We start from the raw sequence: 56825 nt of genomic DNA, 5'->3' as shown, positions 1-56825 counted from the left end.
GCCGGCTTGGCCCCGCATCCGCGCGATTCCGGCAACACCAGCCGGCACCGCACCATGCGCGGCGGACGCACCGAACTCAGGCCTTTGCTGTTCATGGCCGCCCTCAGCGCGGCCAGGGCCAACCCCGGCCTGCGCGACTTCTACCGACGCCTATGCACCGCCGGAAAGCCAAAGCGCCTCGCGCTCGCAGCCGTCGCCAGAAAACTCGTCGTCGTTGCCAACGCCTTGCTCAAACCAGATGCAACAGAACTGACTTGATGACGGTGAGGTGTCGGGCGCGACGTGGGCGTGGACCGAATGTCCGAATACCGAACGACCGATCAGAGGTCGGCGATCGGCATCGGTTCGATCGCGGGCTCCGCGGCCACGGTCCTCGCGATCGCTGTCCGGAGCATCGGCAGGATGTCCTCGGCGCGGTCGGCGACGATGTAGTTGACCTCGAAGCCGCTACGGATGAAACCGGCGTCCGCCATGTGGCGGAGCAGGGCGATCAGCGGATCCCAGAAGCCGTTGATATTGGCGATCAGCACCGGCTTGCGATGCCGGCCGAGCTGGGCCCAGGTCATCATTTCGACCAGTTCCTCGAGCGTGCCGATGCCGCCCGGCAGCGCCACGAAGGCATCGGAGCGCTCGAACATCAGCCGCTTGCGCTCGTGCATGTCGTTGGTGACGATCAGCTCGTGCGCCGTGTCGAGCATCACTTCGCGTTCCTTCAGGAACTGCGGGATGATGCCGGTGACATGGCCGCCGGCGTCCATCACCGAGCGGGCGGTGATGCCCATCAGGCCAATGGCGCCGCCGCCATAGACGAGGCCGATGCCAGCCTCCCCCATCGCCATGCCGAGTTGCTCGGCCGAATGGGTGTAGATCGGCGCGTCGCCTGCGGACGAACCGCAATAGACGCAAATCGAGGAGAGCTGTGTCATGCAGCCTTCCTCGCATCCGGGCGGGCGAGCGTCAAGGCGGCGGCAATTGCGCCACAGCCTTACGGAAACTGCGGTTTCGCCGCCTTGTGGCGCCCTTGAAAGCGGGTATAACAAGGCGGAGAATAAGCTGGAAAAGGCCGAAGAATCGGGCATCCGGCAGGGGAAGATGAGCCCGCCGGGCGCGGAATTGGAAAAGCCGTTCCGTTTTAAGCGACAGGTTTGAGCATCCATGGCTGAGCAGACACCTCCTGGACCGAAGGCATCCGGCCGCGTTGCCGGTGCAGTGGCGATCGCCGCGATCCTGGTCGGAGGCTATTACGGCCTTGTCGTCAAGCCGGCGTCCGACAAGGCGACGCCCCCGGACGCGACTTCCGCCGCTTCCGGCACCGCGCCGGCAGGCGATGCCAAGGCCCCGGAGACCGACGCCAAGGCCAGCGGCGGCGCCCCGGCCACGACCGATACAGCCATGACGGAAGCCGCCAAGACGGAGACGGCGAAGACCGAAGCCGAACAGGCCGTTCCGACCGAGGGTTCGGCGCCGAGCTTCGACATCGTGCGGGTGGAGCCGACCGGCGAGACGGTCGTCGCGGGCCTCGCCGAACCGAAGTCCAAGGTCGAGCTGCTGGATGGGTCGACGACCATCGCCACCGCCGAAGCGAACGAGCGCGGCGAATGGGCGATGGCGGTCGAGAAGCCGCTCGCCGCCGGCACGCACGACCTGTCCATCCGCACAACCTCGGCCGACAAGAAGGTCGAGACCCTGTCCGAGCAGAGTGTCGCCGTGCAGGTGCAGGAGCCCGGCAAGGGCGAGGCGCTCGTCGTCCTGAATACGCCGGACGCGGCCAGCAAGGTGCTGCAGAAGCCGGAAGTGCCAGGCGAGCAGAAGGTCGCGGCGGCAACCCCGGAGCCGTCCGCGCCGCAGGCTGCCGATGCAACAACCAAGCCGGCGGATGCGCCAGCCCAGCCGGCTGAGACGGCCGGATCGACGCCGGCTAAGCCGGACGCCGCCGCACCGACATCCGGCACGCCGGCCCAGTCGGATACGCTGGCCGACGCGGACAAGGCGGCGCAGCCGGCCGCCACGGCTGGCGACAAGCCGGCGGATGCGACGGGCACGAAGACCGCCGACGCGGCCGCGCCCGGTGCCGAGCCCAAAGTTACCGTCGATGCGGTCGAGGTCGAGGACGGCAAGCTGTTCGTCGCCGGTTCCGCCAAGTCGCGCGCGCCGGTCCGCGTCTATTTCGACGAGAAGCTCGTCGGCGAGGCGAAGCCCGAAGAGAACGGCCGCTGGCTGCTCGAGACCAAGCGTTCGGTCGATCCGGGTCGCCGCGTGGTCCGCGCCGATCAGGTCGAGCCCGATTCCGGCAAGGTGATCGTGCGGGCCGAGGTGCCGTTCGAGCGCACGGAGCATGTCGCGATGCTGGCTCCGGTTGTTGCGACCGGCGGCGGCGCCGGTGGCGCCAGTGCGGACGGCAACGTGCCGGCGCCGCAGAACGTCATCATTCGTCGCGGCGACAATCTCTGGACCATTTCGCGCCGGCTGTACGGCCGTGGCATCCGGTATTCGACCATCTATGCGGCGAACAACGATCAGATCCGCAATCCGCACCTGATCTATCCGGGCCAGACCTTCGTGCTGCCGGCCGGCGACGCCAACTGGACTAACTGAACCACCATCACCACATGTGCCGGGGCGCGCGTTTGACGCGCCCCACATGATCCGCGTCCGGGGCGATACCGCGGCGCGGATTTGCCGTTTGCGTGCAGGCGGCGGCGAAATCTGGAGTAACGTCGAATGAGCGCGACCAACAGCGCCGAGCCGCAGCCCGCCAAGAGCCTGCCGGCCGAAGAGAAGGACGCTACCGCGTTCTCGACCATTGTGAGCCTGTGGCCCTATATCTGGCCGAAGGACCGCAAGGATCTGAAGCTGCGGGTCGCCGGAGCGCTCGTCATCCTGGTGCTCGCCAAGGTGCTGACGGTCTGCATTCCGTTCCTCTACAAATGGGCGACCGATGCGCTCGTTTCGCCGGCCAACGCCGCCGGCGACAAGGCCGGCCTGGCGCTGATCGTCACCGTGCCGATCATGCTGGTGGTCGCCTATGGCGTCGGCCGCATCCTGCTCAACGCCTTCAACCAGATGCGCGACGCGCTGTTTGCCCGCGTCAGCGAGAACGCGATCCGCAAGCTCGGCCGGCGCGCCTTCGTGCACATGCACCGCCTGTCGCTGCGCTTCCACCTGCAGCGGCGCACCGGCGGCCTGTCGCGCACGATGGACCACGGGATGAAGGGCATCGACTCGATCGTCGATCACATCATCCTGAACACCTTCCCGACGCTGCTCGAATTCCTGCTCGCCGCCGTCGTCATCGCCTGGCAGTTCAACCTGACCTACGTCGCGGTCATCGCCGTGACCATCGTCGCCTATGTCTGGTTCACCATCGTCGCCTCCAACTGGCGCATCGCCATCCGCCGCGAGATGAACGCGTCGGACACCGACGCCAATGCCAAGGCGGTCGACTCGCTGCTCAACTACGAGACGGTGAAGTATTTCGGCAACGAGAAGATGGAAGCGGATCGCTACGACAAGTCGCTCGAGCGCTACGAGGCCGCCTCGATCAAGACCTGGACGTCGCTGGCCTGGCTGAACTTCGGCCAGACCGTGATCTTCACGACCGGCATGACAATCTGCATGGCGCTGTCGGGCGCGGCCATCATGCGCGGCGAGCAGACCATCGGCGACTTCGTCATGATCAACGCGCTGCTGGTCCAGCTTTCCTTCCCGCTCAATTTCATCGGCACTGTCTATCGCGAGCTGAAGCAGGGCCTGGCCGACGTCGAGGCGATGTTCCGCCTGCTCGACATGCCGGAGGAGGTGCAGGACAAGCCCGGCGCCCCGGCGCTGGCGGTCAAGGAGGGCACGGTCCGGTTCGAGGACGTGTCGTTCCACTATGATCCGGCCCGCGAAATCCTCAAGGGCGTCAGCTTCGAGGTTCCGGCCGGCAAGACGGTCGCCATCGTCGGACCGTCCGGCGCCGGCAAGTCGACGATCTCGCGGCTGATGTTCCGTTTCTACGACGTCTCGGCCGGCCGCATCACCATCGACGGCATCGATATCCGCGACGTGCAGCAGTCCAGCGTGCGCGCCGCGATCGGCATGGTTCCTCAGGATACCGTGCTGTTCAACGACACGATCGCCTACAACATCGCCTACGGCCGGCCGAGCGCTTCGCCGGAAGAGGTCCGCGAGGCGGCCCGGATGGCGCAAATCGCCAACTTCATCGAATCGCTGCCGGACGGTTTCGATTCCGAGGTCGGCGAGCGCGGCCTGAAGCTCTCGGGCGGCGAGAAGCAGCGTGTGGCGATTGCCCGCACCATCCTGAAGGCGCCGCCGATTCTCGTTCTCGACGAAGCCACCTCGGCGCTCGACACCCATACGGAGCGGGAAATCCAGGGCGCACTCGACCGGGTTTCGTCCGGCCGGACCACTCTGGTGATCGCGCACCGCCTGTCCACAGTTGTGACGGCCGACGAAATCATCGTGCTGGAGGCCGGCCACATCATCGAGCGCGGCAACCATGACACGCTGATGCGGCAGGGCGGACTCTATGCTTCCATGTGGGATCGCCAGCGCGAAGCGGACGAGGCAGCCGAGCGGCTGCGGCGCGTGCAGGAGACCGATACGCTGGGTGTCGTGGTGCGCGGACCGAAGGCCGAACTGGAGACGGTTGGCTAGGGCGGCTTCACTCTTGGAGCTATCCGTGATTTACCGAACCGCTGCGTATCCAAGGAGACAGGGCAAGGCATGGATTCTGTGCTGAAATCGATCCGGGCGAACTTCGTGCCGATTCACCGCGAAGGTTACCCCTTCATCGCCATCCTCGCCTTTGTCACCCTGTTTCTGGGCTGGCTCTGGGGACCGTTGTTCTGGCTCGGCCTGATTCTGACGGCCTGGTGCGTCTATTTCTTCCGCGATCCGCCGCGGGTGACGCCTCTGGACCCGGACCTCGTCATCAGCCCGGCCGACGGCCGCGTGTCGGCGGTCGGCCCGGTCGTGCCGCCGCCGGAGCTGGAGTTGGGAACCGCACCGCGCGTGCGGATTTCTGTCTTCATGAACGTCTTCAACTGCCACGTGAATCGCGCGCCCGTCGCCGGCACCGTCCACCGCATCGCCTACAAGCCCGGCAAGTTCCTGAATGCCGAGCTCGACAAGGCGAGCGAGGACAATGAGCGCAACGGCCTCGTCCTTGATGGTGTCCATGGCAAGCTCGGCGTCGTGCAGATCGCCGGCCTCGTTGCCCGCCGTATCGTCTGCTTCACCCGCGAGGGCCAGCAGCTGGCCTCCGGCGAGCGTTTCGGCCTGATCCGCTTCGGCTCCCGCCTCGACGTCTACCTGCCGGAAGGCGCCACGCCGCTGGTCGCCGAAGGCCAGACGGCGATCGCCGGCGAGACCGTTCTGGCGCGTTTCGGAACGGGCGGCTCGGTCGGCGGCGTCCGGGTCGACTGACATGGAAACCATCTTCCCTCCCTTCGATCCCGACGATGAGGAGGGTCATCGGCCGCGCCTCCGTCAGGTACGGCAGATTCCGATCCGCCTGATCCTGCCCAATCTCGTCACGCTGCTGGCACTCTGCGCCGGCCTGACAGCGATCCGCATGGCGATCGAGGCGCGCTACGGCGAGGCAATCGCCATGATCGTCGTCGCCGCCGTGCTCGATGGCATCGACGGGCGGGTCGCGCGGTTGCTGCGCTCGACGTCGCGCTTCGGCGCCGAGCTCGATTCGCTGACCGATTTCGTCAATTTCGGCGTCGCGCCGGCGATCCTGCTCTATGTCTGGGCGCTGGACGAGGTCCGCTCGCTCGGCTGGATCGCCGCGCTCGTCTTCGCGATCTGCGCCGCGCTGCGGCTCGCCCGTTTCAACGTCGCGATCGACAATCCGCACAAGCCCGACTGGCAGGCGAATTTCTTCGTCGGCGTGCCGGCGCCGGCCGGGGCGCTGATCGTGCTGCTGCCGGTCTATCTCGAATATCTCGACCTCCCGCATGGCCGCTTCACGGCTCCTGTCGTGCTCGTCTACACGATCGCCATCGGCCTCTTGATGGTGAGCCGCCTGCCGACCTGGTCAGGCAAGAAGTTCGGCGCCCGCGTCTCGCGCGAGGTCGTGCTGCCGCTGTTCGTGCTGGTGGTGGTGCTGGCGGCGACGCTGCTCAGCTATCCGTGGCATGTCCTGGCCGCCGGTGCCGTCGTCTATCTCGCTGCCCTGCCGATCGGCTGGCGGGCCTGGCGAAAGCATGAGCGCGAAGAACCTGCGCCCTCCGTGCCCGGCAACGGCTCATAGCAAAAACCCGAAAAGTCGCGGACTTTTCGGGTTGAGCATTTTCATCTTGATGTGGAGGCTGGGGTCGCCAGCTCAGCCGTGGCTCGCCACGGCCTGCATGCGCTCGTCATAGGGGACATGGGCGAACGCACCGCCGAGCGCGTCCGTGGCCGCCGTCGGCGCCATCAGCTCGAGCACGCGCCGCATCTGGGCGATCTGCAGGTCGAGCGCGGCCATGAAGCGGGGATCATCGGCGGGGAGGCTGGTTGCCTGGAACGGGGTGTGCGCGGACTGCATTCTGTCCTCCTTCGGGACGGGCGGCAGCAGGCGGTCGCTACCAATTCGATAAATTTTGAGCCATGTAGGTTAATGCCGGGTGAATCGGCGGGGCGCGTTAACGCTGTGATTCCAGATTTCCAGCCGCGATGTGCCGCCGAAGCCCTGGCCGCGATAACCATTCTGCAAAAGCCGGGACCAGCATGACCCCTTCCTATCCGCGTGATCTGATCGGTTATGGCCGCAACACCCCCGATCCGCAGTGGCCGGGCGGCGCCAACATCGCGGTGCAGTTCGTGGTCAATTACGAGGAGGGCGGCGAAAGCTGTGTCCTCGACGGCGACAAGGCGTCGGAATCGCTGCTTTCCGAGATCGTCGGCGCGCAGCCCTGGGTCGGCCAGCGCAACCTCAATATGGAATCGATCTACGAATACGGCTCGCGCGCCGGATTCTGGCGGCTCTGGCGGATGTTCACGAGCCGCCGCGTGCCCGTTACCTGCTATGGCGTGACACAGGCGATGGCGCGCAACCCGGAAGCGGTCGCAGCGATGAAGGAAGCGGACTGGGAACTCGCCAGTCACGGCCTGCGCTGGCTCGAATACAAGGATTTCCCCGAGGAGGAGGAGCGGCGGCATATCCTCGAGGCGGTGCGCCTGCACACCGAGGTGGCCGGTTCGCGCCCGCTCGGCTTCTACCAGGGCAAGCCGTCCGACAACACGCTCAAGATCCTGATGGAGGAGGGCGGTTTCCTCTATACGTCCGACAGTTACGCCGACGACTTGCCATATTGGATCGAGGGCCCGAACGGTCCGCATCTGATCATTCCCTACACGCTTGAAGCCAATGACATGCGCTTCGCGACGCCGCAGGGTTTCAATTCGGGCGACCAGTTCTTCACCTATCTCAAGGACACGTTCGACGTCCTCTATGAGGAGGGCGAGCAGGGCGCGCCGAAGATGATGAGCGTCGGCCTGCATTGCCGGCTCGTCGGCCGTCCTGGCCGCGCCGCGGCCCTCGCCCGCTTCGTTGACTACGTGCTCGCCAAGGAGAAGGTCTGGATCCCGCGCCGGATCGACATCGCCTGGCACTGGCACGCACACCACAGACCTGCGTGAAATGGCGGCAGGCCGCCGCTTTCCCTTGAATCCGCGGGTTTCAGCGGATACTCCCATCAAGCATGGGAAAAGCGCTGATTCCGCCGGATGGCGGCCATGTCGAAAGCATCAATCTCCGTGAGGCGCTTGAAGAGCGTTACCTCGCCTATGCACTCTCGACCATCATGGGTCGGGCGTTGCCGGATGCGCGCGACGGGCTGAAGCCCGTCCATCGCCGCATCCTCTACGGCATGCACCTGCTGCGCCTCAGCCCGGATTCGGCGTTCAAGAAGTCCGCCAAGATCGTCGGTGACGTGATGGGTTCGTTCCATCCGCATGGCGACCAATCGATCTATGACGCGCTCGTGCGGCTCGCGCAGGATTTCTCGTCGCGCTATCCGCTGGTCGACGGCCAGGGCAATTTCGGCAATATCGACGGCGACGGCGCGGCGGCCTACCGCTACACCGAAGCGCGCATGACCGAAGTCGCGCAGATGCTGCTCGAAGGCATCGACGAGGACTCGATCGATTTCCGCGAGAACTATTCCGGCGATCTGAAGGAGCCGGTCGTCCTGCCGGCGAGCATTCCGAACCTGCTCGCCAACGGCACCTCCGGCATCGCCGTCGGCATGGCCACCTCAGTGCCGCCGCACAACATCGCCGAGCTCTGCGACGCTTCGCTGGTGCTGATCAAGAACCCGGACGCACCGATCGAGGAACTGGTCCATCACGTCCAGGGGCCGGATCTGCCGACGGGCGGCATCATCGTCGACAGCCGCGCCCAGATCACCGAGTCCTACCGCACCGGCAAGGGCGGCTTTCGCGTGCGCGCCCGCTGGCATGTCGAGGACCAGGGTCGCGGCACCTATCTGATCGTCGTCACCGAAATCCCCTATCAGGTGCAGAAGTCGCGCCTGATCGAGAAGATCGCTGAACTGATCCAAACGCGGAAAGTGCCGCTGCTGGCCGACGTGCGCGATGAGTCCGCCGAGGACATTCGTGTCGTGCTGGAGCCGCGCGCCCGCACCGTCGACGCGGCGCTGCTGATGGAATCGCTGTTCAAGCTGACCGAACTTGAAAGCCGCATCTCGCTCAACATGAACGTTCTGTCCAAGGGCATCGTCCCGAAGGTCATGAACCTCGCCGAGGTCCTGAAGGAGTGGCTGGAGCATCGCCGCGAGGTGCTGGTCCGTCGCTCCGCCTTCCGTCTGGCGCAGATCAAGCACCGGCTGGAAGTCCTGGAAGGCTATCTCGTCGCCTACCTGAACCTCGATGAGGTGATCCGGATCATCCGCTATGAGGATGAGCCGAAACAGGAGTTGATGAAGACCTTCTCGCTGACCGACCTACAGGCCGAGTCGATCCTCAACATGCGGCTGCGCTCTCTGCGCAAGCTCGAGGAATTCGAGATCCGCAAGGAGCACGACTCGCTGTCGGCCGAGATGGCGCAGATCGAGGCGCTGCTCGGCTCCGAGGAAAAGCAGTGGCAGACGGTGGCCTGGCAGGTGAAGGAGGTCCGCAAGACCTTCGGCCCGGACACGCCGCTCGGCAAGCGCCGCACCGGCTTTGCCGACGCGCCGGCGCATGATGTCGAGGATATCCAGCAGTCGATGATCGAGCGCGAGCCGATCACGGTGGTGGTGTCCGAGAAGGGCTGGATCCGCGCGCTCAAGGGCCATGTCAGCGATATCTCGACGCTGACCTTCAAGACCGATGACGGGCTGAAGATGGCGCTGCATGCCGAGACGACGGACAAGCTGCTGGTCTTCTCTACCGGCGGCAAGTTCTACACGCTCGGCGCCGACAAGCTGCCGGGTGGCCGCGGCCATGGCGAGCCAATCCGCCTGATGGTCGACATGGACAACGCCCAGGACATCGTCACGGTGTTCGTGCACAAGCCCGGCCGCAAGCTCTTGCTGGCCTCGACCGACGGGCGTGGCTTCGTCGTGCCCGAGACCGAGGTGATCGCCAATACCCGCAAGGGCAAGCAGGTGCTCAACGTCGACGGCACCGAGGAGGCGCGCATCTGCGTCGAGGCGGGCGGCGATCTGGTCGCCGTCATCGGCCAGAACCGGAAGTTCCTCGTCTTCCCGGCCGAGCAGGTTCCGGAAATGACGCGCGGCAAGGGTGTCCGGCTGCAGCGCTACAAGGATGGCGGCCCGTCCGACATCCGTACCTTCAACGCCGCCGACGGCCTGACCTGGATGGATTCGTCGGGGCGCAGCTATACGCGGACCGCCGAGGAGCTGAAGCCCTGGGTGGCCGAGCGCGGCCAGGCCGGACGTCTGCCGCCGGACAAGTTCCCGAAGACCAATACCTTCGGCACGCCGCAGCTGAAGTAGGGGCCAGAAGGCGCAGGCCCTCGTCCAACCCTCTCCCGCAAGCGGGAGAGGGAGCGCGGCGGCGCTTGTCTGAGGCTGCATGTCGAAAAGAGTTCTGGCCCAACAGCCCTCGCCCGCTGGCGAGGGGGGTGGGTGAGGGGCTTCCTTTCTGAGAAGCACCACCGCCACTCAGTCGGCCGCCGGCTCCCAGCCGCGCGGGCCGAGATGCTCCTGCGGCCGGAAGCGGGCCTTGTAGGCCATCTTCTTCGAGCCATCGACCCAATAGCCGAGATAGACGTAGGGCAGGCCCATCTTGCGAGCGCGGCGGATGTGGTCGAGGATCATCAGCGTTCCGAGCGAGCGGTCGGTGTAGCCGGGCTCGTAGAACGAATAGACCATCGAGAGGCCGTCCGAGAGCAGGTCGGTCAGCGCCGTCGCGATCAGCGGGCCGTCGCCCTGGCCGGTGATGGCTGTATCGGGCCCCCGGAAGCGATACTCGACCAGCATCGTGTCGACATGCGTATCCTCGACCATCATCGCATAGTCGAGCACGGTCATGTCGGCCATGCCGCCCTGCGAGTGGCGGGCATCCAGATAGGCGCGGAAGAGCGAGTATTGCTCGGAGGTCGGCGCCGCGTCGACGCGCGTGCCGATCAGGTCGACGTTCTTTTCGAGCACGCGGCGGAAGCTGCGCGTGGTCACGAAATGGTCGACGGGGACGCGGACCGAGACGCAGGCCTTGCAGGTTTCGCAGGCCGGCCGATAGGCGATGTTCTGGCTGCGCCGAAACCCGCCCTGGGTCAGGATCTCGTTGAGCGACGAGGCCTTCTCGCCAACCAGGTGGGTAAAGACCTTCCGTTCCATCTGGCCGGGCAGATAGGGACAAGGCGAGGGCGCGGTCAGGAAGAACTGCGGCGTTTCCGTCGAATGCTGGGTCATAACGCGACAGGCTCGAACGAAGAGGGCATCGGCAGACGATAATACGCCGTCCGCCGATGCCAAGGCTGTTTTTTAGAGACGTCAGCGGCGCGTGCGCGCCAACGGTCCGGCATTCAGGATAACCGTGCCGAGCAGCATGTCATGCAGCAGGCGCTTGCGGTTGGAGAACAGCCCGACCAGCAGGACGAGCGGCGTCAGCACCGAGACCGAGAACCAGAAGATCAGCGCATGCGCCGCCGCGATGATCGGCCCGATCCGCTCGCCATCGGTCGAGCGAATGGTGACACCGGCCATCCGCATGCCCGGCGTGGCGGCCTTGGGGCCACCCAGCGTCAGCGCGACATAGAGCAGGGCGACGATCGCAAACAGCGGCAGGGCGAACAGGAACCAGGCGATGCCGAGCGTGACAACGCCCATCGCCAGGATCACAAGAGAAGCGAGCAGCAGGAAGAAACCGATCAGGATCGCGTCGATGATGAACGCGAAGAAGCGCTTCGAGAGCACGCCGTCGTAGAGTTCGGGCTCGCGAACCGGGTCGAAGACCTGGCCGTTGGCGCGATAGGCATCGTCATAGTGCGTCATAGCGTTCCCTGGTTCCATCTTGCAGAAGAACAAATGGGACGCTTTGCCCCATGGTGCAAGAACTGGGGCCGCAATACCCGTTGGACAACGTCAGGGTGGCGCCATGCGCGCCACCGTATAGTGGCGCGCCTCGAGCGCCGAGACGATTTCGCCGGCATGTTCGGGCCCGTGTGTCTCGATCGTGACATCGACGCTGGCGCCCTTGGCCGGCACGGTCAGGAGGTTGCGGTGGTGGAACACCTCCAGGATGTTGCCGCCGCAGGCACCGATGGTGGCAGCGATGTCGGCGAGCACTCCCGGCTGGTCCGGAATGATGATGCGGACGGCGACGATGCGCTCGGACCGCGCCAGGTCGCGAACCATGATCGAGGCGGCGAGCCGCGGATCGATGTTGCCGCCGCATAGCACCAGGCCGACGCGCTGACCCCTGAACCGGTCCGGATCCGCCAGCATGGCGGCGAGGCCTGCGGCGCCGGCGCCCTCTGCCATGGTCTTCTGCAGCGTCAGATAGGCGTTGACCGCCCGTTCGATCGTCGTCTCGGAAACGAGCACGACGTCGTCGACAAAGCGCCGCGCGATTTCCAAAGTCAGCTTGCCGACATTCTTGACGGCAATGCCCTCGGCGAGCGAGTTGCCGCCGCAGACGCCCTCGACTCCATCGAGCGCCGCCCGCATCGAGGGATAGAGCTCCGTTTCGACGCCGATCACCTGCGTCTGCGGCGCCAGCGCCTTGCTGGCGATCGCCATGCCGCCGATCAGTCCGCCGCCGCCGACGGGGATGAGCATGCAGTCGAGCGGCGGGCCGCCCTCGATCATCTCGAGCGCGATGGTTCCCTGTCCGCGGATCACGTGCGGATCGTCATAAGGATGGACCCAGACGGCGCCGGTCTCGTCCGCGATCGTGCCAGCGATCTGCTGGCAGATGGCCAGCGTCTCGCCCTCAACCACCACGCGCGCGCCAAAAGCCTGGGTTGCTTCGATCTTCACGAACGGGGTGGTCTTCGGCATCACGATCGTGGCCGGAATGCCGAGCCGCTGGGCATGATAGGCGACGGCCTGCGCGTGGTTGCCGGCCGACATCGCCACGACACCGCGCCGGCGTTCCTCCGGTGACAGCGACAGCAGCTTCACCAGCGCGCCGCGCTCCTTGAAGGAGGAGGTGACCTGCAGGTTCTCGTATTTGACGTGAACCTCGGCCCCGGTCAGGCGCGACAGGCGCGGAGCGGGCAGGAACGGGGTGCGGATCAGCACGCCATCGATCAGGCGGGCCGCATCGCGGATGTCGTCCAAATCGGGAAATGGGCTATGCGGCGATCCGGTCATGACAACTCCAGAACTCAGGATGGACGAACGGCGTGGTCTTCTTCGAGAGCCGCGCCGCGCCCGAGCAGGCCGTTCGGACGCAGGACAAAGAGCAGCGTGAGCAACCCAAGAACAACGATGTCACGCGACGAGCTATCGAAATAGGCCGACCACAGCGTTTCGAGCATGGCGATCAGCAGCCCGCCAAGCACGGCGCCGAGCAGCGATCCGGCACCGCCGACAAGGCTGGCGAGCAGCGCCTTCAGGCCGATGATCAATCCCATGGAATAGGTGATGCTGCCATAGCTGAGCGCCAGAACCGTGCCGCCACCCGCCGCCAGCGTCGACGCCAGGACCAGCGTCGTGCCGGTGACCTGCGCCGGATCGATGCCGTTCAGCCTCGCCATCACCCGGTCGTCCGCCACGGCGCGCCAGGCCCTGCCGAAGGCGGAATAGCGCATGAAGAGTAGCACGGCAGGCAGGATGACGAGCGCCAGCCCGATGATCAGCAGCCGCATCTCCGTGACGACGACGGGAAACGCTCCCTGGGTCAGGATGACCGGCGTATCGAGCAGGGGCTGGACCCAGATCTCGCGCGCGCCCTGCGTCAGCCGCAGCATTTCCGACAGCGCGATTCCGAGGCCGATGGTGGCGATGATGAAGGCGCGATCGGGGCTGTCGGCGAGCGGCAGGATGACGGCCCTGCCGACGAGCCAGCTCCAGAGCGCGGCCAGCGCCCCGGCCATCACCAGAATGACAAGCACTGACGAAACCAGGCCCAGCGACGGCATGCTGACCACGGTGACGATGCCGATGATCGCGCCATAGCCGCCGATGACGGCGATCTGACCGAACGCCATGTGGATGCGCCGGATCAGGCCGTAGACGAGGGCGAAGGCGAGCGCCAGTGGCGAATAGAGCGCCGCCAGATTGAGGATGTTGGTGACCTGCTGTAGCGCGAAGCCAACGGATTTCGGCAGGGCGATGGAAGAGACCTGGAGGCCCGGCGCCTGCCAGTTGGTCTCCGCGATCGCCCGCGAGACCGCGCCGTCCTGGCTCAGGAACCAGCGGTGCAGCGTCAGCAGCTGCAATTCCGTGAGCGCGCCGTCATAGCCGCGCACGCCGATGACGTCGCGCCGGCCCATCTCCAGCGTGCCGCCCGCGAAGGCGCAGTCGACATAGAGCGGCAGATGCATGTTCGGCACGGTGTAGTTCACCCGCACCGCATGGCTGACGCCTTCGAGCGGGATCACCGCCTGGATCGAGACGGGCTGGCCGGCAGGGGCGACGGCGGTGGCGACCGCCACGCAGATCCGTGCCTGCTGACGGTCGACCGAACTGCACGCGGCGAGCAGGGCTGCCGCGCAGAAGAGAAGCGCCATGATCGCGGCCGGTCTAGCGGCCCCTATCATCGGCGCGCTCCGATCAGCGGGGGAGAAGCGGCGCGACGAGCGGCGCGAAATAGGTCAGGATGCCGTCGGCGCCGGCCCGCTTGAACGCCCAGAGGCTTTCGAGGAAGGCGCGCTCGCCGTCGATCCAGCCATTGCGCGCCGCGGCCTGCAGCATCGCGTACTCACCCGACACCTGATAGGCGAAGGTCGGCATGGCGAATGTCTCCTTCACCCGCTGCACCACGTCGAGATAGGGCATGCCGGGCTTGACCATGATCATGTCAGCCCCTTCCTGAATGTCGAGTTCGACTTCGCGCAGAGCCTCGTCGGTATTGCCGAAATCCATCTGGTAGGTGCGCTTGTCGCCGATCAGCGTCTTCGACGTGCCGATGGCGTCGCGGAACGGCCCGTAGAAGGCGGACGCGTATTTCGCCGAATAGGCCATGATCTGGACGTCGAGGTAGCCGGCATCGTCGAGCACTTCTCGGATCGCGGCGACGCGGCCATCCATCATGTCGGACGGCGCGATGACGTCGGCGCCGGCCTCGGCCTGGGCCAACGCCTGCTGCACGAGCAGGGCGACGCTGGCGTCGTTGACGATGCGGTCGCCCTCCAGCACGCCGTCATGGCCGTGGCTGGTATAGGGATCGAGCGCCACGTCGGTGATCAGGCCGATCTCCGGTACCGCCGCCTTGATCGCGCGGCAGGCGCGGCAGACGAGATTTTCCGGATTGAGCGATTCGCTGCCGGTCGGATCGCGCAGCGACGGCTCTGTGAACGGGAACAGGGCGATGGCGGGAATGCCGACGGCGGCCGCCTTCTCTGCCTCGACGACCGCTTGGTCGACGGAGAGCCGCTGCACGCCGGGCATCGAGGCGACGTCCTGGCGGACATTGACGCCTTCGATCAGGAAGATCGGCCAGATCAGGTCGTTGACCGTCAGCACCGTCTCGCGCACCAGGCGGCGCGACCAGTCCGCCTTGCGATTGCGACGCAGGCGACGTCCGCCCAGGATCGCGTTCATATCGGGCGGCGTGAAGGACTGACGAGTCATGCGGATTTCCTTGGAGTGGCGCGACGGCTGGAACCTAGCACCGGATTTTCCGGCGGCAAGCGCAGCACTGTCGCGCCTCGAAGTGGGGTGGCGGCGGGGTTAGCCGTCGCTTTTGCGGACGAGAATCTTGTCGATCCGGCGGCCATCGAGGTCAACCACCTCGAAGATCCAGCCCTCATAGCTGAAGAATTCGCCCGGCACCGGGATGTGGCCGAGATGATGCAGCATGAAGCCTGCCACCGTCGCGAAGTCACCGTCGACGCCGAGACCTTTCAGACCGAGCGTGCGCTCGGCCGAATCGATCGCGGCACTGCCGTCGATCAGCCACGAGCCGTCGGCCCGCTGAATGGCGTCGGGAACGTCGTCGCCCTCGTGCTCCGGCATGTCGCCGGCGATCGCCGTCAAGATGTCCATCGGCGTCACGACGCCCTGGAAACTGCCATACTCGTCGAGCACGACCGCCATGTGCACGTTGGATGTCTTGAACCGGTCCAGAACCTTCAGCACCGGCATGCGTTCGTCGACATAGAGCGGCTCGCGGATGACCGTCGCGAGATCGACGACCTTGCCCAGATAGATCTGCTCCAGCAAGTCCTTGGCATGGACGATGCCGATGACCGCGTCGATTTCGCCACGGCTGACCGGAAAGCGCGAGTGGCCCGAATGCATGACCGCATCGCGGTTTTCCGCCGGCGGGTCCTCGATATCGAGCCACACGACGTCCGGGCGCGCCACCATGATCGAACGCACGGGGCGATCGGCGACGCGGATGACCGCCTCGATCATCTCGCGCTCGGCCTGATGGAAGATGCCGGCCTCGGTGCCTTCGGCGATCATCGTCTTGACCTCTTCCTCGGTCACGCCGCGCTCGTCATTCTCCTGCTTGCCGAGAAGGCGGAGAACCGTGTTCGTCGAAAGCCGGAGGAACCAGACGATCGGCAGCGCGAAGCGGGCGAGCAGGCCGACCGGCCGCGCGACGAAGCAGGCGAGGCGCTCGGGATTGGTGAGTGCCAGCCGCTTCGGCACCAGTTCGCCTGCAATCAGCGAGAAATAGGCAAGTCCGACCACCACGACGACGGTCGCGATGGTGGAGGCCCGGCCGCCAAGGGTCGGAAACACGTCAAGCAGGTATTCGGTCAGAGGCGTCGCCAGGGCGGCCTCGCCGAAGGCGCCCGAAAGGATGGCGACCAGGGTGATGCCGATCTGGACCGCCGACAGAAAGCCGGTCGGGTCCTCCGACAGCTTCAGCGCGGTCGAGGCGCCACGGACGCCCTCGCTGGCCATGAACTGCAGACGGGCAGGGCGGGATGAAACGACAGCGATCTCTGAAAGAGCAAAGAAGCCGTTGAAAGCGATCAACACAGCGATGATCAGAAGGTCTTGCCAGGGCATGTGTCGTTTAGCGCGCGGCAATCATTGAGGAGGGCACCATGTTTTCCATTTGGCCGTAGAAAAGGGACCGGCAAGCGGGACCGCTCGGCCCTGCTCCGGAATAAAACTTCGCATATGCTATCTCGACATGACGCGGATCATAACGAACGCGTCAGGTTCTCGCCAGCGGAGAGATGAGGCAGTCCCACACGCGCCGAATGAGGTGGGGACGGACCTGGAACCGGACTTGCCGAGGCGCCGCCTCTGCTTACTGTCGACCGGACACCCGGAGACAGGCATGACAGTCGAACCCGAAATCCGTTTCGAGCGCAGGGGGCACGCGGGCATCGTCACGCTCTGCCGTCCGGGCGCCCTGAACGCGCTATCGCATGGCATGGTCCAGTCGCTGGCGACAACGCTCGCCGCCTGGAAGGATGATCCGGCCGTGCGGCTCGTGATCATCCGCGGCGAAGGCAGGGCCTTCTGCGCCGGTGGCGACATTCGTGCCGTCTATGAAGCCGGGCGCGGTGCGCCCGGGCAACGGGACTTCTTCCGCGACGAGTATCGCCTGAACGCGGCGATCCAGGTATTTCCCAAGCCCTATGTCGCGCTCGTCGACGGCTACATCATGGGCGGCGGGGCAGGGATCGCCGTGCATGGCTCGCATCGTGTGTTCGCCGAAAATGCCGTGTTCTCGATGCCGGAAACCGGCATCGGCTTCTTTCCGGATGTCGGCTCCAGCTATTTCCTGTCCCGCATGCCGGGCGAGATCGGCGTCTATTGCGCGCTGGCGGCGGTACGGCTGCGGCGCGGCGATGCGCTCCATACCGGGATCGCGACCCATGCGGCGCCCGCGGCGGCATTCGAGGCGATCGTCGCGCGACTGACGGAAGACGACGCGGTCGACGCCTTGCTCGCCGACTTTGCCGAAGCCGCGCCGGCGGAAACGCTCGAGCCGCTCGGTCCCGTCATCGATGCCGCGTTCGGCGTGGGCCCGGTCGAATCGATCCTCGCGCGGCTGGAAGCGCTGGATGGCCCGCATGCCGACTGGGCTCGGCAGACGGCGGCGACCATTCGCGAGAAATCGCCGACGAGCCTGCGTGTCGCCCTGCGTCAGATCCGCGCCGCGCGGCAGCTCGATTTCGACGACTGCATCCGGCTCGACTGGCGCATTGCCTGTGCGATTCTCGACGGTCACGATTTTTACGAGGGGGTCCGCGCCGCCCTGGTCGACAAGGATCGGTCGCCGGCCTGGTTGCCCGGGACGCTGGCGCAGGTTGACCCGAAGGCGATCGACGGGCACTTCGTGGCACCTGCCGAGGGAGACATTCCGCTACCATGATCGACAATGAAGTTACCCAGCTCCCAAGCGAGCCGGACAATCCCTACGATCTGGCGCTGACCGTCTATCTGCGCGGCGTTTCCTGCATGCTGCTGATCCTGGGGCTCCGGCACTGGCTCTATATCGCCGGTGTCTTCCAGGATCCGGGCTGGAGCTTCGAGACGATGTCGGCGCCCTGGCAACTGGTGACGATCCATCTCGCCGTCGTCGATCTGGTCGCCGCCGTCGGGCTGTGGATGCGCGTTGCCTGGGGCAATGTGATCTGGGTCTATGTCGCGCTGTTCGAGGTGGCGATGCACACCGTCTTCGCAGAGACCTTCGGTCTGGACCTGATCATCGTCGCCTTCCACGTCGTTTCGCTGCTGATCTTCGTCGCCCTGCTGGTGATGAGCCGGCGGCACGAGGCGCTCGCCAGCTGAGCGTCAGGATAGCAAGTTTTTAACGATAAGAACCGTTTCGGTCGCCCGTCCGCCAGGTAAGCCTGCGTTAAGCGTGATATTTAAGATGATATTCAAATGGTCCCTCTAAGGTCCGTTGTCATCAGGTGAGAAGAATACTTGCCACGCAACAGAGAGGCCGGAAAGATGATCAGCACGAAGCGGGCAGTCGAAACGATCCATCAGCAGCAGGATGCACCGGAACTGAAGCCGCTTTACATGGAAGCGCTTACTCTGGTGGAAAGACTGCATCGCCGCCTGCTGGATGTGATCAAGGACGAATTCGATCGCTCGGGCCGTTCCGACGTCAACAGCATCCAGGCCCTGCTCCTGTTCAACATCGGCGACGCCGAGCTGACCGCCGGAGAGCTCCGCAGCCGCGGCTACTATCTCGGCTCCAACGTTTCCTACAATCTGAAGAAGCTGGTCGAGATGGGCTTCATCCATCACCAGCGTTCGCGGATGGATCGTCGCTCGGTGCGCGTCAGCCTGACGGAGAGCGGCCAGGAAATCGCCAGCATCGTCGCCGGCGTCTATGACCGCCACATGAAGTCGATCGAGCAGGTCGGCGGCATCGCCATCGACGATTTCCAGATGCTCAACCGCGCTCTGCAGCGTCTCGACCGCTTCTGGACCGACCAGATTCTCTATCGCCTCTGATCGGAGCGCGACCACCAAAAAAGCCCGGCATCCTCTGCCGGGTTTTTTGTTGCCCGGAAACCCGCGTCAAGGTTCCGGTAACCATGACGGTCCAGTATCATGCTGCATTGCGGCGCAGTCGGGTGCGACATGAAAGCGCCATACTGACGTGAAAACGGAACAGAGTGGATCTGACCCTTCGTCAGGCCGGATCTTCTGTGTATTACACCTCGGTTCCAGGGCTTCGGCCGGGGTTGCGGAATGGTCTCGTGGCCGGTCCGGGTTCAGGGTTCGCGGCGCGTTCTAGCCGCAGTTGAAAATTGGGGGCGGGCGATCTTCGTCGCGCTCCATCTATCAGCGAGCTTCTAGAAGTAGCGATATGAGCGGATCAAAGAAGACCTCCCACTTCCCGGCACTGGCCACGACGCGCCGCGGCGCGCTGCGGTCTATCGCCGGCGCCATGGCCGCGTCGGTCGCCCTGCCTCTTTCGGCTTTCGCCCAGGAAGTGGATCCGATCAATCAGGTGCTGCAGAGCCGCACCGGCGACTGGTCGGACGGTTTCGACGCCGCCTCGAGTGGCGCGGCTTCCGTCCGCACCTCGGCGCCCATCCTGTCGCCCGACACGGCACAGGCGGTCGAATACGCCATCCAGAGCTACACCGACATCGCCAACCGCGGGGGCTGGCCTGTCGTTCCCGGCGACAAGAAGCTGAGCCTCGGCCTCCGCGATCCGAATGTCGTGATCCTGCGCCAGCGCCTGACGGTGACCGGCGATCTCGCCGAAGGCGCCGGCAATTCGCAGACCTTCGATTCTTACGTTGATGCCGGCCTTCGCCGCTTCCAGGCCCGGCACGGCCTGCCGGCCGATGGCGTCGCCGGTCCGTCGACGATCAACATGATGAATGTCCCGGCTTCGACCCGGCTCGCCCAGCTGCAGACCAATCTGGTCCGCCTGCGCTCGATGTCGGGCTTCCTCGGCGACCGCTATGTCATGATCAACATCCCGGCCGCGGCGATCGAGGTCGTCGAGGGCGATCGCGTCGTCTCGCGCCATACCGCCGTCGTCGGCAAGGTCGATCGTCCGACCCCGGTGCTGGCCACCAAGATCTACCGCGTCAGCTTCAATCCGAACTGGACCGTGCCGGCTTCGATCATCCGCAAGGATCTGATTCCGCTGATGCAGAAGTCGCCGGACTACCTGACCAAGAAGCACATCCGCATCTACGACACGGCCGGCGTCGAAGTGCCGCCGGAATCGATCGACTGGAACACGGATCAGGCCACCAAGGGCTACCTGTTCCGCCAGGATCCGGGTGATTTCAATTCGCTCGGCACGGTGCGCATCTCGTTCCACAATGACGAGCAGGTTTACATGCACGACACGCCGCAGAAGGACATCTTCGGTCGCGAGCAGCGTTTCGATTCGTCGGGCTGCATCCGCGTCCAGAACGTCCGCCAGGTGATCGGCTGGCTGCTGCGCGACACGCCAGAGTTCCCGCGCGAGCGGATCGACCAGATCTTCAAGTCCGGTGAGCAGGTGCACGTCAATCCGAAGCCGGAAATTCCGCTTTACCTGCAATATATCAGCGCCTGGGCGATGGCCGACGGCGTGACCCATTTCCGCGATGATATCTACAATCGCGACGGCATCGGTCAGCTGGCGCTACAATAGGTCGCTGCTGCCCCGCAAACCCGTCGTTCCGGGCCGTTTGTCCGGAACGACAACCGTTAATTGAAGGGCCGATGAGGCCCTTTTTCTTGGCGTCTACCCCCACATATGGTACGTCGCCCGGGTTCCGGACGATCCGTCATTGGCTCGATCCGGCACCGACAACAGGATGGACAGCCCATGTCTTTGACGGATCGCGCCGACAGCCTTTCCTCGACTTCCGCCTTCTTCAACCAGAGCCTCGCTCAGGCTGATCCCGAGATTGCCGATGCCATCGGCAAGGAGCTCGGTCGTCAGCAGAATGAGATCGAGCTGATTGCTTCGGAGAACATCGTCTCGCGCGCCGTCCTGGAAGCGCAGGGTTCGGTGCTGACGAACAAGTATGCGGAGGGCTATCCGGGCAAGCGCTATTACGGCGGCTGCGAGTTCGTCGACATCGTCGAGACGCTCGCCATCGAGCGCGCCAAGAAGCTGTTCGACTGTCAATTCGTCAACGTCCAGCCGAATTCCGGCAGCCAGATGAATCAGGCTGTCTTCCTGGCGCTGCTGCAGCCGGGCGACACCTTCATGGGCCTCGATCTCGCAGCCGGTGGTCACCTGACACACGGCTCGCAGGTCAACATGTCGGGCAAGTGGTTCAAGGTGGCGCCTTATGGCGTGCGCCGCGAAGACCAGCTGCTCGACTATGAAGAGATCCAGCGGATCGCCGAAGAGACCAAGCCGAAGCTGATCATCGCCGGCGGCACCGCCTATTCCCGCATCTGGGATTTCAAGCGCTTCCGCGAGATCGCCGATTCGGTCGGCGCCTATCTGATGGTCGACATGGCGCATTTCGCCGGCCTGGTCGCCGGTGGCGCGCATCCGTCGCCGCTGCCGCATGCGCATGTCGTCACCTCGACGACGCACAAGTCGCTGCGCGGCCCGCGCGGCGGCATGATCATGACCAATGACGAGGCGATCGCCAAGAAGATCAACTCGGCCGTGTTCCCCGGCCTGCAGGGCGGCCCGCTGATGCATGTCATCGCCGCCAAGGCTGTCGCTTTCGCCGAGGCGCTGCGTCCGGACTTCAAGCTCTATGCGAACAACGTCGTCGAAAACGCTCGTGCGCTTGCGGAAACTCTGAAGGGCACCGGTTTCGACATCGTCTCCGGCGGCACCGACAACCACCTGATGCTGGTCGATCTGCGGCCGAAGCAGGTGAAGGGCAACGTGTCGGAGAAGGCCCTCGTCCGTGCCGGCCTGACCTGCAACAAGAACGGCATTCCCTACGATCCGGAGAAGCCGTTCGTCACGTCCGGCATCCGACTCGGCACACCGGCTGCGACGACCCGTGGCTTCGGCGTCGCCGAGTTCCAGGAAGTTGGCCGTCTGATCGCCGAAGTGCTCGGCGCGGTCTCGCAGTCGGAAGACGGCTCGGCTCCGCTGGTCGAGGCCTCGGTCAAGGAACGTGTCCACGCGCTGACGGCGCGCTTCCCGATTTATTCCTGATCGGAACATCCCATGCGTTGTCCCTATTGCGGCAGCGACGATACGCAGGTGAAGGACTCCCGCCCGTCGGAGGACAATACGTCCATCCGGCGGCGGCGGGTCTGTGCGGATTGTGGCGGTCGTTTCACGACCTTCGAGCGCATCCAGTTGCGCGAGCTGACCGTTGTGAAGAAGAGCGGGCGGCGTGTTCCCTTTGATCGGGACAAGCTGATGCGGTCGGTTCAAGTCGCGCTGCGCAAGCGGCCGGTCGATCCCGATCGCGTCGAGCGAATGATCAACGGCGTTGTCCGCCAGCTGGAGAGCAGTGGCGAAAGCGAGATCAACGCCGAGCAGATCGGCGTCTATGTCATGGAGGCCCTGAAGGGGCTCGATGACGTCGCTTACGTGCGCTTTGCGTCGGTCTATCGCAATTTCCGCGAAGCCAAGGATTTCTCGACCGTGCTTGACGAGCTTTCCGCTCAGGACGCGGCGGAGATCGTCACGCGCGATTAAGACTTGGCGCGTCGCTTCGGCGGCGCGCCAAACCAATCTGCGGGGGTACGGATGGCGACAGAGCGGACTGCGAGCGCCGATCCCGAGATGGACCGCCGGCTGATGGCCGTCGCGCTTCGCCTCGGGCGGCGCAATCTGGGTTCCACCGCGCCGGCTCCGGCCGTCGGCACGCTGATCGTCGGCTTCGAGGCTGACGTCCCCGTCATTCTCGGTCGCGGCCTTACCGGCGTCGGCGGCAGCCCGCATGCCGAGATCGCCGCCCTGGCGGCGACCGGTGCTGAAGCCCGTGGCTCGACCGTCTATACCACCATGGAACCGTCGCCCGATCCCGTCGATGGCGTCTCCGATGTCGAGGCCCTGATCCAGGCCGGCGTTGCGCGGGTCGTTACCGCGATGGAGAACCCCAACCCGCGCCTGGTCGGACGCGGCCATGCGCAGCTGCGCGACGCCGGCATCTCGGTCACCACGGGCATGCTTGCCGACGAGGCGAGGCGGCTGCATGCCGGCTATATCTCTGTCCTTGCCGCCGGGCGGCCCCATGTCACGTTGAAGCTCGCCGTCTCCGCCGACGGCATGATCGGCCGCGTGGCAGGCGAGCGCATGCTGGTATCTGGCCGCGAGGCTTTCGCGCGCCTGCAGACCATGCGCATTGAGGCCGACGCCACGCTGATCGGCATTGGAACCGCGCAGGTTGATGATCCGAGCCTCACCGTTCGTGTGCCGGGCCTGCGGGCCCATTCGCCCATCCGCATCGTGCTCGACACGCAGGCGCGATTGTCGCCGTCCTCCTCGCTGGTCAAGGGAGCCGCCGACACGCCGCTTTGGCTGGTCACGAGTTCCGAGGCGCCGATCGCCAACCGCGAGAGGCTTCTCGCCGCCGGCGTCGACGTCCTGCCAGTCGGCACGGGGTCGGGCGGCGTTGATATCGAAGCGGCGCTGCGCCTGCTCGCCGAGCGCGGAGTGACGCGGCTGCTTGTCGAAGGCGGCGCCAAGGTGTCCGCCTCCCTGCTGCATCGCGGTTTGCTCGACGAGGTCGTACTGTTCCATGCGCCGGTTGTTGTCGGCCCGGATGGCGTGCGCGCGCTCGCCGGCGGCGCCTTGTCGGCGATCGAGCGCAGCCCGCGGTTCCGCCGCGTCGAGGAAGCGCGTCTCGGCGAGGATCGCATGGTTCGTTACGAAAGGTCAGTCTGAGCATGTTCACGGGCATCATCACCGACGTCGGCAAGGTCACGGCGGTGGAGCGTCGCAACGACGTCAACAAGATCACCATCGACAGCAGCTATGACGCCGAGACGATTGCCATCGGCGCATCGATCGCCTGCGCTGGCGTCTGCCTGACGGTGATCGCTATCGACGGCCGGACGGACGGCCGTACCCGCTTCGATGTCGAGGCGGCGCCGGAAACCCTGGCCTTGACGGAAGTCGGCCACTGGGAGGCCGGCACGGCGATCAATCTCGAGCGCGCGCTCAAGATCGGCGACGAGCTCGGCGGCCACATGGTCTCCGGCCATGTCGACGGCCTGGCGACCATCGTCAGCCGCGAGGACCTCGGCGAGACGACACGCTTTGTGTTCGAGGCGCCGACGAATCTGGCGCGCTTCATCGCGACCAAGGGCTCGGTCGCGCTCGACGGCACATCGCTGACGGTCAATTGGGTGGAGGGCGACCGTTTCTCGGTCCTGCTCATTCCCCACACGCTGGCAAGCGACGTCACCACCTGGGGCGCGCGGCAGGCCGGCGACCGCGTCCATCTCGAGGTCGACCAGATGGCGCGCTATGTGGCACGGCTGACCGAAGCCGGGTAAGCTGCCACCGTCCGCTTGGCTGGCGTTCGGCACGTTCTGTCGGGGATGTCGCGCATGCGATCCGGCTGGCAGGGACGGACGCTGGCTGCGGCGTTCTTTTCCCTTTACAGCGCATGGGGCCGCATGGTTCACCTGCCGCCCAATCCTATCCGGGTGACCGGTTAAAGAGAGAGCTTCAACATGAGCGAATCGGCCCCCCATCTCCTCGTCATCGATGCCCGTTTCTACGAGGACATTTCGGACGAGCTGTTCAACGGCGCCAAGGCTGCCATCGAAGCCGCCGGAGCGACCTTCGAGCGCATTTCGGTTCCCGGCGTTCTGGAGATTCCGGCCGCGCTCTCGATGGCACTGGCCGCGATGGACGAAGACGAGGTCAACTATGACGGCTTCGTCGTGCTCGGCTGCGTGATCCGCGGCGAGACCTCGCACTATGACATCGTCGCCAATGAATCGGCCCGCGCCATCATGGACATGGCCGTGATCGAGTCGCTGGCGATCGGCAATGGCATCCTGACCGTCGAGAACGATGCCCAGGCCTATGCGCGCGCTCGCGTCGGCGAGAAGAACAAGGGCGGTTCGGCTGCCGAGGCCGCGCTAGCCATGGTCGCCCTTCGCAACAAATTCGGTCTGTGATGATGACGGCTGCTGACAAATCCCCGCCGACGGCGCGGACATTCAGGCCGGCGAACCAGCGGGGCGCCGCCCGGCTGGCGGCCGTCCAGGCGCTGTATCAGCTGGATGTCGGCGGCGCGTCGCTGACCGAGGTGGTGGCCGAGTTCGAGAACTACCGGCTCGGCAAGGAAGTCGATGGCGATCAGTATCGCGATGCCGATGCCGCCTTCTTCCGCGACATCATCGCCGGGGTCGTGCGCGAACAGCGCAATCTTGATCCGGCGATCCATGTCTCGCTGACGCCGGACTGGCCGCTGAAGCGGATCGACGTGACGCTGCGCGCCATCCTGCGCTGCGGCACCTACGAGCTGATGGGCCGCAAGGACGTACCGGCCCGTGTCGTCATCACCGAGTATGTCGACATTGCGAGCGCGTTCTTCGGCGTCGGCGACGAGCCGCGCATGGTCAATGGCGTCCTCGATACCGTCGCCCGCAAGCTGCGCGGCGAAGAGTTCGATGCTTCGTCCAGCAACAAGGGCTGAGCATGCCGGAGCAGAGTGGACGACCCGGCGAGTTCGGGATGATCGCCCGCTATCTCCGACCGCTGGCGGATGAGCCGGGCGCGTTCGGCCTGACCGACGACGCGGCGCTGCTGTCGCCTGATCCTGGCTTCGACCTCGTCCTCACCAAGGACATGGTCGCAGCCGGCGTTCATTTCTTCGCCGAGGATCCGCCGGCCTCGATCGCCAGGAAGGCGCTGCGCGTCAATCTCTCGGATCTTGCCGCCAAGGGCGCCGCGCCGATTGGCTATCTGCTCGGCCTCGCGTTGCCTGCCGACTGGACGGAGGACTGGATGGCCGGTTTCTCCGCCGGTCTCGCGGAGGACCAGCAGCGCTACGGCATTCCGCTGCTCGGCGGCGACACGGTCAAATCCCCCGACGGGCTTATGCTCTCGGTGACCGCGCTCGGCCAGGTGCCGGCCGGTGGCATCGTCCGCAGGGCTGGCGCCCAGCCGGGCGACATCATTGTCGTGTCCGGGACCATCGGCGACGCGGCGCTCGGCCTGCGGCTGCGTCTCGGCAGCCTCGACAAGGAGCTGGCGGGCGAGGGAGCGACGCATCTGCTCGATCGCTACCTGCACCCGCAGCCCCGGCTCGGCCTTGCCGAGGCGGTGCGCCAGTTCGCCAACGCTTCGCTCGACATTTCCGACGGGCTGATCGGCGATCTCGGACACGTGACGCGCACTTCCGGTTTTTCGGCGGTAGTCGACGCGGCCCGAATTCCACTGTCCGAGGCCGCGCGCGCCCTGATGGCGGTCGATCCGACCGTGCTGACCACCATCCTCACCGGTGGCGACGACTACGAGATCCTGACGACCATGCCGGAAGCGCGGTTCGCGGCCTATCAAGCGGCGGCGGCGCGGGCCGGAATTCCGGTCACGGCGATCGGGCGTATCGTCGAAGGGCAGGGCGCCCCGGTCGTTCTGGACCGCAAGGGCGATCCGATTTCTCTCGCCCGCGCCTCGCACGATCATTTCTGATCGCCGTTCGGATTTCTGCTAGACGATTTTTCCTCGACGTTTGCGCCGCCGATTCCGGCAAGGGTGCGGGAGAGCGATCGTGGACGCACAGGTTTCCGACAATCTCGATCGGCAGGTCCGGCGCAACGCCGCGGTGTTGATGGCTGCCAACGCCATCAACAGCTCGATCCTGCCGATCGCCGTGACGCTGGGCGGCCTGGCCGGCGCCCACCTGCTCGGCCCCGACAAGTCGCTGGCGACCCTCCCGGTGACCGCTTCGACCATCGGTTCGGCGCTGACGACCATTCCGGCCGCCATCCTGATGAGCCGGATCGGTCGCCGGAAGGGCTTCGTCGTTGGCGCGGCACCGGCGATCTTCGGCGGTCTGCTCGCTACCGTTGCCCTGCTGCAGGGAACCTTCTGGCTGTTCGCGGCGGCGTTGTTCCTGATCGGCATGTCGGGCGCCTTCAACCAGCAATACCGCTTCGCGGCGATCGATGCCGGCAGCCCGCCGGTGCGCACCAAGGCGATGTCTCTGGTCATGGCGGGCGGGATATTCTCCGGCATCATCGGGCCGCAGACCGTCATCTTCACCAACGACCTCCTGAGCCCGATCGCCTTCGCAGGCAGCTTCCTGGCGGCGGCCGGGCTCGGCGTCGTCGGGCTGCTGATCGCCAGCGCCATCCGCGATCTGGCGCCGCCGCGGCCGCGCCACAGCGAGGCGGAAGGGCCGAAAGGCCGGCCGCTCGGCGTGATCGCGCGCCAGCCGCGCTTCATCGCCGCCGTGCTGTGCGGGATCTCGGCCTATGCCCTGATGACCTTGGTCATGACGGCGGCGCCGCTGGCGATGATCGGCTGCGGCCTGACCCAGAGCGACGCGGCGCTCGGCATCCAGTGGCATGTGCTGGCCATGTTCGGGCCGAGCTTTTTCACAGGCAGGCTGATCGTCCGATTCGGCAAGGAACGAATCGTCATTGCCGGTCTCGCGCTTCTGACCGCCTGCGCCATCGTCGGCATGTCCGGTCTTTCGTTGGCGCATTTCTGGATCACGCTGGTCCTGCTCGGTCTCGGCTGGAACCTAGGCTTCATCGGCGCGACGGCGATGCTGGCCGATACCTACCGGCCGGAAGAGCGGGGCAGGGTGCAGGGTCTGAACGATTTCCTCGTCTTAGGAACGGCGGCGATCGCGTCGCTGCTCTCTGGCAAGCTGATCGGCGGACCCGGTTGGACCTTCATCAACATGATCGTCTTTCCGGTCGTCATAATCAGCCTCGCGGCCCTTGCCTGGTCCGCTCTGCTCCGCAAGCGGGCGGTTCAGGAGAAGACTTGACCGCACCGTAAAGCCGTTCTCAACTCTCCTTTACGGGGGGAAAAGCTGGGAGGAACGTTGCTCTTTCCCGCCGCACGGTTCAGCCGGCGCGGCGTCTTCGGATGGCCGTAACAAAAGGCCGGCCAGAGGAGGAAAGTGGACGTGATCTATCTCATTATTCTATGTGCGTTGCTTGCGCTCGCCTATGGCGTATGGGCGACGCGGTCGGTCCTCGCGGCCGACGCCGGCTCCGCCCGCATGCAGGAAATCGCGGCGGCGGTCCGGGAAGGCGCAAGCGCCTATCTCAAGCGGCAGTACACCACCATTGCCATTGTCGGCGTGGTCATCTTCGTCATCGTTGCCTGGCTTCTGTCCCTGACGGTTGCGATCGGCTTTGCGATCGGCGCTGTCCTCTCCGGCCTTGCCGGCTTCATCGGCATGAACGTTTCCGTTCGCGCCAATGTCCGCACCGCACAGGCCGCCACCAAGAGCCTCGGCGAGGGGCTAGAGATCGCCTTCAAGTCCGGCGCGATCACCGGCATGCTGGTCGCCGGCCTCGCGCTGCTGGGGGTCGCCGGCTACTACCTGATCCTGACCGGTTTCGCCGGCTACACGCCGGATGACCGGGTCGTCGTCAACGCGCTCGTCGCGCTCGGCTTCGGCGCTTCGCTGATCTCGATCTTTGCCCGCCTCGGCGGCGGCATCTTCACCAAGGGTGCGGATGTCGGCGGCGATCTGGTCGGCAAAGTCGAGGCCGGCATTCCGGAGGACGATCCGCGCAATCCGGCCACCATCGCCGACAATGTCGGCGACAATGTCGGCGATTGCGCCGGCATGGCGGCCGACCTGTTCGAGACCTACGTCGTGACGGTTGTGGCGACGATGGTGCTGGCGGCGATCTTCTTCGCGGCTTCGCCTGCTTTCGGCAGCATCATCCTCTATCCGCTCGGCATCGGCGCCGCCTGTATCCTGACCTCGATCGCCGGCACCTTCTTCGTCAAGCTCGGCGCCAACCAGTCGATCATGGGGGCGCTCTACAAGGGCTTCATCGCCTCGGCGCTGTTCTCCGTCGTTGGCCTTGCCGTCGCGACGCAGCTTCTGATCGGCTGGGGCGAGATCGGCACCGCGGCGGGCTTCACCATCACGGGCACCAACCTCTTCCTGTGCGGCCTGATCGGGCTTGTGGTGACCGGACTGATCGTCTGGATCACCGAATACTACACCGGCATCGGCTATCGACCCGTCAGGTCGATCTCCGAGGCTTCCGTCACCGGCCACGGCACCAACGTCATCCAGGGCCTCGCCGTCTCGCTGGAATCGACGGCGCTGCCGACCCTCGTCATCGTCGCCGGCATCATCTCGACCTATGCGCTCGCCGGCCTGTTCGGCACGGCGGTGGCCGTCTCGACCATGCTCGGCCTCGCCGGCATGGTGGTGGCGCTCGACGCCTTCGGCCCGGTCACCGACAATGCCGGCGGCATTGCCGAAATGGCCGGATTGCCGAAGGAAGTGCGCAAGTCGACCGACGCGCTCGACGCGGTGGGCAACACGACCAAGGCGGTCACAAAGGGCTATGCGATCGGCTCCGCCGGTCTCGGCGCCCTCGTGCTGTTCGCCGCCTACAACTACGATCTGACCCACTTCATCGCCGAGGCGAACAAGGAAGGCTCGACGACGTTCCAGTATTTCAAGGGCGTCGTTCCGGACTTTACGCTCTCCAACCCCTATGTCGTGGTCGGATTGCTGCTGGGCGGTCTCATTCCCTATCTCTTCGGCGGCATCACCATGACCGCCGTCGGTCGCGCCGCCGGCTCGATTGTCGAGGAGGTCCGCCGGCAGTTCCGCGAAAAGCCTGGCATCATGGCGGGGACGGAGAAGCCGGACTACGGCCGCGCCGTCGACATCCTGACCAAGGCGGCGATCAAGGAAATGGTCGTTCCGTCGCTGCTGCCGGTCCTGGCACCGATCGTCGTCTACTTCCTGATCTACTGGATCGCCGGCAAGAGCGAAGCCTTCTCGACCGTGGGCGCCATGTTGCTCGGCGTGATCGTGACGGGTCTCTTCGTCGCCATCTCGATGACCTCGGGCGGCGGCGCGTGGGACAATGCGAAGAAATCCTTCGAGGACGGCTTCGTCGATTCGCACGGCCAGACCCACTACAAGGGCTCGGACGCGCACAAGGCGTCGGTGACGGGCGACACCGTCGGCGACCCCTACAAGGACACGGCCGGACCGGCTGTCAATCCGGCGATCAAGATCACCAACATCGTCGCGCTGCTGCTGCTCGCCGTTCTGGCGCAGTAGTCAGCTTCAAACGCTACTCAAGAAAAAGGCCCTCTCCGCGACGCGGGGAGGGCCTTTCCGTATGCAGTGTTGAGGCGATCGCTACGGATTAGCCGCCGAACGGGTTGCTGCCCATGCCGACGGTTCCGGTCAAGACCTGCTCCAGGAAGCCCTGGTCCTTGCCGCTCGTCGGCGTCGTCTGGGTGACGTAATCGAAGATCTTGCCGTCCTGGATGCCGTAATTGGCGACCCGGTCGACTTCGTTCTTCTTGTTGAAATAGACCGCCAGGATCTTCTGGTCGACGACCTTGCGATTCATGAAGGCAACCGGCCGCTTCCGGGTCTGGCTGATGTAGTAATACACTTCGCCGTCATACTCGGCCGTGGTCGACGGCGATCCCAGAACGATCTGGACCTGCTCGCGACTCGCGCCGACCGGAACCTGTTCGACGGCGTTGGGCGGCGGCACATAGCCCGAATGATAGGTTTCGTTCAGGCCGCCGAGACCACCGACCCCGCCGGTAACCCGGGAGCAGCCTGCGACGGAAACCAATGCGAGCGCGGCCAGCATGCCGACACTGGCGCGCCGAACGATTGGGCTGCATGCCAAGCGTCGATCTCTCATGCCGAACTCCATTCCATTCTCCTCGCCCAGTCACTGGGTTGGCATTCTCCCTAGCGTGCGCTAGGGCTCGTGGCAATCGTCCTTGCAAGGACAGCGAGCGGCACCATCTCAGGGCAAGAGAGCGCTGTCTCCATGCCCGTGCCGACCAACGCAATCTGGAGACTGGTTGAATGTTTCGCCGCCTGTTCACTCGTAATCGCAGGAACGAGGCCATAGCATATTCGCTTTACGGCGCCATCGTGGCACAGGCGCGCCAACCGGCGCTCTATACCGAGTTCAGCGTTCCGGACACGCTCGACGGCCGTTTCGACATGATCGTGCTGCACGGTTTCCTGCTGTTTCATCGCCTGAAGTCGGAGAATGAGAGCGATCGCCAGGTCGGTCAGGACGTCTTCGACATCTTCCTGAAGGACATGGACGGCACGCTGCGCGAAATGGGTGTCGGCGATATCTCGGTCCCGAAGAAGCTGAAGAAGATGGCCGAGGCGTTCTTCGGCCGCATCCGCGCCTATGACGAGGCGCTGGAGAGCGGCGATCGCGCCGCGCTCGGCGATGCGATCGAGCGCAACGTATTTCCGGATGGCGCGCCGGAAGGCGCCGCGGCCCGGATCGCCGACTATGCCGATTCGTCGGTCAAGTCGCTCGCGGCCCAACCGCTCGCGACGCTGCTGACCGGCGATCTCGCCTATTCCCCCCTTCCATCCCCGCCGGCGGCAGCATGATGACCGAAACCCCTTTCACCCGTACCTTCGACGTCTCGCATCTCGGCAACGCGCCGCAGAAGCAGCAGGTCGTCGCCGACGCCGCCGAGCGGGCGGCGCTGCAGCAGCAGTTCGAGCTTCTCGCTCTCGACACCTTCGAGGCGGATCTCGTCATCGCGCCCTGGGGCCAGCTCGGCGTCAAGGTGGACGGACGCCTGCGTGCTGATCTGGTCCAGGCCTGCGTAGTTACGCTGCAGCCGGTTCCGTCGCATATGGACCACCGCTTCTCGCTGAGCTTCCTTCCCGCCGATGCGATCGCCGCCGATCCGAAGACCGTCGCCGAGGCCGAAGTGATCGTCATCTATGACGAGGAGGATCCGCCGGAGCCGCTCGAAGGCAACTCGATCGACCTGGGGCCGATCCTGGCAGAGCAGTTCGCCCTGGCGCTCGATCCCTATCCGCGCGCGCCTGGTGCGACGCTCGTCAACGACGGGGACGAGGACGTTGATAACGGCGCCTCGCCATTTGCGGCGCTATCGAAACTGCGCGACAAATGATAGCGAAAGGCCATGAATCGGCCACACGGTCATCAGAAGGGTGTTGTTTCACCGGCCGAAACAGTTATTTTCCAGCGCCGTCGTCGCCGGGCCTTCGCTCAGAGCGGCCGCGTCGAACAGGGGCGGAATGGTTCAAGCGATAAAGATAGCGATCGACGCGATGGGCGGCGACAACGGCCCCGCGACAGTGCTCGCGGGTGCCGATATTGCCCTCGTCCGTCGCCCCGAGCTGCGCTACCAGCTCTTTGGCGAGGAGAAGGCGGTTCTTCCGCTTCTTGAGTCCTACCCGCGGGTCAAGGCCGTCTCGACCTTCACCCATTGCGACGTCACCGTTCAGATGGACGACAAACCCAGCCAGGCGCTCCGCAAGGGCCGCTGGAAGTCGTCGATGTGGCGTGCGCTGGAAGCCGTGAAGAAGGGCGAGGCGGACGCCGCGCTTTCTGCCGGCAACACCGGCGCGCTGATGGCAATGTCGAAGTTCTGCCTGCGCACCATGGCGGGCATCGAGCGTCCCGCACTGGCGGCGATCTGGCCGACGCTGCGCGGCGAGAGCATCGTCCTCGATGTCGGCGCGACCATCAACGCGGATGCCCAGCAGCTGATCGACTTCGCCATGTTGGGCGGCGCGATGGCACGGGCGATCCTGGATATCGAGAAGCCGACCGTCGGCCTGCTCAATATCGGCGTCGAGGAGATGAAGGGTCTCGAGGAGGTCCGCGTCGCCGGACAGCTCCTGCGTGAGGCCGATCTCAAGCATCTGCGCTACATGGGCTTCGTCGAGGGTGACGATATCGGCAAGGGCACGGTCGACGTCGTCGTCACGGAAGCCTTCGCCGGCAACATCGCGCTCAAGACCGCCGAAGGCACGGCGCGCCAGATCTCGACGCATCTGCGCGATGCGATGAGCCGGACGCTGATGGGCAAGATCGGCTATCTGTTCGCCAAGGGCGCCTTCCAGCAACTGCGCCAGAAGCTCGATCCGCGCGCCTCGAACGGCGCCGTGCTGCTCGGTCTGAACGGCATTGTGATCAAGAGCCATGGCGGCACGGACGGCGTCGGCTTCGCCAACGCCATCGAAGTCGGCTACAGCATGTCCAGGAACGACTTCCTGTCCAAGATCAATCAGGATCTCACCGACTATCACCGCGCCGGTTTCGCGCGGGGCGTCGCCGAGATCGTCGATGAAGGTGTGATGTGAGTTTCATCCGTTCGGTCGTCCTCGGTTGTGGAAGCTACCTGCCCGAGAAGACCCTGACCAACGCCCAGCTGTCGGAAATGGTGGAAACCTCCGACGACTGGATCGTCCAGCGCACCGGTATCCGTGAGCGGCACATCGCCGCCGAAGGCGAGCTGACCTCCGATCTGGCGACCGCCGCCGCCAAGCTGGCGCTGGCGGATGCCGGGCTCTCCATCGGCGAGATCGACATGATCATCGTCGCGACGGCCACTCCGGATGACACGTTTCCGGCGACCGCCGTCACCGTCCAGCGCAAGCTCGGCATGGAGCACGGCGCGGCGTTCGACATGCAGGCCGTCTGTTCCGGCTTCGTCTTTGCCCTGTCGACGGCGGATGCGTTCATCCGCGCCAGCCAGGCGAAGCGCATCCTGGTCATCGGCGCCGAGACCTTCTCGCGCATCCTCGACTGGACCGATCGCACCACCTGCGTGCTGTTCGGCGACGGCGCCGGCGCCGTCATTCTCGGCGCCTCCGTCCAGGACGGGACCCGCGAGGATCGCGGCGTCCTAACGACGCATCTGCGTTCTGACGGTCGCCACCGCGAGAAGCTCTATGTCGATGGCGGGCCTTCCTCGACGGGCACGGTCGGTCACCTGCGCATGGAGGGCCGCGAAGTCTTCAAGCATGCGGTCGGCATGATCACCGACGTGATCGAGGACGCGTTCCGCGCTACTGGCTACGAGGCGAAGGACGTCGACTGGTTCGTGCCGCATCAGGCCAATCTGCGCATCATCGACGGCAGCGCCAAGAAGCTCGGCATCGAGAGCGACAAGGTCGTGCGCACCGTTTCGCTGCACGGCAACACGTCCGCCGCGTCGATTCCGCTCGCCCTTTCCGTCGCGCGCGACGACGGGCGGATCAAACGGGGCGATCTCGTCCTGCTCGAAGCCATGGGCGGCGGGTTCACCTGGGGCTCCGTCCTGCTGCGCTGGTAGGAATACGTCAGAGATACCCGCGTCTTAGGATCAAGGACGTTGACCGGTCCCCGGTCTGGCAATAGGCTTGCCGAAGGGGAAGTGACGTTGGGTCGCCAAGCAGAACATCGGGAAACGAGGCCATGTCAGGCAAGACGGTGACGCGCGCCGACCTTTGTGAGGCGGTGTATCAGAAAGTCGGCCTTTCGCGGACGGAATCCGCGGATCTGGTCGAACTGGTTCTCGATGAGATCAGTGCGTGCATTGTCAGGGGCGAATCTGTCAAACTATCGTCATTCGGGTCGTTTCTCGTCCGCTCCAAGGGAGAGCGGGTCGGGCGCAATCCGAAGACGGGCGAAGAGGTTCCCATCGCACCGCGCCGCGTGATGGTCTTCAAGCCCAGCAATGTCCTCAAGCAGAGGATCAATGGCTCTCTCGTCCCGAACGGGCATGACACATCCGAGGACGAGTGATTACCGCAGCCGGACGAAGCGGGCGCCAGAGCGTGAGAGTTGATGTCCAAGGGTCCTGATGCCTTCCGGACGATCAGTGAGGTGGCCGAGGAACTCGACCTGCCACAGCATGTCCTGCGGTTCTGGGAGACCCGGTTCACACAGATCAAGCCGATGAAGCGGGGGGGCGGGAGACGCTATTACCGCCCCGATGACGTCGACCTGTTGCGTGGTATCCGGCGGTTGCTCTATGGCGAAGGCTATACGATCAAGGGTGTACAGCGGATCCTGAAGGAACAGGGGCCGCGCCATGTCATCGGCGCCGGCCAGGGCATGGGCCTCGACCCCGCTCCCGAAGGTGACGAGCCCGACGATTACGGCGACGACATCGCCCAGGATTTCGATTCCGATCAGGATGGCGGCGACTTCGACGACGCCCCGCAGGACGACGGGGACAGGGGCGGGCGCCGCGAACCGGTATTTTCGCGCGACGACCTCGACGCTGGCCGTCACGCGGCGGCGCCGTCCGTGCGCGCGCCCGCCGACCGGCCGCAACAGGCCTATCATGGTGGTCGTGTCGAACCGTCGCCGGGCCCCTCGCGGATCCCGGCTGCGCCGCCGGATCTCCAGTCTTCCGCCGATGACTATCGACCGCCGGTGACGGCCGACTTGCCGCGGCCGCCGGATCGCGGGCCGGAACCGGTCCGGCATGATTCGCCCTATGCGCCCGGTGCGTCGGCACGGCGTGATTCGGCGGCATCGCATCCCGTCGATTCCGAATGGGACGACCCGGAGCAGGTGTCTGAAGACGCCGGCATGTCGCATCCGGCGAACCGACCAGCAGCCGCAGGGGGCGGCCTATCGATGTCGAGATCCGATCGCGAGCAGTTGCAGGCGACGCTGATGGAACTGCTCGAATGCAAGCGCATCCTCGATAACGTGCGCTAGCCCGTCAGGAGCTGAACTCCTCCGGCGCGAATGCGCACTCGTCGAAGGCGAAGGACGTCGCCGACGAGGGGTGCCAGCCGTATGGACGGCGCTTTTCCCGCAGGACGACGTTGTTTCGGCTCAATCCACTGAAATGAGCGTCGCATCCTTCGGCTTCGACCAGATTGCCGGTGACAAGTCCGATCGAACCATGCTACCAGCGGCGCATCGGCAGTCGACCCCATCGACGCCGCTGCGGTTTCGACCGCTCCGGAGGCAAGCCTCTGGAAGGAAATGCGGATTTGGATCCGCTGGTGACGGAGCGTAGCGCAGCCTGGTAGCGCACTTGTCTGGGGGACAAGGGGTCGCAGGTTCAAATCCTGCCGTTCCGACCAACACCTACTTCTCTTTTTCAAGCGACAGACGAGAGACAACAGAGTTCGCGGAACTCTGTCCTTTAACTGACCGATCATCCGTGCTGTCTTCCGGCATCGACTACGGTCGTTGTGACGCAGCTGCCTCGCGCCATCCCATTCCTTCGTCTCCAATTAGCTGGATGGCTGCCGCGCATGGCGCACGTTGTCACTCTTGGCGATGGCATTTGGGGTGTGGGGGCATGGATGGTGTCGCGTGAACCCGCAACAGCCTGAGACGCGATCTCAAACTCCGCCGGATGGCATGGCATGGGGCAGAGCGGCGCGCCATGCACGCGAACCATAGTGTCCGCGAATCGCTGGGCCTTGCGCGCTGAACCGGAGCGCCCGTCGACAACCAGGGCAGGGTGTCGACGGGCTACAATCAGCCGTCGGCAAGGAGCCTATCGCGATTGCTTCGCAATGGTTGCATCAACTTGGATATGCGTCAATAAGATGTAGTGCGCCGGTGATGCTGAGACCGGAGCGTCACCTGTCTTCGGCAGGAACCGGCAGCCGCACTGCCGGAGGGCGGGTCTTCGCGCGACTGGGCCGCGGCCAGATCGTCGGCGCACGCGGTGGCTCGGACGAAGCATCCATCTTGTGCAGATGCCGGAAAGGGCGTCATCAGCACTGTCTGGGCCGTCGGTGTGCCATTCCGCGTCGTCCGGGCCATGTCTTGGTGCTACGCGGGCCCGGATTGGGCCCGGTTGACGACTTTCCAGGCTGCGGTGACAACGTTCGAGCCGAAACGCGAAATCATGCGCACGTTTGATCCGTCGCTGAAACAACTTGTGACAGCGTCAGCGCTTTCCTATGCTGCATCATATTTCAGTCAGAATCGTGGATTATGAAGTTCATCATGTCTTTGATGATCTCTTTATCGAGTTTGAGGCGCTCCGGGAAAACGCGTGATTTGTCCGGATGTGGATCCATGCCGAACTGAAAACCGCGCAGTTCCCTCCACTCCGGACTCCAAATCGTCGATTTGCGGCCAATACGTCGTGTCTCGTTGACGACACGCATCCGGAGCCTTTCATGTCTGGACTGTTTTCTTCCCTGATCTGCGAAACCTGCGAGAGAATCTCGCCACGGTCCGCCATACGCTGCGTTTGGTGCGCCAGCCCTGTAAGGGCTCGGGACGCCGATTCGCATCGGCAGCCGCCGCGCGAAGCGCAATGCGGAGGCGTGCTCTGATGGACGAACTCATCCTGGAGCGTCCTACGCTGCGGCGTGCCGTCCTCGAGCCCGGGGACACCTACCAGCAGTTTGGTGCCTTGCCATGGCGACGGGACAAGAAGGGCGATGTCCGGATCCTTCTCGTCACCTCGCGCGAGCGCGGGCGCTGGCTATGCCCGAAGGGCTGGATCGTCGAGGGTCGCACGGCGGCGGAAAGCGCGGCGCAGGAGGCTTTCGAGGAGGCTGGCGTCTTTGGCGACATCGGCGCGCTGGCGCTCGGCTCCTATGGCTATGAGAAGATCCTGCGCGACCAGTCCTCCGTCGACTGCCGGGTGACGATGTATGGCCTGCGGGTGCGCGGTACGCTGTTGCAGTGGCGCGAACGCGGCGAGCGCAAGCGTCGCTGGTGCGGGCTGCACGAGGCCATCGACCTGGTCTCCGACGGCGGCCTCGGGGATCTGCTGCGCGAGATCGCCGTCGACGACCGCATTCTTGAAAGCCGCGGCGCGGATCGCTCGCGCTAGTCTCTGGCGCGGATCGCGCGGTCCGCTAGTTGCGGCCGCCAATCAACTGGCCGGCGCGCGCGACGACACCGGCGGATGCCGTGAAGGACAGCCGGCCATTGACATAGACCTGCTCGATGCCGATCGAGCGCCGCAGCGGCTGGTCATAGGTCGCTTGATCGAGGATCGTCGCCGGATTGAATACGACGAGGTCGGCGTAGGCGCCGGCCTCGATCCGCCCACGCCCTTCGAGCTTGAACACCTTGGCCGGCAAGCCGGTCATCTTGTGGATCGCCGTCTCGATCGGGAACAGCTTCTGGTCGCGTGCATAGTGGCCGATGACGCGCGGAAACGTGCCCCAGAGACGTGGGTGCGGATGCTGATCGTGTGGCAGCCCGTCCGAGCCGATCATCGCCAGCTTTGAGCTCATCACCCGCCGGACATCCGCCTCGTCCATCTGGAAGTAGATCGCGCCGGCCGGCTGCAGGCGGCGTGCCGCTTCGTGAATATCGACTTCCCATTCCCCAGCGATATCAACCAGGTCCCGCGCCTCCATCTCCGGATGCGGCCGCGACCAGGCGATCATGATCCGATAGGTGTCGGTGACGAGATCGGCCCGCAGATTGGTCGAGCCCGCGGCATAGGGGTAGACGTCGACATTGACCGGATGGTGCGACGCCGCGGCCTCGATCTTCGGCAGCGTCTGCAGCGTGCGGCCCCAATTGTGGACGCCCGCGCATTTGTGGTGCGAGATGACGAGCGGGATGCCGGCGGCCGTCGCCGTTGTCACCGTCTCGTCGATGCTGTCGAGCACATGTTCGAACTCGTCGCGCATATGGGTGGCATAGACGCCGCCATGCTGGGCGAATCGTCCGGCGACGCGGGTGACCTCGTCGATGTCGGCGGCGGCGTTCGTCGGATAGAACAGGCCGCTCGAGAGACCGATGGCGCCATGCGCCATCGCCTCGTCGGCATGCGCCTGCATGGCGGCGATCTCGTTCGGCGACGCCTTTTCGCCGATGTCGCGCATGGTGGCGAGGCGCAGCGCCGAATGGCCGATCAATGCCGCGATGTTGACTGCCGGGACCGCCCGGGAGATCGCCGCGGCATAGGCGGCGAAATTGGGAAATTCATAAGCGCTGGCGTCGCCGAGCAGGTTCATTGGCGGCGGCGGGCTGTCGCCGAAGGTCACCGGCGCCAGCGAGATGCCGCAATTGCCGACGACGACCGAGGTGACGCCCTGGCTGATCTTGGGCAGCATGTCCGGCGCGTCCAGCACGATGCGGTCGTCATGGGTATGCGCGTCGATGAAGCCCGGCGCGACCGCCAACAGCCCGCCGAGATCCTGCTCCCGCTCGCCGCTTCCGGGCGCGATCGTGCCGCGCACGCCGACGGCGGTGATCCGGTCGCCTGTTAGGGCAACATCGCCCGGATAGGGCGCTCCGCCGGCGCCGTCATAGATCTGGGCGTTGCGGAGGACGAGGTCGTGTGCCGGACGCATCATGGGCCTATTCGTGCGGGTGGGTGGTTCGGGCCAGCGGGGTGGGGTCGGTCGACGGGGTCGGAATGGCGATGCCGATGCTGGCGACCGTGTAGCGAACGCGGCGGAGCGCCTCGCGGCCCTTGCTGCCGAGCTTGACGGCGACGCCGGCGGCGATCGTGTCGATGACGGCCATGTGGGCGTAGCGTGACGGCGTTGGCAGTAGAACGTTCTCGTCCTCGGCGATCGCGCTCGGGATCAGCACCGAGGCGGCGCCGGCCAGGGGCGTATCCGGCCTGGTCAGCGCCACCGTGGTCGCGCCGAACGAGCCGGCGATCTCCACCGCCTCGACGACGGCGCGCGAATGGCCGCTGTTCGAAATGGCGAAGACGGCGTCGCCGGGCTGCAGGGTCGCGGCCGACATCCGCATCTGGTGGCTGTCCATATAGGCCGATACGGGAATTCCGAGCCGGAACAGGCGCAGCTTGGCGTCCTCGATCAGGGCGGCCGAGCCGCCGCCCTGGCCGTAAATGTCGATGCGGCGAGCCTTGGCGAAGGCGGCGATCGCCGCGCCGACCGCGCCCGTGTCGAGCTGGTCGAGCGTCTCGCGGACCGTGGTGGCGGCGCGCATCATGATGGTCTGGGCGAGCTGCCCGACATCGTCGCTGAACACCCGGTCGGAGCGCAGGTAGACGGCAGCGACCGTCAGGGTCGTCGCGAGGCCGATCTTGAACTCGTTGAAGGAGGAGCATCCGACCGAGCGGCAGAACCGCGTCACGGTCGGCTGGCTGACGCCGGCCTTGGCGGCGAGATCGGCGATCGTCAGCCGGGTGGCCGCCTCGAAATCCTGGCGAACGACTTCCGCGACGCGGCGCTCGGCGGGGGATAGCTCGGATTCGACGCGTTCGATCCGCGAGACGATGTCGATCGCGGCCGTGGTTCCGGAGCTGGGTCGCTTGTTCATTGGCGATGTCTTCTCCGAAGGAATGGTTGCCCGCGCCGGTTGCCTGCGATCGCTTCGCGGGTGCCGACCAGCCCGGAAATACCGCGAAACGATCGTTCGATCCGCGAGGTTGAGAAATTGAATTACACGTTTTCGCGGGATCGGCAAGTGTTCGGAAAGGTGGCGTCAGGCGGGTCCGGGTGGTCGGAAATCGCAGGAACGGGGCAGTATTTCGTACGATCAATGACGGAAAGCAAGGATTTCTGAGCTGGATCGGAAGTCCCAAGCGGGCTTCGATTCACTCTTGCGGAGTTCGAAATTCTGTAACATGATTTCAGCAATGAGCCGCTCACAAGGGCGGACGGGAACAATGCCGCCAGATGAGCCCCAAGGGCCGCTGGCCGGCTTCAGGGAAGATGGAGGGCGCTAGCTTGAACGCTATCGGAGCTCTTGGGTTGTCGCGTGTGGACGCGGCGGCTCCGGCCAAAATGGTCGTCGAGGGAGCGAGTAAATTCTACCAGGCCCGCAGCGGCGTGGTGCATGCGCTCGACAACGTCTCGCTCGAGGTGAGGGAAGGCGAGTTCCTCTGCATTCTCGGTCCGTCGGGCTGCGGCAAGTCCACCTTGCTGTGGTCGATGGCCGGCCTGCACGGCCTCAGCGGGGGCCGGATCCGTCTCGGCCAGGAGCCGATCGTCAAGCCGCATCCGGAGATCGCCATGATCTTCCAGGAAGCGAACCTTCTGCCCTGGCGCAATCTCGAAAAGAACATCGAGCTGCCCTTCGAGCTGAAGAAGATCGCGCCCGACAAGGCCCGCATCAAGGCGCTGCTGGAGCGTGTCGGCCTCAAGGGTTTCGAGACCAAGATGCCGCGCGAGCTTTCCGGCGGCATGCAGCAGCGCGCCTCGATCGTGCGCAGCCTGGCGGTCAATCCTTCGGTGCTGCTGATGGACGAGCCATTCGGCGCGCTCGACGCCTTCACGCGCGACGAGATGAACCTGCTCATCCAGGAAATCTGGATGGAGACCCGCAAGACGATCATCTTCATCACCCATTCGATCGTCGAGGCGCTCTTCCTCGCCGACCGCATCGTCGTGATGTCGGCGCGGCCGGGCCGCATCCAGGAGATCATTGACGTCGACCTGCCGCGTCCGCGCGGCGTCGAAGTACAGTCGACGCCCGAGTTCATCGAGCGCGCCAATGCCATCAAGGCCATGATCGACCACCGCCGGGCCTGACGGTCGCAGTCAAAGTTCAAGGATAGTGCAAGTGGACAGCCAACTTCGCGACCAGATCCCGACCTTCGGCGCCAAGCAGGATACAGCCGGCGGCGCCGGCCTCTCGGGTGGGTTTTCCGCCCTGGCGTCGGGCGGCGGGCGCAGCGCCTTCGAGACCTTCATCATCATTCTCGTCGCCGTCGTCATCATCGGCGGTTCGGAGCTCCTGCTCGGCATCTTCCAGGTGCCGCAATACATCATGCCGAAGCCGAGCCAGATCGGCGCCGCGCTGATCACGGAGTGGCCATTCATCTGGCCGCATCTGGTGGTGACGATCTGCGAGCTGCTGATCGGCTTTGCCATTGGCGCCTCGATCGGCTTCGTGCTTGCGGCGGTGATCACCCAGTTTCCCTTTGCCGAGAAGATCGTCACGCCCTACATCCTGCTGCTGGTGACGACGCCGATGCTGGCCCTGGTGCCGCTGCTCGTGCTGCGCTTCGGCTTCGGCTGGGAGCCGCGCATCATCGCGGTGGCGCTCGCTTCCGGGCCGATGGTGATGATCAACTCGGCGACCGGCTTCCGCCGCGTCGATCTCGCCAAGATCGCGCTCGCCCGCTCCTTCGGCGCCTCGACCTTCCAGATCTTCACCAAGATCCGCATTCCGATGGCGATGCCGATGATCATCGTCGGCCTGATGGTCGGATCGATCTTCGGCCTGCTGACCACGGTTGGCGCCGAGATGGTGGGCGGCGCGGAAGGTCTCGGCAATCGCCTCAACTACTATTCGTCGATGATCCGGATGCCGCAATTCTTCGCGGTCATCACACTGCTCGCGATTATCGGCATCTCGATCTACGTCTTCTTCTTCTGGGTCGGAAAGAAATGGGCCAATTGGGAAGCCTGAACCCGACCAATGCCTGACAGAAACGAGGGAACTGCAATGACGGGAAATTCGAACATGATGATTAATCGTCGTCGACTGCTCCAGTTCACGGCCGCCGGCGTCTCGGTCGCGGCGCTCGGCATCGGCGCCGCCGGTTCGGCGCTCGCCGACGAGGTAGTGGTGCGCTGGGTTTCGCCGCGCGGCACGCTCGAAGTGGTCGATGACTTCGCCTATTGGGTCGCCAAGAAGTACGGCTATTTCGGCGATCTGGAGACGGTGATCGAGGCCGGTCCGCAGGACGGCACCGCGACCGTCAAGCTGGTTGACCAGAACCAGTCCGATTTCGGTTATCCCTCGCCCGGTATCCTGTCGCTCGGTCTGGAGCAGGGCATGGATCTCGTCTCCATCTATCACGTGATGGCAGGCGACGTGTTCGACTTCGCGTTCCCGAAGGGCAAGGCCCCGGCCGACCTGAAGGGTCTCGAGGGCAAGACCATCGCGCTCGGCTCGGCCGGCTGGCAGGCGATCACCAACCCGATGCTGGCCGCCGCCGGCGTCGATACCAGCAAGGTCAAGTATGTCGAGGTCAGCGCCTGGGGCCAGGCATTGGCGCAAGGCCAGGCCGACGCGGCACTGTCGTGGGAAGGTCTGCGGGCGCAGTGGCGCGGTCAGGGTCTCGATTTCGACTATCTGCTCGGCAAGAACGTCTCGAAGTTCCCGGCCAACTCCTTCGTCATCCGCAAGGCGGATCTCGCCGATCCGGCCAAGGTCGCGGCTTATGAGAAGTATCTGCGCGGCTGGGCGATGGGCCTCGAATTCGCCTGGCAGAACCCGCGCGCCGCGACCCAGATCGCGATGGAGCAGTTCCCGGGGCTGGCCAGCCAGATGAACCCGACGGTTGCGACGGAATCGCTGATGCAGCAGACCGCGCTGATGCGCGCGAACTGGGACAACCGCAAGGCTTGGGGCTTCCACGACCCGGCGAGCTGGCAGAACTACTTCGACGCCATCGCCAAGCTCGGCCAGGTCTCGAAGGTGTTCAAGGCGGAGGATGTCACCTCGAACCAGCTCATCCCGGCCGCCAATGACTTCGACCACGCCAAGGTGAAGGCCGACGCGGACGCGTTCCAGCTTTCGGACGACTACAAGGCCGTCGACGTCGCGGCGATCCAGGCCGCGCTCTGATCGAAGACAGGGCGGTGGCGCTCCGGTGTCGCCGCCCTTTTTCTGTCCATCTGCAAGGGAGCCTTGAATGTTTGTCTTCGACCATGTCGGGATCACGACGACCGAAGTCCAGCCCGACGAGAACTGGGTCGAGCAGAGCCGGCTCTGGGTCACCAATCCGCGCAACCATCCCGAACACATCGAGTTCCTGCGCTATGCGCCGGACAGCAGCGTTCCCGCTATCGTCCGGAACAACCCGCATGTCGCCTATCAGGTCAAGGAATTCGAACCGCACCTGAGGGATGTCGAGATCCTGATCCCGCCCTTCATCGTCGGCGATTTTCTCGAAGTAGTCTTCGTGCTGAAGCACGGAATGGTGTTCGAATACATGCGCTACCTGAAGGAGGGCTGGTTCGGCGAATGAGCCGGCCAAGTCGACCAGGACAATTGTATCTGCGCCGATCCGGTTGGAGCCGGATCGGCGGGTCATTCGGGGGAGCGGGATGAGCGGCACGTTTCAGGGCAAGAGGGTAGCGATCACGGGCGCGGCGGGCGGCATCGGCCAGACGCTCTGTAGCCTGTTCGGCTCGAAGGGAGCGACGATCCTGGCGCTCGACAAGAGCGACAAGGTGTTGGCCTTCGCCGAAAAGCTGGCGGGCGAGGGGATCGAGGCGGAGGCCGCCGTTGTCGACATTGGGTCGGCGGACGCCGTCGCCCAGGCATTCACTGCCTTCGGGGCTGTTGACATCCTCGTCAACAATGCCGGCTATTCGCATCATCCGACGTTGGCCGTGACCGACCCGGCTGCCTGGCAGTCGGAGATGAACGGCAATCTCGGCGGCGCCTATGCCTGCGCGCATGCGGTACTGCCCGGCATGGCGGCGCGCCGCTCGGGCGCGATCGTCAATGTCGGCTCGGTCAATGGGCTGCACGCGCTGGGCGATCCCGCCTACAGCGCCGCCAAGGCCGGCATGATCGCCATGACCAAGGCGATCGCCATGGAATATGGCCGCTACGGCATCCGCGCCAACATCGTGCTGCCCGGCACCGTGCGGACACCGCTCTGGGAGGAGCGGGCCAAGAAGGATCCGAAGGTGCTGGAGACGTTGCAGCGCTGGTATCCGCTCGGCCGCATCGTAGATCCGATCGAGGTGGCGCGCGTCGTCGCCTTCCTGGCATCGGACGCGGCCAGCGCCGTCACCGGCGCGGCCCTGCCGGTCGATTGCGGGCTTACCGCCGGCAACATCGTCATGTCGCGCGAGCTGACGCTCGAAGAATTCTGAGGGGGGATTGAAATGGACAGACTGCGCATCGGCGTCATCGGCCTCGGCTGGTTCGGCGAAATCCACTGCGAGACGATCGTCGGCGTGCCGAACCTCGAGCTCGCCGCGCTGTGCACGCGCCAGCCGGACCGGCTCGCGGCGATGGGCGCCAAGTTCGGCGTCGCCAAGACCTATTCCGATTACAATGACATGCTGGCCGATCCTGACATCGACGCGGTGTCGATCTGCACCATGTGGGACCAGCATGTCGGCCCGGCCGTGGCGGCGCTGAAGGCGGGCAAGCACGTCTTCCTGGAAAAGCCGATCGCCTCGACGGTCGAGGATGCACGGACCATCGTCGAGGCGTCGAAGGGAGCCAAGGGCATCCTGTTCGTCGGCCACATCGTCCGCTTCAACCCGCGCTACCGCATGGCCAAGCAGGCGATCGACGCCGGCAAGATCGGCAAGATCGTGGCGCTGTCGTCGCGCCGCAACATCCCGGCCGCCTGGACGCCGACCATCCTCAACAAGATCGGCCCGATCGTCGGCGACGCCATCCACGATACCGACGTCATGCTGTGGTTCACCGGCGAGAAGATCGTCTCGGCCTATGCGCAGACTATCTCGGTGCGCAATCTGAAGCATCCCGATATCGGCCAGACCATGTACCGTTTCGAAAGCGGCGCCACGGCGACGCTGGAGACCGTCTGGTGCATGCCGGAGAAGACCCCGTTCGACATCGACGAGCGGATGTCCATCATCGGCACGGAGGGCATCATCCACGTGCAGGACACCTTCCCCAATCTCGGCATCGTCTCCAGCGACAAGCTGCACAGTCCGGACACGACCTACTGGCCGGAGTTCAACGGCGTGCGGGGCGGGGCGCTTCGGGACGAGTTCTCCTATTTCGCCAATTGCGCGCTGGCCGGCGAGACACCGGTGATGGGCGTTCCGAGCGACGCCGCAGCGGCGCTGGAAGCGACGCTCGCTGCCGAAGAATCCGCCCGCACGGGCAATGTCATCAAGATCGGATAGGAATCAGCATCATGGCCAAGCAAAGGGTTCTCGTCGTCGGTCTCGGCAATATGGGAATGAGCCATGCGCTCGCCTATGCGAAGATCGATGGCTACGAGCTGGTCGGGCTCTGCACGCGCAACATCGACAAGGTCGAGTTGCCGCCGGAGCTGCAGGGCGTCGCGAAGTTCAACAATTTCGAACAGGCATTGGCCGAGCTGAAGCCGGACGTGGTCTCGGTCAACACCATGCCCGACACCCATGCCGATTTCGCCATCAAGGCGATGGAAGCGGGCGCGCATGTCTTCGTCGAGAAGCCGATGGCAATCTCGGCCGAGGATGCCGAGCGGGTGGTCGAGGTAGCCAAGCGTACCAAGCGCAAGCTCGTCATCGGCTATATCCTGCGACAGCATCCGAGCTGGATCAAATTCATCGAGATCGCCCGCGAACTCGGCACGCCGCTTGTGTTCCGCATGAATTTGAACCAGCAGTCGAATGGCGAGACCTGGGAATGGCACAAGCGGCTGATGCAGAGCTTCCCGCCGATCGTCGATTGCGGCGTCCACTATGTCGACGTCATGTGCCAGATGACCTCGGCCAAGCCGGTGCGCGTCCACGCCATCGGCGCCAAGCTGACGGACGAGGTTCCGATCAACAATTACGGCCAGCTGCAGGTGATGTTCGAGGACGGTTCGGTCGGCTGGTATGAGGCAGGCTGGGGGCCGATGGTCTCCGAGCAGGCGTTCTTCGTGAAGGACGTCTTCGGTCCCAAGGGCTCGGCCTCGATCGTCATGGCCGAGAACAATGCCGGCGTGAAGTCGGATGACATCAACGCCCATACCAAGACCAGCCAGATCCTTCGCCATTATGCCGATATGAGCCGGCCGGACGAACGCATCGACGTCTCGGACGAGCCCGATCACAATGCCTTGTGCGAACGTGAGCAGCTTTATCTGCTGAAGGCAATCCTGGAGGATCTGGACCTGACGGATCACATGAACGACGGCGTGAAGAGCCTTAAGATCGTGCTCGCCGCGGACGAATCGATCCACACGCAGCAAGTGGTCACGCTCTAGCGAGACAATCGGAGCGGCCACCTGTCTCGGGCAGCCGCTCCGCCGAACCTGCGCTCCAACCGCTGTGCTATCCTCAAGACTTCGGATGGTCGGGCGCCCAGTGCTGTCGAAGCCGCCGTCGAGGTGGCATCCTTTGCCCGGCCAGTTCCGTCCGGAGATCCGGTCATGGTCGATGCGCCTGCGCCCGCGACGTCTCCCGCCCGTTCCGGCCTGCCTTCGCAGCAGATCTTCCAGCGTGAGTGGCACCTCTACCGCAAAGTGATGGACAACAACTATCTGTTCCATGACGAGGCCTATGCGTGTCTGCGCCATGTGCTGCTTAACGAGATCTCGAAGCCGTTTTCATTCCTCGACGTTGCCTGTGGCGATGCCCGCGCCAGCCTGCCCGCGCTGCGGGGGACGGCAATCGCGCACTATGAGGGAATCGACCTGTCCCGCGCTGCGCTCGACATGGCGGAGCAGGCCCTGCTGGATCTCGGATGCCCGTTCATCTTGAACGAAGGAGACTTTTCCGAGCTTCTGCCGACGCGACGCGAACCGGTGGATGTCGTCTGGATCGGACTGTCGCTGCATCATTTCCTGAAGCCCGACAAGCTGAGGGTGATGCGGGCGGTTCGGCAATTCGTCGGTGAAGACGGCCTTTTCCTCGTCTACGAGACGGCGAGCCCCGATGGCGAAGATCGGGATGCGTGGCTGCGACGCTGGGAGACACAGCGGCCGTTCTGGACGGCCTGCGACGCGAATGAATGGGCGATGATCTGGCAGCACGTCTCGACGGCGGACTTTCCGGAGACGGCCTCCACCTGGCACGCCATGGGCCGTGAAGCAGGCTTCGACCGCGTCCGGGAACTGTTCGTCGCGCCGAGCGATCTGTTCCGGCTCTACGCCTTCGAGTGACGCGGCCTATCCGGCTCTCGGCAGGGCGACGGGGCCGAAGACAAGTGGCGGCGGGGGAGCGCGCGCGGCGATCCGCCGGTTCTTCCACTCCAGCGCATAGGCGCCCCAGAGCAGACCGTAGATAAGAAACAGATGCCGCCAGTGATCATTGTCGATCACATTGTGGATCAGCAGATGGCCGATATAGACGGCATAGACGCTCTGGATGAAGGGCGTCCAGGGACGTGCCCTGAACAGCAGCGGCGTCGCGATCAACAGGGTCCAGACGACAAGCGCGATATAGGAGACGCCGCCTAGCCAGCCATAGGCGGTAAAGCCCTTCAGCCACATGTTGTGCTCGTCCTCGCCCATCATCTTGCCGAACTCGAACGGGCCGAGGCCGAACGGGTGCTCCTGGATCAGGAAGAAGCCGAGAATATGCCGCTCGAAACGGCCTAGGCGTCCCGCGTCATATTCCTGCACCAGCTTGAAGCGCTGCGCGAACAGGTCCTGGACGAGCGGAATCGAGAGCAGCAGCGCCAGCAGGAGCGCCACGGCGAGCAAGCCGCCGGCGATATAGGCGATCATCCGCAACCGACGGCTCTGGCGCGGCTCCGAGACGAAGGCCAGCACCGTGATGAGCAGGAGCGCCACGATGGCCATGCCCCAGGCGGCGCGCGAGAACGACAGGAAGACGCCAGCGAGCAGAATGCCGATGCCAAGCAGTCGCCAGCCGGAATTCGCCAGCTTGTCCGTCAGCACCGCGCGCGTCAGGACGATCAGCGGCAGGATCAGGAACGGCCCGAAGACGTTCGGGTCCTTGAAGGCGCCCTTCGCCCGGTCATAGAGCGTGAAGAGCTCCGCATAGGGGATGGCGCCAAAATAGCCCAGAATGCCGAGGACGGCGGTGACGATGGCGGCGGCGATATAGCTCTGCTCGATCACCTTCAGCCGCCGTTCGGTGTCAGTCTGGATCACCGCCGCGAAGAACATCGACGAGATGGCCAGAAAACCGGTCGTCGCCATGTAGATGGCCGGCTTCTGGAAGGCCTTGAGCTCGACGAAGGAGAGCAAGCCGCCGCTCATGTAGAGCAGCATCAGCACGATCATCGGCAGCATGGGCCGGCTCAGCCGCAGGCCGAGGAAGGCCCAGACGACGACCACGGCGCAAAGCAGAAGGTCGGACGGCGCCGGTTCGTAGAGCACGAAGCCGCTCAGGAAGACGAGGACCCCGATGACGGCGTTTGCCACCATGCGGGCAGGCATCGCCCGGGGCCTCGTCACGACCCGGATCAATAGGCGTTCTCGTTGTTGTTGATCAGGCAGATCGGCGTCATCGCCAGGATGTAGAGGTCGAACAGCACGGACCAGCGTTCGATATAATCGAGGTCGTATTCGACCCGGCGTCGGATCTTCTCGGGCGTATCGACTTCGCCGCGCCAGCCGTTGATCTGCGCCCAGCCGGTAACGCCGGGCTTGACCTTGTGGCGGGCGAAATAGCCGTCGACGACCTCGTCCCAGAGTCGGTTCTCGGTATGGGCGTTGACCGCGTGCGGACGGGGACCGACGAGCGAGAGTTCTCCGCGCAGCACGTTGACGAGCTGGGGCAGTTCGTCGATCGAGGTCCGGCGGATGAAGCGCCCGACCTTCGTGACACGCGGATCACCCTTGGTCACGACGACCTTGGCGTTGGGGTCGCTCAGATGGTGGTACATCGAGCGGAATTTGAAGACGTCGATGACCTCGTTGTTGAAGCCGTAGCGCTTCTGCCGGAAAAAGATCGGTCCCGGGCTGTCGAGGCGGATGGCGATCGCCGTCACCAGGAAGACGGGCGACAGCAGGATCAGCGCCAGGCTGGCGATGACGATGTCGAAGCCGCGCTTCAGCATCGAATCCCAGCCGACGATCGGACGGTCGAACAGATCGAGCAGCGGCACCGGGCCGACATAGGAATAGGAGCGCGGCGTAAAGCGCAGCTTGCTGTTCAGGGCGGAGATGCGGATGTCGACCGGCAGAACCCAGAGCTTCTTCAACAGCTGCAGCACGCGGCTCTCGGCTGAAAGCGGCAGCGCCACGATCAGCAGGTCGATACGGGCAAGCCGGGCGAATTCGACCAGTTCGGCAACCGTTCCGAGCTTCGGCACGCCGACGACTTCCTGGGGCGAGCGATCGCCGCCGCGGTCATCGAAGATGCCGTAGACGCGCACACCGGTCTTGCTCTGATCGCCGACCGCCGTCAGCAGGTCGGCGGCATGCTCGCCGCCACCGACGATCACGGCGCGCCGCTCCAGTCGGCCTTCGCGCGTCCAGCGCTTCACCAGCGAGGCGACGATGATGCGCCCGATGACGAAATAGGCGGCCCCGACGAGGAACATCAGGCCAAGCCAGCCGCGCTTGCCGCCCGTCTCGACGTCGAAGAAGAAGGTACCAGCGGCCACGACGGCGATCGTCAGTACCCAGCAGATCAGAATGCGGGGCAGGATCGACAGATAGTCGCGCAGCGACGTCGCCGAATATCCGCCCATGGAGCGGATGCCGATGGTGGCGATCAGCGGCGCCGCCACGATCAAGATCAGCGGGCTCCAGCCGGTTCCGGGCGAATTGTGCCAGGTGGTGAACGCGAATACGGCCCCGATGACCACGAGAACAATCGCGTCGATCGCCTGGACGATATTGGCCAAAAGGCGCGGTGACAGCGCCTGACTCGACAATTGGGACGCTACCTGACGCGCATGCTCGCTGAGCAGGACACGGTTGGGCGGAGCGTCGACGTTGGGAGACGGTTCGATTGTCATGGCCTGCTGCAGGAAAACACGGTAGCGGCACGTTAGCTCGGGCAGGCTAACAAATCTTTGCCGGACGCCTCATTCAGTCCGTAGCGACCGGAAAATGCAGCCCTCTGCAAGCAATGGGCGATCCGGTCCCGAAACGGAGAGATTTCAGCGTGTCCGATTGGGTGCTGACTGGGAGCCGGGGCTGCGGCAATCGCGATAGACGGCGCCGACGACCTCCGTCATGTGCTCGATCGAGAATTGCGGGCGGACGATGGCGCGCAGGCGATTGGCGTCGGCAAAGGCACGCTGCGGATCGTCGAGGCTGTCGGCCATGGCGTCGGCGAGCGCGTCGGCATCGCCGGGCGGCACCAGCCGATCCTGCTCGGCACCGAAGATCTCGGGAATGCCGCCGACCCTTGTCGCGACGATGGGACGGGCGGCAGCTGCCGCCTCGAGCACGACATAGGGCATCGATTCGGCGCGCGACGGCACGACGACGACTTTCGCCATGGCGAACGCGGTGCGGGTGGCCATGGCCGGGTGTATGCGCGTGGTCCTGTCCAGGCCCAGCCGCTGGACCTGCGCCTCGTAGCGCGCCTTGTCGGGGCCATCGCCGACCAGTTCCGCCGTCGGCGCGATGCCACGACGGTCGCGCAAGCGGGCGAGGGCGTCGATGAAGACATCCGTGCCCTTCAGGTCCCGCATCATGCCGATATAGAGGAAGTCGGCCGCGCCCGGCAGCGTCTCGATCGGATCGAATTCCTCGTCGCGGATGCCGTTCGGCACGATCCGCCACGGCTTGCGGGGCGCGCCGACCTTGCTGGCAAAGGTCTCGGCTTCATACTGGCTGACGAAGATGAAGGCGTCCGTCAGACGCTCCATGAAGTGCTCGATGCGGAAGAACAGCCGCCCCGAACGCGTTGCCGGATCGTAGTGCAGGCTGCCGCCATGCGGACAGTAGATGCGGGCCACGCTGGAACCAAAGACCCGCAAGAGCGTACCGATGATCCGTCCGTACACGCCGCCCTTGGCGCCATGTGTATGGAGGATATCGGGATGGAGAGCCTGGATGCGGCGAAACAGCCGCAAGAAGGCGATCAGATCGGTCGGCGACACATGCCGCTGCATCGGCGTCCGGTGCAATCCGAGCGCCAGATGCGGGGTCAATGCCTGGAACAGTTCCTCCTCGCGTGCGCCTCCGGTAGACGAGTCGCAGACGATGCCTACCTGATGGCCCTCGGCGGCCTGTGCCTCGGCGAGATCGCGGACATGGCGGAAGATGCCGCCGACGGGGGAGCGAAGAACGTGAACGATCCTGAGCTTGCCACCAGCGGGCGCATGAGGGTCGTTCGGTTCATTCATCGCGTCAGAAGAAGCGCTCGCGTACGTTCACGGTGTCGCCGGGGAAGATCGGCTGGGTGGGCAATAGCCGGACAGTCGTAACTTTTCCGTTCACCTGGCGTGTAACATCCACATCTGCACGCTGGGCGCGTGGCGTGAAGCCGCCAGCGATGGCGACGGCTGTCTGGGCGGTCATGCCGTTCACATAGGGATACTGGCCCGCGCTCGTGACCTCGCCCATGATGAAGAAGGGCCGGTAGCGGTCGACCTCGACCGAGACGTCGGGATTGCGGATGAAGCCCTTGCGCAGCTTGGCGGCGATGTCGCCTTCCATTTCCTGGGTGCTGCGACCACGCGCGGCGACCGCGCCGACCAGCGGCATCGAGATGTAGCCGGCCTGGTCGATCGTGTAGCTGTTGGTCAGGTCCGACTGGCCGAAGACGACGACGCGAAGACGGTCTCCGCTGTCGAGACGATACGGAGCGATCAGTGCCTTGTAGGTGGCCGGGTCCTGGGGCGGATAGGGCGTGGCGCAGCCGCCGAGCAGGCTGGCGCAGATCATGGCCGCAACAAGAAGTGGAAATCGCATCGGTAAGGCGTCCGGATCGCTAGGGAATCTCTGACCCGAACTGTCTGCCTGCCATGGTTAATGTCGGGTAAATTGACCGCCTGCCGCGGTAAGGCTTACGGGGGCATTTACCGCGGAAGCCCCGGAATTAACGCCATGGTTACCCTGATTCCAGATGATGTCGCATCGGCAAGGGGATCATGCGCGGTTATGGCGGACGGGCGTTTGGGGCAAATCGATGATGTCGAACTCGACATGCGGGCGTTGTTGGGCGCGCTGCTGCGGGCTTTGCCGTATCTCCTCCTCTTCGGCCTGCTGTTCGCCGGCGCGCTCTATGTCGGGTTGAACTTCGTCACGCCGCGCTATTCCGCCGCCGCCAAAATACTGATCGAAAGTGGTGAATCGGAGATCACCCGGGCTGGCGCCGGCACCGAGGAGGTGAGGGCGCTGCTCGATTCGGAGGGCATCGCCAGCCAGGTGGAGCTGATCGGTTCGCGCGATCTCGCCAATACGGTGGTCGATTCCCTCGGCCTCGCTTCCCTGCGCGAGTTCAACAAGCCGCGCCTGCTGCCCACCTTCGACCAGATGCTGGTCAATATCGGCCTCGGTCGTCCGGCCCCGCAGCCGACCCCGGAAGACCGCGTGTTGCAGCGCTTCGCTGACAAGCTCGACGTCTTCTCGATCGACAAGACCCGCGTCATCACCGTCGGCTTCTCCTCGACCGACCCGCAACTGGCCGCCAAGGTCGCCAACGCCGTCGCAGAGGAGTATCTGGCGCTCGAGCGAGAGGCGCGCCGCTCCACCAATGCCGACGCGACGCGCTGGCTCGAATCGCAGATCGCTGATCTGCGCACCAAGGTCACGGACGCCGAAGCGAAGGTCGAGGCATTCCGCACCGAGCGTGGCCTGTTTTCCGGCGGACAGAACAATACTTCGCTGGCCCAGCAGAAGCTGAATGACCTCAACGCCGAACTGGCGCGCTTGGTCGCCGCCCGCTCCTCGGCCGAAGCGAAGGCCGAGACGGTTCGCAAGAGCCTCGCCAGCGGGGCGACGCCGGACGTGCCCGACGTTCGCGATTCCCAGCTGATCCAGCGTCTGCGCGAGCAGCAGGTCGCCCTGCGTGCCCAGATCGCGCAGCTCTCGGCGACGCTGCTTCCCGCGCACCCCCGCCTCAAGGAACTGAACGCCCAGCTCGCCGATCTCGACACGCAGGTTCGCCGCGAGGTGACCCGCATCCTGCAGAGCCTCGAGGGCGAAGCCGCGACCGCGCGGGCCCGCGAGGTCGATATCGGCCAGGACATCGCCCGCGCCAAGGCCGCCACCGGCCAGACCAACGACGCGGAGGTGCAGCTGCGCGCGCTCGAACGCGAGGCGACCGCGCAGCGTGATCTGCTCGAAACCTATCTCCGTCGCTATCGCGAGGCATCCTCGCGCCAGGAGGGCAATTATCTTCCGGCCGACGCCCGCATCATTTCCCGCGCCTCGGTTCCGCTGGAGCCGACCTTTCCCAAGAAGCTGCCGCTGACGATCGCGTCGACGGTCGCGCTGCTCCTGCTTGCCATCGCAGTGATCCTGATCCGGGAACTGACGTCGGGCAGGGCGCTGCGTCGCGTCGTCCTGACGCCGCCCCTGGTGCCGGATCCGGTGCCGCCGTTGCGATCCGAACCGCTGGAGACGGCGCCGACCGAGGCAGCTCTTCCCCTGGCCGCGGCATCGCAGGCGCGCGGTCTCACCGCCGAGGCACAGGATTCGCTCAATGCCATCGTCGACCGGATCGTCGACGCCAAGGCGCGGCGCGTTCTGATCGCCATGGCCGAACTCGACCAGACCGCCGGACGGCCGCTGGCCGCTGTGTCGCTGGCCCGCGCCCTGTCGCGGCGTGGCAACCGCGTGCTTCTGGTCGAACTCCAGGGCGACGGCGCCGATAGCCGGGCGATGGCCGTCGAGGAACAGCGGCCGGGCTTCACGGACCTTTTCGCCGGCACGGCTTCCTTCGATCAGGTGATCTTCCGCGACCGCCGATCGCGCGCGCACATGATCCCGCGCGGGCTTCTCGAATTCGACGCCGGCGCGGCCGAGGGCGAGCGGCTCGTCTCGATCCTCGACGCGCTTGATCAGACCTATGACCAGATCCTGCTCGATGCGGACTGGGAGCTGGCGCTGCAACTGGCGCCGAAGGCCGGCGCGGTGATCGTCGTGGCCGACGGCGCGGACAGCGAGCCGCGGACGGTCCGCACCCATGAGGCGATGAAGGCGAGGGCCTCGACGGAGGTCATGCTGCTGATTGCCGAGGCGGCCCCGAAAGGCGGATCGGAAGACGCGGCGGCGGCGGCCGAGCTCGCCTGATCAATCGGCTTCGCGGGCGGATTGGTCCGCATGACCACGCCAGCGCCGGATCTTCTTGGCAAGCTGCCAGAGTTTCGGATTGTCCCGGATCGTGCTCTCGATCCGGTCGGTGGCGCGCATCAGGCCGGATACCGCGTGACCTGCCAGGGTGACGGGCACGATGACCCGGACATGTCGCTCGATTTCCTCCAGCCAGGACGCCTTGTAGCGCTCGTCGCCCCGACCGAGATCAAGGGAGGTGAGGCCGCGCGCGCAACTCGCTGAAATCACCTCGTAGAGCATCAGCTCGCCAGGGCTGACGCGGCGCCAGTCATCGTTCGATACCGACATGAAATAGCCGCTCAGCCGGCCAGACGCCGTGCCGCTGCCGAGGATCGCCCGGATGCCGCCGTCGAATTCCAGCGCATCGAGCTCGATCAGGGATGTTTCCCCGCCGTCCCAGCGACGCTCGACCAGGGCCCGGAAGAAATCGGCGACGCCCGGCTCAGCGAAGCTGTCGGTAATGCCCTGCTCGCGGAACCACGCGGCCTTCTGCTCGAAATAGGTTTCGAGGATGGCGAGCGCTTCGTCCCGCGAGGCGGCGCGGCGAAGCACGGAACCGCCGACGGGTGCCAGCGTATTGGCCTGCCAGCGCCGCTTCTTGGCTTTCTTGGCGCCGCGATGGGCAGCGAGGACGGCTGCGAAGTCGGGCCCGAGCTGCATCATCCCGACATCGCATTTGGCCGGGCGCGCCTCCGGATGGGCTGCCAGCGGATTGACGGCTCCAGCCCAGCGAACCGGCTGGGCATCGAGATCGAGCAGATCGACGCCGCCGAGCGCTTCGGCGACGCAGCGCAGGATTTCGGCGGTCGTCTCCGGCGTCAGGAAAGCTGCGAAGGCCGGATCGAGCAGTCCCATGCGGATATTGGCGTGTTCGCCACCCAGGAAGCGGGCGATCCGGACGGGGCCGACGCGCTCGACGCCGAGCGGCAGAATGGCGACGACCCTGTCGTCATGGCGGAGGCTGACAATAGCCGGCCGGATCCGCTGCGGCCCCGTCGCCGCGTCGATCCAGCAATCGATCCAGTCGAAGCTCTGGTAGACGGAAAGGGGAGAAAGACGTTCCAACGCGCGCCAGTCGCTCTCGATGGCGCGGGCGGAGGGCGTCACCGACACGGTAAGGCGCGCGAGAGAAAAATCCCTTTGTGACGACAGAATATCTAGCCCATCCATCGATTGGATCTCTATGATTTCGAACTCAATTTCCGAAGCGGTATCAACCTATCGTAAACATCGGGTTCGTATGAGCATGTTGATGGTTGCGTGCCGCTGGAATGGCTGAATCGCTGATGCAAGCTCTCAAGATTGCCGGTTACAAGGCGGGGCTCAACGCACTGTACTGGAGCGGAGCCTCCAGACTCTTCGCGCCGATGGCGCGTGGGTCGGGCGCCATCCTGATGTTTCATCAGGTGCGGCCTCCGGTCCCGAGTGCCTTCGGCCCGAATGCGCATCTCGAAGTGACGCCGCAATTTCTCGACGCGGTCGTTCGCCAGCTCCAGTCCAGCGACATCGACATCGTCGATCTCGACGAGGCCAGGCGCCGCCTCGCCGAGCCACGATCCGCGCGCCGCTTCGTCGTCCTGACCTTCGACGACGGCTACCGCAACAACTACACGCACGCCTACCCGATCCTGAAGGCACTGGGCGTGCCCTTCACGATCTATCTTGCGACAGGGTTCGTCGACCGTATCGCGGTTCCCTGGTGGGAAGTGCTCGTCGACCTGATCGACCGGTTGCCCCATCTGCGAATGCGGGTCGAGGAACGCGATTTTGACCTGCCGACCGAGAGCGTGAACCAGAAGCGGGTCGCCTGCCAGCTCGTCGCCGCCGAGCTCTGCCATGTCAGCGAGGACGAGCAGCGCCGGGCAATCGAGCTGGCGGCAAGCGCGTATGGCATCGACACGCACGGAATGGTCGAGCGGGAGATGCTGGATTGGGACGAAGTGCGGGCGCTCGCCGTCGACCCGCTGGTCACCATCGGCGCCCACACGGTCGGACACTATGCCTTGGCGCGCCTCGACAGCGCCCGCGCGCGGCTCGAGATGGCCGAAAGCCGCGAACGGATCGAGGCGATGACTGGCGTCCGGCCGCGCCACTTCGCCTATCCCTATGGCTCGCGGCCAACGGCGGCGGAGCGGGAATTCTATCTGGCCGCCGATCTCGGCTTTGCC

Annotated in this window: 54 protein-coding genes, 1 tRNA gene and 1 pseudogene (1 of these 56 only partly in view); 39 read left to right on the top strand and 17 right to left on the bottom strand. The window is 65.1% G+C overall.

The window, feature by feature from the left end; genetic code table 11:
• On the top strand, positions 1-258 hold a 258-nt coding region (locus G342_RS25590), incomplete at its 5' end, for a transposase (RefSeq protein ID WP_018181812.1).
• A 62-nt stretch (positions 259-320) separates the two neighbouring features.
• On the opposite strand, the gene G342_RS0103980 is transcribed toward G342_RS25590, so the two are convergent.
• Entirely contained in the window at positions 321-926 is a 606-nt protein-coding gene (locus tag G342_RS0103980; RefSeq protein ID WP_018181811.1) for an LOG family protein, read from the bottom strand.
• On the opposite strand from G342_RS0103980, the gene G342_RS25915 reads away from it, so the two are divergent.
• The 5 genes from G342_RS25915 to pssA all read left to right on the top strand — a co-directional run bounded on the left by G342_RS25915 (position 925) and on the right by pssA (position 6262).
• On the top strand, positions 925-1149 hold the full coding sequence (locus G342_RS25915) for a hypothetical protein (RefSeq protein WP_156830777.1): 225 nt from the start codon (positions 925-927) through the stop codon (positions 1147-1149). The genes G342_RS0103980 and G342_RS25915 overlap by 2 nt on opposite strands.
• Before the next feature lie 6 nt (positions 1150-1155).
• Entirely contained in the window at positions 1156-2595 is a 1440-nt protein-coding gene (locus G342_RS23190; protein ID WP_156830776.1) for a LysM peptidoglycan-binding domain-containing protein, read from the top strand.
• A gap of 126 nt (positions 2596-2721) precedes the next feature.
• Complete coding sequence (locus tag G342_RS0103970; protein ID WP_018181809.1) at positions 2722-4659, top strand: ABCB family ABC transporter ATP-binding protein/permease; 1938 nt, start codon at positions 2722-2724, stop codon at positions 4657-4659.
• 21 nt (positions 4660-4680) lie between these two features.
• The gene (locus G342_RS0103965) at positions 4681-5430 is read left to right on the top strand and encodes a phosphatidylserine decarboxylase (RefSeq protein WP_281170431.1); all 750 of its coding nucleotides are present in this window, start codon (positions 4681-4683) and stop codon (positions 5428-5430) included.
• Between the two features lies 1 nt (position 5431).
• Positions 5432-6262 carry a CDP-diacylglycerol--serine O-phosphatidyltransferase gene (gene pssA, locus G342_RS0103960; RefSeq protein ID WP_018181807.1) on the top strand — a complete coding sequence of 277 codons (831 nt, stop codon included), beginning with the start codon at positions 5432-5434 and terminating at the stop codon, positions 6260-6262.
• A gap of 72 nt (positions 6263-6334) precedes the next feature.
• Here pssA and G342_RS0103955 read toward each other — a convergent pair whose 3' ends face one another.
• Entirely contained in the window at positions 6335-6538 is a 204-nt protein-coding gene (locus G342_RS0103955) for a hypothetical protein (RefSeq protein WP_018181806.1), read from the bottom strand.
• A gap of 182 nt (positions 6539-6720) precedes the next feature.
• On the opposite strand from G342_RS0103955, the gene puuE reads away from it, so the two are divergent.
• Both puuE and parC read left to right on the top strand, forming a co-directional pair.
• Positions 6721-7632, top strand: coding sequence for an allantoinase PuuE (puuE, locus tag G342_RS0103950; protein ID WP_018181805.1), 912 nt, complete (start codon positions 6721-6723; stop codon positions 7630-7632).
• A gap of 62 nt (positions 7633-7694) precedes the next feature.
• On the top strand, positions 7695-9953 hold the full coding sequence (parC, locus tag G342_RS0103945) for a DNA topoisomerase IV subunit A (RefSeq protein WP_018181804.1): 2259 nt from the start codon (positions 7695-7697) through the stop codon (positions 9951-9953).
• 168 nt (positions 9954-10121) lie between these two features.
• Here the strand turns inward: parC and G342_RS0103940 are convergent, their stop codons facing one another.
• From G342_RS0103940 to G342_RS0103915, 6 genes are all read right to left on the bottom strand, one after another.
• Complete coding sequence (locus tag G342_RS0103940; protein WP_018181803.1) at positions 10122-10871, bottom strand: arginyltransferase; 750 nt, start codon at positions 10869-10871, stop codon at positions 10122-10124.
• An 81-nt stretch (positions 10872-10952) separates the two neighbouring features.
• Positions 10953-11453 (bottom strand): RDD family protein, encoded by a 501-nt coding sequence (locus G342_RS0103935; protein ID WP_018181802.1) that lies wholly within the window; start codon positions 11451-11453, stop codon positions 10953-10955.
• A 90-nt stretch (positions 11454-11543) separates the two neighbouring features.
• Complete coding sequence (locus G342_RS0103930; RefSeq protein ID WP_026304097.1) at positions 11544-12776, bottom strand: threonine ammonia-lyase; 1233 nt, start codon at positions 12774-12776, stop codon at positions 11544-11546.
• 14 nt (positions 12777-12790) lie between these two features.
• Complete coding sequence (locus G342_RS0103925; protein WP_018181800.1) at positions 12791-14137, bottom strand: branched-chain amino acid ABC transporter permease; 1347 nt, start codon at positions 14135-14137, stop codon at positions 12791-12793.
• Positions 14138-14180: 43 nt separating this feature from the next.
• Positions 14181-15200, bottom strand: coding sequence for a porphobilinogen synthase (gene hemB, locus G342_RS0103920; RefSeq protein WP_018181799.1), 1020 nt, complete (start codon positions 15198-15200; stop codon positions 14181-14183).
• A gap of 99 nt (positions 15201-15299) precedes the next feature.
• Positions 15300-16592 carry a hemolysin family protein gene (locus G342_RS0103915; RefSeq protein WP_018181798.1) on the bottom strand — a complete coding sequence of 431 codons (1293 nt, stop codon included), beginning with the start codon at positions 16590-16592 and terminating at the stop codon, positions 15300-15302.
• 277 nt (positions 16593-16869) lie between these two features.
• On the opposite strand from G342_RS0103915, the gene G342_RS0103910 reads away from it, so the two are divergent.
• The 13 genes from G342_RS0103910 (at position 16870) to G342_RS0103850 (ending at position 30187) form a co-directional block, all read left to right on the top strand.
• Positions 16870-17913 (top strand): enoyl-CoA hydratase/isomerase family protein, encoded by a 1044-nt coding sequence (locus tag G342_RS0103910; RefSeq protein ID WP_018181797.1) that lies wholly within the window; start codon positions 16870-16872, stop codon positions 17911-17913.
• Positions 17910-18332 (top strand): DUF6163 family protein, encoded by a 423-nt coding sequence (locus G342_RS0103905; RefSeq protein ID WP_018181796.1) that lies wholly within the window; start codon positions 17910-17912, stop codon positions 18330-18332. The genes G342_RS0103910 and G342_RS0103905 overlap by 4 nt, the downstream gene beginning before the upstream one ends.
• Before the next feature lie 165 nt (positions 18333-18497).
• Positions 18498-19010 (top strand): transcriptional regulator LdtR, encoded by a 513-nt coding sequence (gene ldtR, locus G342_RS0103900; RefSeq protein ID WP_018181795.1) that lies wholly within the window; start codon positions 18498-18500, stop codon positions 19008-19010.
• A gap of 358 nt (positions 19011-19368) precedes the next feature.
• Positions 19369-20661: a L,D-transpeptidase family protein gene (locus G342_RS0103895; protein WP_018181794.1), complete on the top strand. Its 1293-nt coding sequence runs from the start codon at positions 19369-19371 to the stop codon at positions 20659-20661.
• A 177-nt stretch (positions 20662-20838) separates the two neighbouring features.
• A complete protein-coding gene (gene glyA / locus G342_RS0103890) occupies positions 20839-22146 on the top strand; it encodes a serine hydroxymethyltransferase (RefSeq protein ID WP_018181793.1) in 1308 nt (435 codons plus the stop codon).
• Between the two features lie 12 nt (positions 22147-22158).
• Positions 22159-22638: a transcriptional regulator NrdR gene (gene nrdR, locus G342_RS0103885; RefSeq protein WP_018181792.1), complete on the top strand. Its 480-nt coding sequence runs from the start codon at positions 22159-22161 to the stop codon at positions 22636-22638.
• A gap of 51 nt (positions 22639-22689) precedes the next feature.
• The gene (gene ribD, locus G342_RS0103880; RefSeq protein WP_026304094.1) at positions 22690-23829 is read left to right on the top strand and encodes a bifunctional diaminohydroxyphosphoribosylaminopyrimidine deaminase/5-amino-6-(5-phosphoribosylamino)uracil reductase RibD; all 1140 of its coding nucleotides are present in this window, start codon (positions 22690-22692) and stop codon (positions 23827-23829) included.
• A gap of 2 nt (positions 23830-23831) precedes the next feature.
• Positions 23832-24443, top strand: a complete 612-nt coding sequence (locus G342_RS0103875) for a riboflavin synthase (protein ID WP_018181790.1) — start codon at positions 23832-23834, stop codon at positions 24441-24443.
• Positions 24444-24623: 180 nt separating this feature from the next.
• Positions 24624-25076: a 6,7-dimethyl-8-ribityllumazine synthase gene (ribH, locus tag G342_RS0103870; RefSeq protein ID WP_018181789.1), complete on the top strand. Its 453-nt coding sequence runs from the start codon at positions 24624-24626 to the stop codon at positions 25074-25076.
• Positions 25076-25597 carry a transcription antitermination factor NusB gene (gene nusB, locus G342_RS0103865; RefSeq protein WP_018181788.1) on the top strand — a complete coding sequence of 174 codons (522 nt, stop codon included), beginning with the start codon at positions 25076-25078 and terminating at the stop codon, positions 25595-25597. Before ribH ends, nusB begins: the two co-directional genes overlap by 1 nt.
• A 2-nt stretch (positions 25598-25599) precedes the next feature.
• Positions 25600-26595 (top strand): thiamine-phosphate kinase, encoded by a 996-nt coding sequence (gene thiL / locus G342_RS0103860; protein WP_026304092.1) that lies wholly within the window; start codon positions 25600-25602, stop codon positions 26593-26595.
• A gap of 79 nt (positions 26596-26674) precedes the next feature.
• Positions 26675-27904, top strand: coding sequence for an MFS transporter (locus G342_RS0103855; RefSeq protein WP_018181786.1), 1230 nt, complete (start codon positions 26675-26677; stop codon positions 27902-27904).
• A 135-nt stretch (positions 27905-28039) separates the two neighbouring features.
• Positions 28040-30187 carry a sodium-translocating pyrophosphatase gene (locus G342_RS0103850; RefSeq protein WP_026304091.1) on the top strand — a complete coding sequence of 716 codons (2148 nt, stop codon included), beginning with the start codon at positions 28040-28042 and terminating at the stop codon, positions 30185-30187.
• 88 nt (positions 30188-30275) lie between these two features.
• Here the strand turns inward: G342_RS0103850 and G342_RS0103845 are convergent, their stop codons facing one another.
• The gene (locus tag G342_RS0103845; protein WP_051094110.1) at positions 30276-30791 is read right to left on the bottom strand and encodes an outer membrane protein assembly factor BamE; all 516 of its coding nucleotides are present in this window, start codon (positions 30789-30791) and stop codon (positions 30276-30278) included.
• Positions 30792-30961: 170 nt separating this feature from the next.
• Between G342_RS0103845 and G342_RS0103840 the strand changes: the two genes are divergently transcribed.
• From G342_RS0103840 to G342_RS0103810, 7 genes and pseudogenes are all read left to right on the top strand, one after another.
• Entirely contained in the window at positions 30962-31513 is a 552-nt protein-coding gene (locus tag G342_RS0103840; RefSeq protein WP_018181783.1) for a ubiquinol-cytochrome C chaperone family protein, read from the top strand.
• Positions 31510-32049: a YceD family protein gene (locus tag G342_RS0103835; RefSeq protein ID WP_040878132.1), complete on the top strand. Its 540-nt coding sequence runs from the start codon at positions 31510-31512 to the stop codon at positions 32047-32049. Before G342_RS0103840 ends, G342_RS0103835 begins: the two co-directional genes overlap by 4 nt.
• A 127-nt stretch (positions 32050-32176) precedes the next feature.
• On the top strand, positions 32177-33247 hold the full coding sequence (plsX, locus tag G342_RS0103830) for a phosphate acyltransferase PlsX (protein WP_040878131.1): 1071 nt from the start codon (positions 32177-32179) through the stop codon (positions 33245-33247).
• Entirely contained in the window at positions 33244-34221 is a 978-nt protein-coding gene (locus tag G342_RS0103825) for a beta-ketoacyl-ACP synthase III (protein ID WP_018181780.1), read from the top strand. Before plsX ends, G342_RS0103825 begins: the two co-directional genes overlap by 4 nt.
• A gap of 122 nt (positions 34222-34343) precedes the next feature.
• The gene (locus G342_RS0103820) at positions 34344-34673 is read left to right on the top strand and encodes an integration host factor subunit alpha (RefSeq protein WP_018181779.1); all 330 of its coding nucleotides are present in this window, start codon (positions 34344-34346) and stop codon (positions 34671-34673) included.
• Positions 34674-34715: 42 nt separating this feature from the next.
• Positions 34716-34970, top strand: a pseudogene (locus G342_RS23185) (MerR family transcriptional regulator); the annotation flags it as partial.
• 927 nt (positions 34971-35897) lie between these two features.
• Positions 35898-35974 (top strand) — tRNA-Pro (locus G342_RS0103810).
• A gap of 849 nt (positions 35975-36823) precedes the next feature.
• Here the strand turns inward: G342_RS0103810 and G342_RS0103805 are convergent.
• Positions 36824-37018, bottom strand: a complete 195-nt coding sequence (locus G342_RS0103805) for a hypothetical protein (protein WP_018181777.1) — start codon at positions 37016-37018, stop codon at positions 36824-36826.
• Positions 37019-37188: 170 nt separating this feature from the next.
• On the opposite strand from G342_RS0103805, the gene G342_RS0103800 reads away from it, so the two are divergent.
• Positions 37189-37695 (top strand): NUDIX hydrolase, encoded by a 507-nt coding sequence (locus tag G342_RS0103800; protein ID WP_018181776.1) that lies wholly within the window; start codon positions 37189-37191, stop codon positions 37693-37695.
• Between the two features lie 25 nt (positions 37696-37720).
• On the opposite strand, the gene G342_RS0103795 is transcribed toward G342_RS0103800, so the two are convergent.
• Positions 37721-39178: an N-acyl-D-amino-acid deacylase family protein gene (locus G342_RS0103795; RefSeq protein ID WP_018181775.1), complete on the bottom strand. Its 1458-nt coding sequence runs from the start codon at positions 39176-39178 to the stop codon at positions 37721-37723.
• A gap of 4 nt (positions 39179-39182) precedes the next feature.
• Complete coding sequence (locus G342_RS23180; RefSeq protein WP_018181774.1) at positions 39183-40118, bottom strand: MurR/RpiR family transcriptional regulator; 936 nt, start codon at positions 40116-40118, stop codon at positions 39183-39185.
• A gap of 443 nt (positions 40119-40561) precedes the next feature.
• Between G342_RS23180 and G342_RS0103785 the strand changes: the two genes are divergently transcribed.
• From G342_RS0103785 to G342_RS25115, 8 genes are all read left to right on the top strand, one after another.
• On the top strand, positions 40562-41332 hold the full coding sequence (locus G342_RS0103785) for an ABC transporter ATP-binding protein (RefSeq protein WP_245557214.1): 771 nt from the start codon (positions 40562-40564) through the stop codon (positions 41330-41332).
• Positions 41333-41363: 31 nt separating this feature from the next.
• The gene (locus tag G342_RS0103780) at positions 41364-42215 is read left to right on the top strand and encodes an ABC transporter permease (protein WP_018181772.1); all 852 of its coding nucleotides are present in this window, start codon (positions 41364-41366) and stop codon (positions 42213-42215) included.
• A gap of 54 nt (positions 42216-42269) precedes the next feature.
• Positions 42270-43379: an ABC transporter substrate-binding protein gene (locus tag G342_RS0103775; protein WP_245557209.1), complete on the top strand. Its 1110-nt coding sequence runs from the start codon at positions 42270-42272 to the stop codon at positions 43377-43379.
• Positions 43380-43446: 67 nt separating this feature from the next.
• The gene (locus G342_RS0103770; protein WP_018181770.1) at positions 43447-43782 is read left to right on the top strand and encodes a hypothetical protein; all 336 of its coding nucleotides are present in this window, start codon (positions 43447-43449) and stop codon (positions 43780-43782) included.
• 79 nt (positions 43783-43861) lie between these two features.
• A complete protein-coding gene (locus G342_RS0103765) occupies positions 43862-44641 on the top strand; it encodes an SDR family oxidoreductase (RefSeq protein WP_018181769.1) in 780 nt (259 codons plus the stop codon).
• 12 nt (positions 44642-44653) lie between these two features.
• Positions 44654-45655: a Gfo/Idh/MocA family protein gene (locus G342_RS0103760; RefSeq protein WP_018181768.1), complete on the top strand. Its 1002-nt coding sequence runs from the start codon at positions 44654-44656 to the stop codon at positions 45653-45655.
• An 11-nt stretch (positions 45656-45666) separates the two neighbouring features.
• Positions 45667-46710 (top strand): Gfo/Idh/MocA family protein, encoded by a 1044-nt coding sequence (locus G342_RS0103755; RefSeq protein ID WP_018181767.1) that lies wholly within the window; start codon positions 45667-45669, stop codon positions 46708-46710.
• Positions 46711-46875: 165 nt separating this feature from the next.
• Positions 46876-47607, top strand: coding sequence for a class I SAM-dependent methyltransferase (locus G342_RS25115; RefSeq protein ID WP_018181766.1), 732 nt, complete (start codon positions 46876-46878; stop codon positions 47605-47607).
• 6 nt (positions 47608-47613) lie between these two features.
• Here the strand turns inward: G342_RS25115 and G342_RS23170 are convergent, their stop codons facing one another.
• The 4 genes from G342_RS23170 to G342_RS0103730 form a co-directional block, all read right to left on the bottom strand.
• Positions 47614-48852 (bottom strand): O-antigen ligase family protein, encoded by a 1239-nt coding sequence (locus tag G342_RS23170; RefSeq protein ID WP_156830774.1) that lies wholly within the window; start codon positions 48850-48852, stop codon positions 47614-47616.
• Positions 48853-48878: 26 nt separating this feature from the next.
• Positions 48879-50381: an undecaprenyl-phosphate glucose phosphotransferase gene (locus G342_RS0103740; protein WP_083931061.1), complete on the bottom strand. Its 1503-nt coding sequence runs from the start codon at positions 50379-50381 to the stop codon at positions 48879-48881.
• A 144-nt stretch (positions 50382-50525) separates the two neighbouring features.
• Positions 50526-51722 carry a glycosyltransferase family 4 protein gene (locus G342_RS0103735; protein WP_018181763.1) on the bottom strand — a complete coding sequence of 399 codons (1197 nt, stop codon included), beginning with the start codon at positions 51720-51722 and terminating at the stop codon, positions 50526-50528.
• 4 nt (positions 51723-51726) lie between these two features.
• On the bottom strand, positions 51727-52290 hold the full coding sequence (locus G342_RS0103730) for a polysaccharide biosynthesis/export family protein (RefSeq protein ID WP_026304086.1): 564 nt from the start codon (positions 52288-52290) through the stop codon (positions 51727-51729).
• 234 nt (positions 52291-52524) lie between these two features.
• On the opposite strand from G342_RS0103730, the gene G342_RS23165 reads away from it, so the two are divergent.
• Entirely contained in the window at positions 52525-54615 is a 2091-nt protein-coding gene (locus G342_RS23165; protein ID WP_210162353.1) for a GumC family protein, read from the top strand.
• Here G342_RS23165 and G342_RS0103720 read toward each other — a convergent pair whose 3' ends face one another.
• Entirely contained in the window at positions 54616-55770 is a 1155-nt protein-coding gene (locus G342_RS0103720; RefSeq protein WP_018181760.1) for a GNAT family N-acetyltransferase, read from the bottom strand. It abuts the gene before it with no gap.
• Positions 55771-55943: 173 nt separating this feature from the next.
• Between G342_RS0103720 and G342_RS0103715 the strand changes: the two genes are divergently transcribed.
• Positions 55944-56825, top strand: partial view of a polysaccharide deacetylase family protein gene (locus tag G342_RS0103715; RefSeq protein WP_026304085.1) — the 5' portion only. 204 nt of this gene lie beyond the right edge of the window; only the first 882 of its 1086 coding nucleotides appear in the window; its start codon is at positions 55944-55946; its stop codon lies beyond the right edge, outside the window.

This window comes from Kaistia granuli DSM 23481, from assembly GCF_000380505.1.
In the GTDB taxonomy this organism is placed as follows: domain Bacteria; phylum Pseudomonadota; class Alphaproteobacteria; order Rhizobiales; family Kaistiaceae; genus Kaistia; species Kaistia granuli.
Note: the sequence above shows the minus strand (reverse complement) of the source record. Positions and strands in the feature narration are given on the sequence as shown.

Bases quoted from the DNA above. Each gene is read 5' to 3' on its own strand.
- G342_RS25915 (WP_156830777.1), top strand. From the start codon at position 925: ATGCAGCCTTCCTCGCATCCGGGCGGGCGAGCGTCAAGGCGGCGGCAA.
- G342_RS0103980 (WP_018181811.1), bottom strand. From the start codon at position 926: ATGACACAGCTCTCCTCGATTTGCGTCTATTGCGGTTCGTCCGCAGGC.
- G342_RS23190 (WP_156830776.1), top strand. From the start codon at position 1,156: ATGGCTGAGCAGACACCTCCTGGACCGAAGGCATCCGGCCGCGTTGCC.
- G342_RS0103970 (WP_018181809.1), top strand. From the start codon at position 2,722: ATGAGCGCGACCAACAGCGCCGAGCCGCAGCCCGCCAAGAGCCTGCCG.
- pssA (WP_018181807.1), top strand. From the start codon at position 5,432: ATGGAAACCATCTTCCCTCCCTTCGATCCCGACGATGAGGAGGGTCAT.
- G342_RS0103955 (WP_018181806.1), bottom strand. From the start codon at position 6,538: ATGCAGTCCGCGCACACCCCGTTCCAGGCAACCAGCCTCCCCGCCGAT.
- puuE (WP_018181805.1), top strand. From the start codon at position 6,721: ATGACCCCTTCCTATCCGCGTGATCTGATCGGTTATGGCCGCAACACC.
- parC (WP_018181804.1), top strand. From the start codon at position 7,695: ATGGGAAAAGCGCTGATTCCGCCGGATGGCGGCCATGTCGAAAGCATC.
- G342_RS0103940 (WP_018181803.1), bottom strand. From the start codon at position 10,871: ATGACCCAGCATTCGACGGAAACGCCGCAGTTCTTCCTGACCGCGCCC.
- G342_RS0103935 (WP_018181802.1), bottom strand. From the start codon at position 11,453: ATGACGCACTATGACGATGCCTATCGCGCCAACGGCCAGGTCTTCGAC.
- G342_RS0103930 (WP_026304097.1), bottom strand. From the start codon at position 12,776: ATGACCGGATCGCCGCATAGCCCATTTCCCGATTTGGACGACATCCGC.
- G342_RS0103925 (WP_018181800.1), bottom strand. From the start codon at position 14,137: ATGGCGCTTCTCTTCTGCGCGGCAGCCCTGCTCGCCGCGTGCAGTTCG.
- hemB (WP_018181799.1), bottom strand. From the start codon at position 15,200: ATGACTCGTCAGTCCTTCACGCCGCCCGATATGAACGCGATCCTGGGC.
- G342_RS0103915 (WP_018181798.1), bottom strand. From the start codon at position 16,592: ATGCCCTGGCAAGACCTTCTGATCATCGCTGTGTTGATCGCTTTCAAC.
- G342_RS0103910 (WP_018181797.1), top strand. From the start codon at position 16,870: ATGACAGTCGAACCCGAAATCCGTTTCGAGCGCAGGGGGCACGCGGGC.
- G342_RS0103905 (WP_018181796.1), top strand. From the start codon at position 17,910: ATGATCGACAATGAAGTTACCCAGCTCCCAAGCGAGCCGGACAATCCC.
- ldtR (WP_018181795.1), top strand. From the start codon at position 18,498: ATGATCAGCACGAAGCGGGCAGTCGAAACGATCCATCAGCAGCAGGAT.
- G342_RS0103895 (WP_018181794.1), top strand. From the start codon at position 19,369: ATGAGCGGATCAAAGAAGACCTCCCACTTCCCGGCACTGGCCACGACG.
- glyA (WP_018181793.1), top strand. From the start codon at position 20,839: ATGTCTTTGACGGATCGCGCCGACAGCCTTTCCTCGACTTCCGCCTTC.
- nrdR (WP_018181792.1), top strand. From the start codon at position 22,159: ATGCGTTGTCCCTATTGCGGCAGCGACGATACGCAGGTGAAGGACTCC.
- ribD (WP_026304094.1), top strand. From the start codon at position 22,690: ATGGCGACAGAGCGGACTGCGAGCGCCGATCCCGAGATGGACCGCCGG.
- G342_RS0103875 (WP_018181790.1), top strand. From the start codon at position 23,832: ATGTTCACGGGCATCATCACCGACGTCGGCAAGGTCACGGCGGTGGAG.
- ribH (WP_018181789.1), top strand. From the start codon at position 24,624: ATGAGCGAATCGGCCCCCCATCTCCTCGTCATCGATGCCCGTTTCTAC.
- nusB (WP_018181788.1), top strand. From the start codon at position 25,076: ATGATGACGGCTGCTGACAAATCCCCGCCGACGGCGCGGACATTCAGG.
- thiL (WP_026304092.1), top strand. From the start codon at position 25,600: ATGCCGGAGCAGAGTGGACGACCCGGCGAGTTCGGGATGATCGCCCGC.
- G342_RS0103845 (WP_051094110.1), bottom strand. From the start codon at position 30,791: ATGAGAGATCGACGCTTGGCATGCAGCCCAATCGTTCGGCGCGCCAGT.
- G342_RS0103840 (WP_018181783.1), top strand. From the start codon at position 30,962: ATGTTTCGCCGCCTGTTCACTCGTAATCGCAGGAACGAGGCCATAGCA.
- G342_RS0103835 (WP_040878132.1), top strand. From the start codon at position 31,510: ATGATGACCGAAACCCCTTTCACCCGTACCTTCGACGTCTCGCATCTC.
- plsX (WP_040878131.1), top strand. From the start codon at position 32,177: ATGGTTCAAGCGATAAAGATAGCGATCGACGCGATGGGCGGCGACAAC.
- G342_RS0103820 (WP_018181779.1), top strand. From the start codon at position 34,344: ATGTCAGGCAAGACGGTGACGCGCGCCGACCTTTGTGAGGCGGTGTAT.
- G342_RS0103805 (WP_018181777.1), bottom strand. From the start codon at position 37,018: ATGCGTGTCGTCAACGAGACACGACGTATTGGCCGCAAATCGACGATT.
- G342_RS0103800 (WP_018181776.1), top strand. From the start codon at position 37,189: ATGGACGAACTCATCCTGGAGCGTCCTACGCTGCGGCGTGCCGTCCTC.
- G342_RS0103795 (WP_018181775.1), bottom strand. From the start codon at position 39,178: ATGATGCGTCCGGCACACGACCTCGTCCTCCGCAACGCCCAGATCTAT.
- G342_RS23180 (WP_018181774.1), bottom strand. From the start codon at position 40,118: ATGAACAAGCGACCCAGCTCCGGAACCACGGCCGCGATCGACATCGTC.
- G342_RS0103775 (WP_245557209.1), top strand. From the start codon at position 42,270: ATGATGATTAATCGTCGTCGACTGCTCCAGTTCACGGCCGCCGGCGTC.
- G342_RS0103770 (WP_018181770.1), top strand. From the start codon at position 43,447: ATGTTTGTCTTCGACCATGTCGGGATCACGACGACCGAAGTCCAGCCC.
- G342_RS0103765 (WP_018181769.1), top strand. From the start codon at position 43,862: ATGAGCGGCACGTTTCAGGGCAAGAGGGTAGCGATCACGGGCGCGGCG.
- G342_RS0103760 (WP_018181768.1), top strand. From the start codon at position 44,654: ATGGACAGACTGCGCATCGGCGTCATCGGCCTCGGCTGGTTCGGCGAA.
- G342_RS0103755 (WP_018181767.1), top strand. From the start codon at position 45,667: ATGGCCAAGCAAAGGGTTCTCGTCGTCGGTCTCGGCAATATGGGAATG.
- G342_RS25115 (WP_018181766.1), top strand. From the start codon at position 46,876: ATGGTCGATGCGCCTGCGCCCGCGACGTCTCCCGCCCGTTCCGGCCTG.
- G342_RS23170 (WP_156830774.1), bottom strand. From the start codon at position 48,852: ATGCCTGCCCGCATGGTGGCAAACGCCGTCATCGGGGTCCTCGTCTTC.
- G342_RS0103740 (WP_083931061.1), bottom strand. From the start codon at position 50,381: ATGACAATCGAACCGTCTCCCAACGTCGACGCTCCGCCCAACCGTGTC.
- G342_RS0103735 (WP_018181763.1), bottom strand. From the start codon at position 51,722: ATGAATGAACCGAACGACCCTCATGCGCCCGCTGGTGGCAAGCTCAGG.
- G342_RS0103730 (WP_026304086.1), bottom strand. From the start codon at position 52,290: ATGCGATTTCCACTTCTTGTTGCGGCCATGATCTGCGCCAGCCTGCTC.
- G342_RS23165 (WP_210162353.1), top strand. From the start codon at position 52,525: ATGCGGGCGTTGTTGGGCGCGCTGCTGCGGGCTTTGCCGTATCTCCTC.